Here is a 57,353-nt window from a genome sequence, read left to right on the forward strand (position 1 = left end):
GGTGCATGGCGAAGTGTTGTTCCCGAATGCAGTGAGCTGGGAAAAAGGCATGAGCCCGAAAGACTACATCGAGAAGTGTGGTGGTCTGACGCAGAAATCGGGTAACGCCAAGATTGTGGTCATTCGTCAGAACGGCGCTGCTGAGAACGCTGAGGATGTTGACACCCTTAACCCAGGCGATGAGCTGATGGTTCTGCCGAAGTACGAATCGAAGAACATCGAAGTGACGCGCGGTATTTCCACCATCCTCTACCAGCTGGCGGTGGGTGCGAAAGTGATTCTGTCGATCTAAGGAATGGAAATGAGCAAAGCAGTGATTGTGATCCCCGCCCGTTATGGCTCCTCGCGTTTGCCGGGTAAGCCGTTGCTGGATATCGTCGGCAAGCCGATGATCCAGCACGTCTATGAGCGTGCACTGCAAGTGGCGGGTGTGGCTGAAGTGTGGGTTGCCACCGATGATGAGCGAGTGATGCAGGCAGTCGCGAACTTTGGCGGTAGAGCGGTGATGACGCGTGACGATCATGAATCGGGCACTGACCGTTTGGTGGAAGTGATGCAAAAGGTTGATGCCGATATATACATTAACCTGCAAGGCGATGAGCCGATGATCCGCCCGCAGGATGTGGCACATCTGGTGCAGGGTATGCGTGATGACGCGGAACTGCCTGTGGCAACGCTTTGCCATGCTATCTCTGCCGAAGAAGCGCTGGAGGCCAGCACGGTTAAAGTGGTGGTGAATACGCGTCGTGACGCGCTTTATTTCAGCCGTTCACCGATTCCTTATCCGCGTAATGCTGATAAAGCGCGCTACCTGAAACACGTGGGGATTTATGGTTATCGCCGCGATGTTCTGCAGAATTACAGCCAGTTGCCGGAGGCGATGCCAGAGCAGGCAGAATCGCTTGAGCAGCTGCGTTTGATGAATGCAGGTATTGCGATTCGTGCTTTTGAAGTGGCCGCTACCGGACCGGGTGTAGATACGCCTGCCTGTCTGGAGAAAGTGCGCAAGCTAATGGCACAGGAGCTAGCAGAAACCGCATGATCGGTATTTTCTCTTCGGGCATCTGGCGCATTCCAAAGCTGGAAAACTTCCTGGTACAACCGAGTCAGAAGCTTTCTATGCTGCGCCCGATTCCGCAGGAGATTGATGCGATTGCCGTTTGGGGCCATCGACCAAGTGCGGCCAAACCGGTAGCGCTGGCTCAAGCTGCGGGTAAACCTGTTCTTCGCCTTGAAGATGGATTTATCCGTTCGCTGGATCTCGGTGTTAACGGCGCACCTCCGCTTTCCATCGTGATTGACGACATTGGCATTTACTACGATGCCAATCAGCCAAGTGCGCTAGAGCGTCTGATTCAGGATAAAGCCGCTAATGCCGCTTTAGCCGAGCAGGCGCGTGAGGCGATGCAAACAATCGTCACTGAAGACCTGTCGAAATACAACCAAGCGCCAGCCTTCGAAGCGGGTGAAGCATTAAATCGTGAATTGGTGCTGGTGGTCGATCAGACCTTTAACGATATGTCTGTGACTTATGGCAATGCCGGTGCCGATGATTTTGCTGCGATGTTAGCAGCCGCAATACAAGAAAATCCGCAGGCTACGATTTGGGTCAAAGTTCATCCCGACGTTTTGCAAGGAAAGAAAGCCGGCTACTACGCGGGTCTTCAATCGACGCATCGTGTCCATCTGATGGCGGATAATGTCAGCCCGCAGTCGCTGTTACGCCACGTTTCACGTGTCTATGTGATGACATCGCAATACGGATTTGAAGCGTTGCTGGCGGGTAAGCCGGTCACTTGTTTCGGTCAGCCGTGGTATGCCGGTTGGGGATTAACTGACGATCGTCATCCTCAGTCCAGCTCACTTGCTACACGTCGTGGTTCAGCATCATTAGTTGAACTGTTTGCTGCGGCTTACCTGCGTTACTGCCGTTATATCGATCCTCAGTCTGGTGCGGCATCTGACTTGTTTAGCGTGTTGCAATGGATGCAGTTACAGCGTCGGCACCAGCAACAGCGGAGCGGTCATTTATGGGCGCCAGGATTGACGCTGTGGAAATCCACCATCCTGAAACCTTTTCTGCATACCACGGCAAACAAAGTGCGTTTTTCAAGGCGTGCTTCGGCGGCAACCGCCTGTGTTGTGTGGGGCGTGAAAGGCGAACGGCGCTGGCGGGATGAAGCAAATCAACGTTTGCTGCCAGTGTGGCGTATGGAAGATGGATTCCTGCGATCTTCCGGTTTAGGTTCCGATTTGCTGCCTCCGCTTTCGCTGGTGCTGGATAAGCGCGGTATTTACTACGATGCGACGCGTCCCAGTGACCTCGAAGTGTTGCTGAATCACAGCCAACTGACATTGGCTCAGCAGCTACGTGCAGAGCAACTGCAACAACGCCTGGTTGAAAGCAAGCTGAGTAAATATAACCTGGGTGCAGACTTCAAATTACCCGCTGCGGCACAGGGCAAAAGAGTGATTTTGGTGCCAGGGCAGGTGGAGGATGACGCTTCAATCCTCACCGGTACTGTCTCTATTAATACTAATCTGGGGCTGCTGCGCACGGTGCGCGAGCGCAATCCAGATGCCTATGTGATTTATAAACCACACCCTGATGTATTGGTGGGCAATCGCAAAGGCGATATTTCTGCCGAACAAGTTCAGGCGCTGGCCGATTACCAGGCGCTAGATGCAGACATTATCCAGTGCATTCAGGTAGCCGATGAACTGCACACGCTGACTTCGCTTTCAGGTTTTGAAGCCTTACTGCACGGCAAAAAAGTATTTTGTTATGGCCTGCCTTTTTATGCGGGCTGGGGAGTGACGACCGACGAACACTGCTGTAAACGTCGAGGCCGAAACCTCTCGCTGTTAGACCTGATTTATCAGGCTTTGATTGTTTATCCAAGTTACATCCATCCCCTGCGCCTTGAACCGATAGCCGCTGAAGAAGCAGCCGAATACCTGATCCAGACACCGCGCAGGCAGATGTTTATTACAAAAAAGAAAGCGGGGCGGATTATCCGTCATTACCGCAAGTTAATGATGTTTATTAAGGTCAAGTTCGGCTGAGAACAGCCGGTTACGGACAATAATGAATAACCATGAAGGTTGAATATGCACAGTAATGCATTGACCATTTTGCTGTCTGGGAAGAAATACCTGCTGTTACAGGGACCGATGGGACCGTTCTTCAATGATGTGGCTGTTTGGCTGGAATCATTGGGGCGTGAAGCCGTGAATGTCGTATTCAACGGTGGCGATCGGTTTTACTGTCGCCAGCGTGAATATCTGACGTATCAGGAAACCCCAAAAGAGTTTCCCCGTTGGCTGCGCGACACCTATGCCAATTATGACTTCGATACCATTTTGTGTTTCGGGGATTGCCGTCCATTGCATCAGGCGGCCAGTCGCTGGGCGAAGGCGAAAGGTATCCGTTTCCTGGCATTTGAAGAAGGTTATTTGCGTCCGCACTTCATTACCGTGGAAGAGGGCGGGGTGAACGCTCATTCCTCATTGCCACGCGACCCTGAATTTTACCGTCAGTTGCCGGAAATGCCTGCCAGCCATGTCGAACATCTGAAGCCTTCTGCTGCAAAGCGCATTGGACATGCGACCTGGTATTATCTGGTGGGCTGGCGTCATCGCCATGAATTCCATAAATATCGCCATCACAAGTCATTCTCACCGTGGTATGAAGCACAGTGCTGGGTCCGCGCTTACTGGCGCAAACAGTTGTATGGCGTAATGCAACGCAAAGTGTTGCCACGTTTACAGTCTGAACTTGATCAACGCTATTACCTGGCGATCTTGCAGGTTTATAACGATAGTCAGATCCGTAATCACAGCCGCTATGAAGACGTGCGTGATTATATTAACGACGTGATGTTTTCGTTTGCGCGTAAAGCGCCAAAGGATAGCCATCTGGTTATCAAGCACCACCCTATGGACCGTGGACATCGCCTGTATGGGCCGTTGATTAAACGCTTAGGAAAAGAGTTTGGTGTGAGTGACCGTGTGATCTATGTACATGATCTCCCAATGCCAGAGTTGCTGACTCATGCCAAAGCGGTGGTCACGATTAACAGTACGGCTGGGATCTCAGCGCTGATTCACAACAAGCCTCTAAAGGTGATGGGCAATGCCCTCTACGACATCAAAGGATTGACGTATCAAGGGCATTTGCACCAGTTCTGGCAGGCTGGGTTTAAGCCGGATATGAAGCTGTTTAAGCAGTTTAGAGGGTATTTACTAGAAAAATCTCAAGTTAATGCCGTTTATTATCATAAAGGGAACGTAAAAGTTAACTCCTATATTGATTTTAGTTCTGTTGATATTAACAAAAAATTAATTACAGATGATGCATGATGTCTTTTAATTATCTTTCCCATCTGATGTTTCTCTTTACCACTTTTGCTGGGGTGCCAGCAATAATGACATTCTCCTCTGTAAAGGGTTTGTTCACAAAGGAGGATGCACCTATTACACATCCATTAGGAATTACAGAACCTTTAGATATTATTACTCTTGCAGCAACCCATATATTATTCCCGATAACTATTTCACGAGCAGGGTTCACTCTTTCATTAGTTGTTAAGTCATATATTTTGTGAACATCTGTAGATCTTATCTCTATCTCTCGGGAAAACATACAGCTTTCACCGATTGTAACATTCTCATCTCGACTGAGAATGTAAACACCTTGTGCTGTTGTATTGTTTCCAATTTTAACCGTTCTATTTGAACCAACGATAAGAATATGACCAGTTAATTTTACATTTTCGCCAACTATTAGATTATTATTATTCCCTTTAAAAACAACCTTAAGGTTATTGCAGTAAAAGTTAGAGCCGATATTAATAGTGTTTCCCGAAGAGTTTCTCCAGAAGTTGAATTGGTTTTCTCCAACTGCGTTAACTTCTTGAACCGAAATTGTGTTCTCACCCTCATTCCCGGTTATTTTAATGTTTTTCATGACGTCTCGTTAGTGATTGGTTTTTATCTCCCTGGTAATCAGAGATGTTTATTTAATCGAATCTTTTTGAAAGCTGAGAATTACAGTATTTAATGTTTTTTTCAGTCCAGTCTTCCAAGGTGTATGGAGAAACAGAAATTTTCTCTGAAGAGTCGAGATATTTTTCACGATTGAGCAAAGAGTTTTTTAAATGATTAACTAGCTGACGATTATTTTGGCCAGTTTTAACCGTAGGCCATCGCCCAAATGGGAACCATCTAGGAGTTGTCACTACTGACTTCCCACAGGCGCAAGCTTCATAGACGCTTAAAGGCACTCCAGGGCTAATTGAGGCCGTAAATAATACATCAATTCGACTATAATCATCAGGACCGGCCGATCTTTTTTCGTACACACCCAAATCTTCTATGTGTTCTAATCCTCGGCCGATCATCAAAACATCAAAGTCTAATTCTTTCTTAGTGGCTAAGACTACTTTTTTAAATGTTGATGAGCCTTTCCAACCTAATTTGTTTTCACCGCAAAAAAAACCGACAGTGGGACGTTCAGGGATTGTTTTAAAGGGTTTTATTTCAGAACGCGTACCAATCGGAACAGTAATTGAATTTCCATTGAAGCCACTGCGTTTCCATAGCCATTCCTGCATTGGATGAGTAAAGATCACACCCAATGAGGCATTAAACAAATGAATATCATGTGGTTCCATATTATGCACTTGAACAATAGTTCTGGTAATATCAGGAGATAATTTCAACTCTGAAGATCTTATACATAACCAAATATCCGCTTTTTTTAAAGGGTTAGTTGATGGTGTGCATCCATATGTAGTGAACTTCTCTTTTAGATCATTAAACAGCCAACCTTTGTTTTGGCAATAGACATTAATTAGATGCATTTTTTATCTTCATCACTTCTATTAGTTGATTGTCAATTTTTCTTGATAACATAGAAATGGATTTTTCTAGTGAATGGATATGTTCTCTTAACGACAAGAGTTCATTTGTTTTATCACTAAGGCTGTCTGTAATAGAGTTCTCATTGGTTTTCTCATTTGCGACAATAACATCACCATCCGAATTTAAAGATTTTATTTTTTTCATCTCACTGAGAAACTTCAACGCTTCTTCTGGTGAAATGTACTTTCTATAAATAGGATCGAAGTATTTTGGGTACACTATGTAAGAACCGGCAAAAAGCTCATCGATAGTTAATTTTCTTGTTCTTCTTGAATTTTCTTGTCGATCATCAGTTAGGCCCCAGCCAGAATAAAATGGGCAGCCTAGAGTGGTTACATGAATACCTCTAATTAGAGCTTCAAAGCCTGCCAGTGAGGATATGGTATAAACATGGTCAATGGTTTCCAGTGCTTGTGAAAGTGGAAAGTCATTGGTAATGATGCTGCAAATATTTTTAACATCTGATGGGTTTGATTGATATTTTCTAAACCCGCTAAGAACATCGGGATGTGGTTTGTAAAGAATTTGAGCCTCTGGATTCTCAATTCTTGCGATCATCACAATATCGTTGTTAGTATATTTAATCTTAGAACCATACTCAATCGAAGCATCATCTTCGACTTGACCAATGACGAGAATTCTTTTTCTATCTTTCACTCCATATATTTTACTAATATCAATCTTTTCAGAGTTGTTATATTTGCTTATGCCAGATTCTATTAATTCTTTTTTGAACGCTTTAGCTCTTTCAATTAGTCCATCATCAAAAATATTGTTTTGAAGGATGTTTTCAAGATCTGATTCTTCGCGAGCATTGAAGTATAAAGTTCTGGAATCAAAGTTTAATGATAGCGGTGCTGTATGAGAGGCTCCAAGTCCTAGTGAACGAATGAAACCATCTTCAATGTATGTTTTTTTAACATTTATTTTCAAGAAGTCAGGATGTACCTTCATTCCCCATATCATTATTTCAGCATTCTTAGTGTTATTTATTTTTTTTATCCAGATGTCTCGGCTTGCTTTATCTTTTAATTTGAATGGAATGAAAACAAATTTTCTATCAGGGAACCAACTTTTAAGAATTGGTCTTTTCCAGTCATTAATGTGGAAGCCATAAATAGTAATTTCGTTGTCAGAAATTATTGGGAGGGTTTCTTTTTGTTTTAAAGATTGCTTCTGACCAATTAAGATATCCAATGATTCTTCAGGAGTGATATATTTTTTGTAAATTGGATCAAAGTATTTAGGGTAAATTATATAGGCTGCCGCAAATACCTCATCAAGGGTTAGTTTCCTAACCCTTCTTTCATTGGTTTGCCTGTCATCCGTTAATCCCCATCCGGAGTAAAATGGGCAACCTAATGTTGTTACATGTATTCCACGCATCAATGCTTCAAACCCAGCCAGGGATGAGATGGTGTAAACATGGTCAACCGTCTGTAAAGCTTGATTTAAAGGAAAATCTTCCATAATAACTTGGCAGATATCCTTAACATTTTCAGGATTAGAGTTGAATTTTCTAAATCCATTTATAACATCAGGATGAGGTTTATATATAATCTGAGCTTCAGGGTTCTCAAGATGAGCAATGGTTACAATGTCATTGTTAGTATATCTTCTTAAAGAACCATATTTGATTGATGCATCATCTTCTACCTGTCCAATAATAAGGATTCTTTTTTTATTTTTAGGTCCGTAAATTTTATCAATATCTATGTTTTGAGAGTTGTTATACTTACTGATTCCAAGTTCGAGTAGTTTTTCTCTCATATTTCGAGCTCGATTGACTAATTCATCATCGAATTCATAAGTATTTAATAAATGCTCAAGATCCGAAGGTTCTTTTGAATTAAAATACAAGGTTCTTGAGTCAAAGTTGAGTGATAAAGGAGGTGTGTGTGACGCGCCTAGACCAATAGAACGGATAAAACCATCTTCAACGAAAGTTTTTTTAATATTTAACGCTGAAAATCGCTCGGGTAAATTCATTCCCCAGATTAATAGTTCTGAGTTCTTAGAGTTAGTTATTCTTTTTACCCAGCTTTCTATCTGTTGTTTTGTTTTGAGATTAAAAGGTACATATACGATTTTTTTTTCTGGAAACCAGGATTCTATAATTGGTCTTTTCCATTCATTTATGTGAAAAGCATATGTGATTTCTTCATTTTTCAAAGCATTTTTCAGTTTTTTATTTTCAATGGCATCCGCAAAAAACATAGTGGGATTTTTTAACAGCTTTCTCGCTTTTTTATACATTTTATTTACTCATGTTGGATGTTTGATTTTTTTTTTTGAGAATTTATGGAAGTTAATGGTTGGTGTTTTTAGTTATTAGATTATTAATTCCATTGTCAATGATAGGCCTCTCGACTGAAATGAATTTATTGTTGCTAACGTTATTGTTGTCAGCGTAGTCTGGGAAGAACCTGCCTAAACCATCAACTGAACTATCTCCACAATCCATATGTTCCAAATTTTTGTTTTTTCTTGATGCTAGCCAGACTCCAACTTTTTCATCTTTGAATACGTTGTTTTGTATGCGATTGAAATCTGAATGCATTTTCCTAATTTCTTGATTTCCTGAATGAATTCTTTCACTACAGTTTTTGTATAAAAATACTCCACCCAGCCCATTTCTTATGAATGTATTAAAAGCTATCGTGTTTTTCTGAGAAGAGTCGATGGCAATTGCTTCTCTCCTGGGTTTTCCATTTAAAAATCCATTTTTTGTAAAGGTGTTGTTGATTATCAGGTTTCGAATTGAGTCATGTTCAATATATATTCCGGTTGCACCAGAGCCTGAAATTAGAGAGTCTTTAACAGTTATGTTCGACGTGAAATCATCTAAGTAAATTCCATTTTTACCCGAGTTAGTTACAACTACATTTTCAATAGATATATTATGAGGTGTTCGTAAATATCTGTCAGGTTGATTAGTTTTTTTAGTGTCAGGACCAAGCCATGATACTCTTATTGCCGAATCTTGAGCTGAATCTATTTTGCAATTTTTAATCAAGATATTGCTTGTTTTCTTTCCATTGGAACTAACTGTAATACCATCTTTAAAGCCATTAGCATTTATTGTTGCTCCATTGCAATCAAGAGTAGTATCACTTTGGGTGATCAAAATGCTTGTATTGTAAGTGCATTGTCTGTTTAGCCGCACATTCCCCGATACATCTTCTTTTAGAAAACATGCTTGTTCTGCGTTTACACTACCAACACATAAAAATAATAATGCTGATAATGATTTTTTATTGAAACTCATTTTTACCTCAGCGTTGTTTTATTGAAGAGTAATCTGCGGGGCTATTGATCATTTCATCTTTAAGATAGTTATCTATAGCATCATCAATTTTATTATAATAAGTGACTTCATTTTCGCGGCCTATATAAATTGAAGCATCGCAAAATTCTTTCAATGATTTAAGACTATGAGAAACCATGATGAAATTTGATTCTAAATGACGGGATTTGAATAATTCAGAACATTTTTTTTTGAAGTTTGCGTCCCCTACTGCAGTTACCTCATCTACCAAATAATAATCAAAATTAAATGCCATGCTTAGACCAAAACCTAATCTTGATTTCATTCCAGATGAATATGTTTTAATCGGCATGTCAAAATACTTGCCAAGCTCTGCAAAATTTTCTACAAAATCTACTTTGTGCTTTAATTCATCATTTTTCGAATATAATCGTGCAACAAACTTTACGTTCTCACGCCCAGTAAGACTGCCCTGAAAACCGCCAGAAAGCCCTACAGGCCAAGATATGGATTTTTGAGTTGAAATTTTTCCCTTATCAGGAATGTCAATCCCTCCAATCATGCGTAATAACGTTGATTTTCCTGCGCCATTACGGCCTATCAATGCAATGCTTTTATCTGAAGGTATTTCAATGTTCAAGTTTTTAAATACAAAATGCCTTCCATTTGGGGTTTTATAAGATTTAGTTAAGTCTTCAATTTTTATCATGATCTCAACATCTCTTTTTCACGATTTTGATACAAAGATAAAGATAAAAATAAAGTGGCCAGCGTACATATGAACAAATATTGCAAGCTTACACCATCACTTACATATCCTGTAACTACAGCCTCTCGACTTAGTTCAACAGCATGTACTATTGGGTTCCAAAGAAAGAATGACCAGTATTCTTTAGGGATTGAGTGTAATGGAAACATTATGCATGAAATAAAATAGAGAGGTTTTAAAATGATAGGGAGGAATCGCTGAGTCTCTGGTATTGTTTTTCCTGCAACCATGAATATTATGCCTACGCTTCCAGAAAAAATTATCAAAAGTAACCATGCGAATATTAATTGAAGTAAATTTGTTACTATGACATTTTCTCCTGAGAGCGTTAGTGTAATCATGAGTAGTATATAAACAGCTGCGTATATAACTGACTCTAAAGCAACTCGTGCAATAATCGTGTCTATTGGTTTTATAGGCCGGTAATTAAATAGACCTTGGTTCGATTCTATGGCGCTAATCGAGCGTTTACTAATATTGCTAAATAGAAAATATGGTACAATCCCATTAATTAAAAATACTGGGAATGATATGTCTGGCATTGTTCGGTGCATCACATATCCAAAAATGGTTAGCAATATCAATAAATGCGCAGCCGGTTCCAGTATCGCCCAAAAATAACCCAGCCGATATTTACCAAATCGTGTTCGTATTTCACGGAGGAACAGCGCCTTTACGGCAGCTTGCTGGACTTCAAATCCACTTCTGGCCATTTATGAAACTCGTAATTTTAAGGAGGATTTTTTTTAATGCTACCGCCCTTGGCTTAACAGCAACCAATGCGCTGGGGCACTACGGATGTCATAGGGGAGAGGAGGGTGTTTCAGACGAGGGTGCTGAAAGTCTCAGCGAGTTACACGTAAGAAGCAGGTTGGTAGATCCAGCTAATACGAGAAAGAAGTGGTGCCAGTGTGTACATTCAGATGGTTTCTAATTGAAATTATTGTGGTCTGAACGAACAGCGATTCCCTGCAAGTCTGTAAGAATTTTCCCTAAATTTTCGCGACAACGTTACAGAGCATGTCCGGATATTCCTAAACGTTTTGCTCTATCAATAATCTGTTAACGATATGTAAGGGCTATTAATATGATCAGTAACAGGTTTTTTCCGTAACACCATAATAACAATGATTTTTTTAGGTCACTTACAAGACGCTTTATTGCCCACATTGTTTAAGCGAACAACTCAGTTAATTTTAGAAAGATAAAGCGTAAAAAAGCGAAACGCTTAAGCATTGAAGGAAGCTTCAGCATGGCTCGATACAAGAAGTGACCCGTGGTGAGTTGTTCGATTTATCAAACAATTTTAAGCAGGTAAGCGATCAACTCGTCCATTGCAGAACCCCAAAATCTCCGCAATAATTACGCCCAACAAATCCCTTCCTCGTCGGGCCTAACGACGCGGAGGGGATTTTTTTTATCTATACCCGTCATAATTCATGCTGCATGTGCGTTGACTGCGCTCAATCTCCCGAATCTCTTACTAAAGTAAGCTCATCGGGCTTCATGGGTTTGCCGCCTTCCTGCAACATGAATTAGTTAGGGTAAAACTTAGTGGCTTACCGACTCACGGATCTAAAGAGGACAAGTTATGTATAACACCCTGGGCAATCAGTACGATAACTCCCTGGTTTCTAACGCCTTCGGTTTCATGCGCTTTCCGGTGAATTTTCAGCCCTATGACAGCGATGCCGAGTGGGTGATCACCGGTGTACCTTTCGATGCCGCGACGTCAGGCCGTCCTGGCAGCCGCTTAGGACCGGGTGCAATCCGTCAAATCTCCACCAACCTCGCTTGGGAAGGTTGCCGCTGGCCATGGGATTTCGATCTGCGTCAGCGTCTGAACGTAGTGGATTGCGGTGATCTGGTTTACGCCTTCGGTGATTCACAGGATCTCTCGGACAAGTTGCAGGCTCATGCTGAGAAGCTGCTGGCAAACGGCAAACGTATGCTGACCTTCGGTGGCGACCACTATGTCACTCTGCCGCTGCTGCGCGCACATGCCAAACACTTTGGCAAGATGGCGCTGGTACACTTCGATGCCCACACCGATACCTACTCCAACGGCCCAACCTTTGACCACGGCACCATGTTCTTCACCGCGCCTAAAGAAGGTTTGATTGACCCTAACCACTCAGTGCAGATCGGTATCCGTACCGAGTTTGATAAGAGCCTGGGTTTTAACGTGTTGGATGCGGCACAGGTTAACGATCGCAGCGTGGATGATATCCTGGCTGAAGTGAAGCGTACCGTGGGTGACCTGCCGGTCTATCTGACCTTTGATATTGACTGCCTGGACCCAGCACATGCGCCGGGCACCGGAACGCCAGTGATTGGCGGCCTGACCAGCGACAAAGCCACTAAGCTGATTCGTGGTTTGCAGGGGATGAACATCGTCGGTATGGATCTGGTTGAAGTGGCACCAGGTTATGACCATGCCGATCTGACTTCATTGGCAGCGGCTACGATTGCGCTAGATATGCTGCACGTTCAGGCTGCAAATAAAGGTTAATCTTTAAAGAGGGCAGGGCGTGTGCCTTGCCCCTTATTAACAGAGGCATCTTAATAATCGTTATCTACATCGTTGATGGTCGAACGTAAAAAATGGCGTCCGGCACCAGCCATAATCGCGACAGCGGTAACAATCTGTATTGTCAGCATTCAACGCTCCTGGGCTCTCTGAGAGCCACGCACGCAAGGTATGTTCTTTTTCTGCCCTTTCTGACTTTGTCACACTCAATCTATGGTGTTTCACGCTACCGTCACGTTTTTGCTTTTTTGTTCCCCATGAATGTTCAATTACTTAACGTTATCGACACGCGCGGGATAGTTTTTATGACAGTCAGGTGAATTTGTGAGGTGTATCAGATTGGCGCGGTGCCAGGCTCGGGTATGCGCGAAAAAGCACATCGTTACGCGTCAAATCAGGTATTCAGGCAGGGAAGTGAATTGGGCATGTGTGGGATGCTAAAGCAGAGTGCAAAACTGATGGGGCGTTCCTTTGCCCTCGACTTCCCCGGTTCCTAATAATCATCGTTGATGTCCTGTGAGGCAGACCGTATCACCAGATACGCGCCAAGCAGCACAACGGCGATAACAATGGCGATAATGATCAGAATGGTCAGCATAGTGTGTGATGCTCCTGTGACTCTCTCTGACTGCGCCTGTAATCAAAAAGTCATTGTAGACCATGCCCACTTTCACATGGCCGGTGCGGCATTACGCGGGCCATTATCACGCTTCTCAACTCAACGTTTCGACAATCGAATGGTGACAAACTGTTATCGGCTCGGTGTAGCTATACTTTGGGGCGTAGGTCATTAATCGCTTCGTTAATCACAGTTACACAATCTTCGGAGGTCAACATGGGCTTTCTGGATGAATTAGTCGGTTCGCTGGGGAACGGCAACGGTCAGGGCAATCAGCTAGGTCAGTTACAGGCGATCTGGAACTGGGTGCAGGAGCAGGGCGGTATCGAAGTGCTGCTGCAAAAGTTTCAGCAAGGCGGGCTAGGTGAAGTGTTGGGATCCTGGATCGGCACGGGCGGTAATCAGCAAGTTGGGGGCGGTGAGATTCAGAATGCTTTTGGGCAGGATGAGCTGCAATCGCTGGCGGATAAGTTAGGCACGGATGTGAACGGTGCATCTGGCACCCTGGCGGCGCTGCTGCCACAGCTGATCGATAAGATGTCGCCACAGGGTCAGTTGGATGAACAGAGTCTGCACAACAACCAGCTGGATCTGGGTTCGATGGTGGATGATTTGTTCAAGCGATGACGGATCGGGGCGGCCAGCAAGCCGCCCCTGCAACATCCAAACCGTTATTTCGCGTCTGCCGCAATGCGATCGCGAATATGCTGCGCGCGCGCTGCCGAATCAGGGTGCGAGTCAAACATTGAACTCGTTTGGCCCTGCTGCATGTTGGCCAGTTTCTCGAAACTGGTGGCTAAGCCCAACGGATTGATGCCGCGTTTCTTCATCAGATCGTAGGAGTAGTCATCCGCTTGGGATTCCTGCGTCTGCGAGAACTGGGCATTCACCAGCTTCTCACTCAAATCACCCAGCTGTGACTGCGAAAGCTGCCCAATCACACCACCCACAGATGCCGCAGCCGTGCGCGCCGCTGTGGTGGCATACGCAACCTGCATCGCTTTGCGCGTATGGCCGAGCGCCACGTGGCCCATCTCATGGCCGAGCACACCTTCCACTTCATTGTCGGTCATCATATCCATCAAGCCGCTGTAAACACGGATGCAGCCATTCGCCATCGCCCAGGCATTCACATCCTTGGTCAGATAGACCTTGTAATTGGCCGGCACGCCGTTGATGTTATCGCCCAGCGCGGCAGCGATCTTGTTCAGGCGCTGCTGGTATTCACTGTTGGCGGGCGCAACCTGGTTGTCTTTGTCCATCTGGGCACAAGACTGATCGCTCAGTTGCTTGACCTGTGAATCATTCAACGTGTAAGCCTGATAAGCCTGCGCACCCGATTGCAGCAGCGCATTGTTATCCATTCCTTCGCAGCCGCTCAGCAGCGAAGCGATTCCCAGAGCTAAAAATGTGGCGCGGATTTTCATGTCGAAGTCCTTTGCATAACAAGGTAAAGAAAACAAACACCTGAAACATGCGCAGATGTTTAAACGCTTTGGTTATAGCTCGCATCCTGTTCGCTGGCTAGCAGACAAGCCCCGAATTGCAACCGTTTCCCCGCTATTTAGCATTCGCATACATGTACTTTTGCACTGATTTTCATGTACATTGATGTGCGACTTTTTTCACGCTTCGCCTGATAACTGATTAATTACAATACGTTAAGCGCGGCGGAGCATTAATCCGACCTGGAGTAGAAGATGCCCTCTCGTAAAGAGCTTGCCAACGCCATTCGCGCGTTAAGTATGGATGCAGTACAGAAAGCTAAATCGGGACATCCGGGTGCCCCTATGGGCATGGCCGACATCGCTGAAGTTCTGTGGCGTGATTTCCTGAACCACAATCCGACTAACCCGCTGTGGGCAGATCGTGACCGCTTCGTGCTGTCTAACGGTCATGGCTCAATGCTGATTTATAGCCTGCTGCACCTCACCGGTTATGACCTGCCGATGAGCGAGCTGCAGAACTTCCGTCAGCTGCACTCTAAAACTCCAGGCCACCCAGAATACGGCTACACTGCTGGCGTTGAAACCACCACCGGTCCACTGGGCCAGGGGATCGCTAACGCCGTGGGCTTCGCGATTGCTGAGCGTACGCTGGCGGCACAGTTCAACCGTCCTGGCCATGACATCGTTGACCACAACACCTACGTGTTCATGGGCGACGGCTGCATGATGGAAGGTATCTCACACGAAGTGTGCTCCATCGCCGGTACCCTGAAACTGGGTAAACTGGTTGCCTTCTATGATGACAACGGCATCTCTATCGACGGTCATGTTGATGGCTGGTTCACCGACGACACCGCAGCACGCTTCGAAGCTTACGGCTGGCACGTGGTGCGTGGCGTAGACGGTCACGATGCAGACGCAATCAAAAAAGCGGTTGAAGAAGCTAAAGCCGTATCTGACAAACCTTCACTGCTGATGTGCAAAACCATTATCGGTTTCGGTTCACCAAACAAAGCGGGTACGCACGATTCACACGGCGCACCGCTGGGCGACGACGAAATCGCACTGACCCGCAAACAGCTGGGCTGGAACCACGCGCCGTTTGAAATTCCTTCAGACATCTACGCGCAGTGGGATGCGAAAGAAGCCGGTCAGGCGAAAGAGTCCGCATGGGATCAGAAGTTTGCCGCTTATGCTGCAGCACACCCAGAACTGGCTGCTGAGTTCAAACGTCGCACCAACAATGAACTGCCAGCGAACTGGGAAACCGAATCGCAGAAGTTCATCGAGCAGCTGCAGGCTAACCCGGCGAAAATCGCCAGCCGTAAAGCGTCTCAGAATGCGATTGAAGCCTTCGGTAAAATCCTGCCGGAATACCTGGGCGGCTCCGCTGACCTGGCACCAAGCAACCTGACCATGTGGTCTGGTTCTAAGCCAATCAACGAGGATGCAGCGGGTAACTACATCCATTACGGCGTGCGCGAATTCGGTATGACCGCGATCGCTAACGGCCTGGCACTGCACGGTGGCTTCCTGCCGTACACCGCGACCTTCCTGATGTTTGTAGAATACGCACGTAACGCGGCGCGTATGGCTGCACTGATGAAGATTCGTCAGATCATGGTCTACACCCATGACTCCATCGGTCTGGGCGAAGATGGTCCAACGCACCAGCCGGTAGAGCAGATGGCAAGCCTGCGCGTGACGCCAAACATGAGCCTGTGGCGTCCATGTGACCAGGTTGAATCTGCTGTGGCATGGAAATACGCGATTGAGCGTGTTGACGGCCCATCAGTGCTGGTGTTCTCTCGTCAGAACCTGGCGCAGCAGGATCGTACCGCTGAGCAGCTGGCGAACGTGGCACGCGGTGGTTATGTGCTGAAAGACAGCGAAGGTACGCCAGAGCTGATCCTGATCGCCACCGGTTCAGAAGTCGAACTGGCGGTTGCCGCTTACGACAAGCTGACCAGCGAAGGCCGTAAAGTGCGCGTAGTGTCTATGCCTTCTACCGATGCCTTCGACAAGCAGGACGCGGCTTACCGTGAATCTGTACTGCCGAAAGCGGTTGCTGCACGTGTGGCTATCGAAGCGGGTATCGCAGACTACTGGTTCAAATACACCGGCCTGAACGGCGCTATCGTTGGCATGACCACCTTCGGTGAGTCTGCTCCAGCAGAGCAGCTGTTCAAAGAGTTCGGCTTCACCGTTGAGAACGTGGTGAACACCGCGAAATCTATTCTGTAATCAGCGGCCGCTATAAAGGGCGGCCCTACAGGTGATTTTCGTTAATGAAGGTGCGCATTGAGCGCACCTTTTTTTATTTTCGCTCCCGCCCTCAAACCTGAAACGGTTCAATTATTCCTTCAGTAATAATTTTTATATGCGAATTATGTGACGCAGATCCAATAATCAGCAGCGCAATTGATCGCAATCATTCCTGTTATTCCTTGCATGCTTTATTCTAGCTGAACCGTTTCAGTTGCAATTCAGTGGCATCATTTTGCAACGTTAAGCGGGCAATAATTCCCTGTACAAAACGCAGCGAAACGCTCAAGGTATTTGGCACGTTTTTTTGGGCTGTTGTTGCAGGAAGTGAGATGACCGTTCGCATAGCAATTAATGGTTTTGGCCGTATCGGACGCAATGTGTTGCGTGCGTTGTACGAAACCGGCCGCCGCGCTGAAATTACCGTGGTGGCGATCAACGAGCTGGCTGAAGCCACTGGCATGGCGCATTTGCTGAAGTATGACACCAGCCATGGCCGATTTGCCTGGGATGTGCGCCAGGAGCGCGATCAGCTTTTCGTGGGCGACGACACCATCCGCATTCTGCATCTGGCCGATATCGATGCACTGCCGTGGCAGGAACTGAATGTCGATATCGTGCTGGATTGTACTGGGGTTTACGGCAGCCGCGCCGATGGCGAAGCGCATCTGCAGGCGGGCGCGAAGAAAGTGTTGTTCTCGCATCCGGGTGGTAATGATCTGGATGCCACCGTGGTGTTCGGCGTTAACGAACAAGCTCTTAAACAAACTGACCGCATTGTCTCCAACGCATCCTGCACCACCAATTGCATTATTCCGGTGATCAAGTTGCTGGATGACGCCTTCGGCATTGAGTCAGGCACCGTGACCACGATTCATTCGGCGATGCACGACCAACAGGTGATTGACGCCTATCATAGCGATCTGCGTCGTACCCGTGCCGCCAGCCAATCGATCATTCCGGTGGATACGCGTCTTGCTGCGGGCATTACCCGTATTTTTCCGAAATTTAACGACCGCTTCGAAGCCATCGCTGTCCGTGTTCCCACGATCAACGTGACAGCCATTGATTTGAGCGTTTCAGTACGCGAAGCCGTGAAGGCTTGTGAGGTCAATGCCTTGCTGCAAAACGCGTCAGAAGGGGCGTTTCGTGGTATAGTTGACTATACGGAATTACCGTTAGTCTCAGTAGATTTCAACCATGATCCGCACAGTGCCATAGTGGACGGCACACAAACGCGGGTCAGTGGTCACCACCTGATCAAAACCTTGGTTTGGTGTGACAACGAATGGGGCTTTGCTAACCGCATGATCGACACCACGTTAGCAATGGCCGCAAGCGGTTTCAGGTAAGACGCGGACTGCGTCTGGCAAAACTTATGAGAATCAACGAGAGGGTTCACCATGTCTGTAATTAAAATGACCGATCTGGATCTTGCTGGTAAGCGTGTTCTGATCCGTGCCGATCTCAACGTGCCAGTGAAAGAAGGGAAAGTGACGTCAGATGCACGTATCCGTGCTTCTCTGCCTACCATCGAAGCGGCGTTGAAACAGGGCGCGAAAGTGATGGTTACCTCTCACCTGGGTCGCCCGACCGAAGGTGAATACAACGAAGAATTCTCCCTCCTGCCTGTTGTTAACTACCTGAAAGACAAACTGAACGGCACCACCGTTACCCTGGCGAAAGACTACCTCGACGGCGTGGAAGTTGGCGCAGGTGAGCTGGTGGTGCTGGAAAACGTTCGCTTCAACAAAGGCGAGAAGAAAGACGAAGAGACCCTGTCGAAGAAATATGCCGCACTGTGCGACGTCTTCGTGATGGATGCTTTCGGTACTGCGCACCGCGCGCAGGCTTCGACCCACGGTGTAGGCAAATTCGCACCGATCGCTTGTGCTGGCCCGCTGCTGTCTGCTGAGCTAGAAGCGTTGGGTAAAGTGATGAGCAACCCAGAGCGTCCGCTGGTCGCCGTTGTGGGTGGTTCTAAAGTCTCTACCAAATTCGACGTGCTGCAGTCTCTGGTGAAAATCGCGGATACCGTGATTGTCGGCGGCGGCATCGCTAACACCTTCGTGGCTATCGACAACAAGGTCGGTAAATCACTGTACGAGCCAGACTTCGTTGAAGCGGCTAAAAAGCTGCGTGACGAGCACGGCATCCCAGTTCCAACCGACTCTCGCGTAGGAACGGAATTCTCTGAAACTGCCCCTTCAACCGTGAAAAAGGTTTCCGAAGTGGCGGATAACGAAGAGATTATGGACTTCGGTGACGAAACCGCACAGGCAATGGCGAAACTGCTGAAAGAAGCAAAAACCATTCTGTGGAACGGTCCAGTTGGCGTATTCGAATTCCCGAACTTCCGCAAAGGCACCGAAATCGTGGCGAACGCGATTGCAGACAGCGACGCGTTCTCTGTTGCGGGCGGCGGCGATACCTTGGCAGCGATTGACCTGTTCGGTCTCGAAGACAAGATCTCCTACATCTCTACCGGCGGTGGCGCATTCCTCGAGTTCGTGGAAGGCAAAAAACTGCCAGCAGTAGCGATGCTTGAAGAGCGCGCTAAGCAGTAATTTTTGGGGGCGGCGCTTCGGCGCCGTCTGAAGGCTTGCCCATCCTGGGCAAAAAATCGACGTCCCCTCGTGGGATGAACGGTAACGAAACAGGACACAACCATGTCTAAAATTTTTGATTTCGTAAAACCCGGCGTTGTCACTGGTGATGACGTTCAGAAAGTTTTCCAAGTAGCGAAAGAAAACAAATTCGCTCTGCCTGCAGTTAACTGCGTCGGCACGGACTCCATCAACGCGGTACTGGAAGCTGCGGCAAAAGTTAAAGCGCCGGTCATCGTTCAGTTCTCCAATGGTGGTGCTGCCTTCATCGCCGGTAAAGGTTTCAAAACCGACAAGCCACAGGGCGCGGCAATCTTCGGCGCTATCGCCGGTGCGCACCATGTGCATCTGATGGCTGAACAGTACGGCGTGCCAGTGATTCTGCACACCGACCACTGTGCTAAGAAACTGCTGCCATGGATCGATGGTCTGCTGGATGCCGGTGAAGAGCACTTCAAGAAAACCGGTAAGCCACTGTTCTCTTCGCACATGATCGACCTGTCAGAAGAGTCACTGGAAGAGAACATCGAGATCTCTTCTAAATACCTGGCGCGCATGGCGAAAATCGACATGACGCTGGAAATCGAACTGGGTTGCACCGGTGGCGAAGAAGATGGCGTGGACAACAGCCATATGGACGCATCTGCGCTGTACACCCAGCCAGAAGACGTTGATTACGCGTACACTGAGCTGAGCAAAATCAGCCCACGTTTCACTATCGCGGCTTCCTTCGGTAACGTGCACGGCGTGTACAAGCCAGGCAACGTGAAACTGACCCCGACCATCCTGCGTGATTCTCAGGAATACGTCACCAAGAAACACAACCTGCCGCACAACGCGCTGGACTTCGTGTTCCACGGTGGTTCAGGTTCTTCTGCTGCAGAAATCGAAGAGTCAATTGGTTACGGCGTAATCAAGATGAACATCGATACCGATACCCAATGGGCAACCTGGGACGGCATCCTGCAGTATTACAAAAAGAACGAAGACTATCTGCAAGGCCAGTTGGGTAACCCAAATGGCGTGGATAGCCCGAACAAGAAATACTACGACCCACGCGTATGGCTGCGCTCTGCACAGGCTTCAATGGTTGTGCGTTTAGAGCAGGCTTTCAAAGAGCTTAACGCTGTCGACGTGCTGTAATTTTTCCTTACAGTACAAAAAAGGCCCGAAAGGGCCTTTTTTTATGCATTCGATTCGGCGTATACCTTGTCGGGATTCATCCTCGGCAGGGTATACGGTGACTGGCGGATAACATTTTCATTCAATGTCAGATACGATAATACCCTCGGTAACCTCTCACTTTTCGCCTGAAACCCTCTGTTTATTCTTTTACTTTCAATAAAATAACCTGTCAGCAACATGATGATGCTGAACCGTGTCGCAACTGAGTAAAAGCACGGAAATCCGCTGCCGGTAAATTACCTGACGCAGCTAACATGGAAGGAGGTCAAGGATGAGTAAGCGCATTAATATTATGGACGGTAAACTTGCTCCAGGGTTGCGCAATGGATTGATTTATACTGAAGTTCTGGGCTGGATCGACCTCGGACATGCTAGGGGTGGAGATATCACCCGGCTATTGCAAAAAATAAATGCGGGTGAATCATCTGGCGGCCCTTCTTATGACGTCACATACTCACAGTCTATGGCTGACGGTAAGACAGGTTTACGCTTGGGCAAATTCATCAAGTGGCGTATCCGTAAGGGGCGGTCATACTTCCAGAGGCAATCAATAGCTCTTGCAATGATGATGACGCTAGCAAAGCGATTTGAAGATTTTCAAAGCTCATTTCCCAATAACTTGATAACAGATAGTGGATTCAGTGGAGAGGATCTTGTGTCTGATCTGTTGGGGTTCTATCGCGTTATGGCATGTATGAATCCATTCCCATTGTTGCAACCGGTAAGCAAAGAAGAAGCCTTAAAACGCTGGGATCACTATGGTGAAATTGGTTCGTGGAAGAACCAAACTTTTAATCCTCTCTTATTTCCAGATCCAGAGCGTTTTCCCAATGCCAAACCCTATTTGGGCCATTTACCGAGCTTCATGAAGACCATCACACCTTACAGCGACTGGAAATCAGGTAATGTCGGTATCGCTACGGCTGATGGTAATTTCATGCAATTTGGCGGGAAACCTATGCTATGAGAATTCGATATAAAATAACGCTGATCGTATTAGTGCTACTGACTGCGGGGATTGTTTATGCGTGGCCATACGTTCAGATGAATTTTGCCGAAAGCGCCCGATATACTGAAAACAATCGCAGGGAATATGAATTTTATACCCCCGAACTGCTTAAAAATATGCCGCGAGTTACGGGTGATTACGAGTTCGGTTTCTCAAACGTCTCAGGCCCCGGCACTCTGGCTTACGACTTACAGTTCAAAGGCACTTCCGATGCAAATAAGATAAATTCTTACCTTAAGGAGCATGGATATAAAAAAGCAAGTACCTGCGATATTCAGGGCGACTGCTGGAAGGGGGAGGATCCGAAGGTATCCGTTTCAGTAGGTATCATTAAAGATCCGAGTACACTTATCGTATCCTTAGTCGTTGATCCAAGTTATGGGCATGAAATGCGATGAACTTTTTTTAAGCATTCGATTCAGAATAGTGAGGAAATTCAGCCCATCTTTGGCGCTTCATGCCATTTTTGTTTACCCTTGTACACGGGAGTGCCGGAGTTAATCTGGCCGTTTTTGCATTTTCCTGCGGGAAACTCAACAACAGGGCTAACAAATGGAAGACTTAAATGTCGTTGACGGCATTAACAACGCTGGCGGCTGGCTGGTACGTAATCAGGCATTGATCTTGAGCTATGCGGTGAATATCGTTGCGGCGATTATCACCATCATTATTGGTATGTTCATTGCGCGTATCATCTCCAATGCGATAAATCGCGTGCTGCAGGCGCGTCATATCGACGCTACCGTTGCAGACTTCCTCTCTGCCCTGGTGCGCTACGGCATTATCGCCTTCACCCTGATTGCCGCGCTGGGTCGTGTTGGCGTACAAACCGCCTCGGTGATCGCCGTGCTGGGTGCTGCGGGTTTGGCCGTGGGTCTGGCACTGCAAGGCTCTCTGTCCAACCTCGCGGCGGGTGTGCTGCTGGTGACCTTCCGTCCCTTCAAGACTGGCGAGTTCGTTGATCTTGGTGGCGTGATGGGGACGGTTCAGAACGTGCAGATCTTCTCTACCACCATGAAAAGTGCTGACGGCAAAATCGTGGTAGTGCCGAACGGTAAAATCATTGCGGGTAATATCGTGAACTATTCCCGTGAGCCGATTCGCCGTAATGAATTCATTATCGGTGTGGCCTACGACGCGGATGTTGATCAGGTTATCGCGCTGTTCCAGGAAGTGGTTGAAGCCGATGAGCGTGTGCTGAAAGAGATGGGCATTCAGATCGGCCTGAACGAGCTGGCTGCGTCTTCACTCAACTTTGTGGTGCGTTGCTGGAGCAAGAGCAGTGACCTGCAAAACGTCTACTGGGATCTGATGAAGAACTTCAAGCGTACGCTGGACGCGAACGGTATCGGCATCCCTTATCCGCAGATGGACGTGCATCTGCATCAGGTGAAGAACGAACAGCAGCCTGAGCGCGCTGAGTAATCAAAGAGTGGCGGTGCGCATCTGATGCGCACCCTACCAAAGATAACCACCTTATTATTTTCTCTAATACCCGATTAAATCTTTCAATTTCCACTAATATCCTCGCGTCACTATACTCCATCGCATTACCTCGTTACTCAGGACTACCATCGTGTTATCTGTTTATTTACAAGGGCTTGCTCTTGGGGCAGCACTCATTCTGCCATTGGGCCCGCAAAATGCGTTCGTGATGAACCAAGGAATTAAACGCCATTATCATTTAATGACCGCTGGGTTATGCACGCTGAGCGATATCGTGCTGATTTGCGGCGGTATTTTTGGCGGTAGTGCGCTGCTGAATCAATCCCCGATTCTGCTGATGCTGATTACCTGGGCAGGCGTGGCGTTTCTGCTGTGGTACGGCTGGGGCGCATTGCGCAGCGCATGGCAGGGCGATGTGACGTTAGCGACGGAAGCCGCGCTGAAGCAGGGTCGCTGGCGCATCGTTGCCACCATCGTAGCGGTGACCTGGCTCAATCCGCACGTCTATCTTGATACCTTTGTGGTACTGGGTAGCCTCGGCAGTCAGCTTCCTTCTACCGAAGCGCGTCAATGGTTCGCGTTGGGCACGGTGAGTGCTTCAATTATCTGGTTCTTTGGCCTGGCGCTGTTGGCGGCCTGGCTTTCACCACGCCTGCGCACCGTGCGTGCCCAGCGCATCATTAACCTGCTGGTGGGCGGCGTGATGTGGTTTATCGCCATTCAGCTGGCGCGTCAGGGCATCGCGGCGTTCTGATGCAGATGTAAGCCGTACAGTGCGGGCAGCGCGCCCGCACTGGCCAGCAGCTCTAAACGAATCTGTCGGAAACTCACCCCCTGCGGTACGGCGTGATGGCAGAGCGAGTGATGGTTATCTTCAACTTCAACCAGTAAATCGTCATCCAACCAGAGGCGATAATGTGTGGTGCAGTGTGGCGTGACCGCTTGTGCGTGGCCCATCTGCACCGTCTCCATCGCATGGTCGAAGTCATTATCAAACAGCAGCGTGATGTGGCGGGCGTGCTGCACTTCATCCCATCGCCAGATGACAGTGGGCTGCGCATCATCCGGCGCGGGAACCCAACAGTTGGTGTGCTGTTCTGGCCGCAGTTTGCCGTTAAGCAGATAGTCGCTATGCCAGAGCTTCAGCGGCGCTTCGAGTGCGAAGGCCAGCAGAATCTGATGTGGCGCGCGGCGCGGCAGCCAGAAATCAAACTCATCCACACCGTAATCGCCATCATTCACCTGGCGAGTACGTTTGGCGACGCGCGGGTTGAGGCTGTTAAACACCATCATGACCCCCGGCAAGCGCTGCTGAGTGAGGGCCACCTCAATCGCTGGATTCTCCTCAAAGGCGATAAACAGATAGCGATCGCAATCCGCCTGGTAATCGAAACTGAGGCGATAACTGTCCTGACCGTTCACTCTGACGCTCTGGCTGGCGAGCAGGCAGTCGCCGCAGGTATTGGCGGGGTTGTCGCTGGTGAGTAACGCGATCTGCAATGTCTGCGTCTGTGCAGCACGCAGTTGTACCTGAATGGCCGGCAGGCGCTCTCCTGCTTTCAGCGGCAGAAGCAGGGCGCAACGTGACTGCAAGGGCTGCCAGCCTGCATCAGCGGGCAGAGCGTGAAGCTGCAAGGTGCTACTCACCGCCACTCGCGCACCGCTGACAGGATTCAACAACAGTTGACGCGGAATGTAGGCACCCTCGCGCAGCAAGTGTTGCTGTAACTGTGTCACGCTATCTGGCTGGGCTAACTGCACGGGTGTGATCTGTTGTTGATGACAGATCGCCGCTGCGCGTCCTACCACTTCTCCCAATACGCCGCAGGTGCACATCACCCGTGCGCTACCAAAAGCAACGTGGGTTGCTGAGATCAGACGACCGGTGAGCAGCAGATTATCCAGTGACTGGCTGTACAGCGCGCGGAACGGAATGGTGTAGGTGCCTTTACTGTGAAACTGGCGGCAGCCATCGTGCTCGCTGTAAACGCCATCGGCGGGATGCAGATCGATTGACCAGCCACCGTAAGCCACCGCATCGTAATGATCTCGCTGTTCGATGATGTCCTGCTGGCAGAGCAGGGTGTCGCCAAGGAAACGACGACTTTCGCGTTTGCCGGGAATCAATCCAACCCACTCGATGGTCAGCGTGTCGGCGTCGGGAAATTCGCCGGAGTTTTTGATGTAGTCCCACACTCCCCAGACGATTTTCCACAGCTCCCACTTGATGGTTTCGCTCTCATGCACCGTATCGAGTCGTCCCCCCCATTCCAGCCACCACAGATCGCAGCCGTTGAGATCGGAGGTCAAACGTTTGTAGCGCGGAATGGCGGTGATCTCTTTAAGCGCAAAAGTGGGCGGAACAAAGCGTACTGGCTGCGAAGTGCGTTTGGTATAGAAGTAAATCGAGTGGCCGAGTTTGTGGCCAAAATGTTCACCTGGCGCCATTTTTTCGCCTAACTCCTCAACCGATTCAGCGCCTACGCGATGGGCTGCGCCAGCCAGGTAACCCAGCACGCCATCGCCGCTGGCATCAATAAACTGGCTGGCCTGAACCTGATAGCCTGTCTGGTTGATGGCGTTAAAGGCCTGCACGGCTTGTAAGCGGCGGCCATCTTTCGTGATATCACTGACCACAGTGTTGAGCAGCAGCGTGATACCGCGCTGAGCCTGCACGAGATCCAGCAGCACCATATCGAACAGCACTGGATTACCTTCTTTGTTACGCCACAGGTTCTCCTCCATGATTTCGCCCATGATGCCGCCTTCACGCGCCCAGCGATTGTTATTGCCCATGTGCGAGGTCGCACCATTGGCCCACAAACGCACTTCGCTAGAGGCATTGCCCCCTAACACCGGACGATCCTGAATCAGCACCACCTGAAGCCCATCACGTGCGGCAGCAAGCGCAGCGCACACGCCTGCTAAACCACCGCCCGCGACCACTAAATCAGCGGTAAGTTGTTGCTGTGGAAAGTGACGCGCATTTTGCGAAGAGAAGGTCTGCATCATTTGCTTCCTGTCATGCTACAGCTAAGATTGGTGTTTTGAGCGCCAAAGGGTGAACTATGTCTTCTCAACCCAATCAAAGCCTGATTGATGGGATTCGCTGCTTGCAGTATCTGGTTTCCAGCGATAAAGCCGTGGGCTGCCGTGAACTGGCGCGACAGATGGGAATGAACAGCACACGCGTTAACCGCCTGCTGATGACCATGGCGGCGATTGGCCTGACGGTTCAGGATGAGCATCGGCGCTATTTGCCCGGCCCTGGCATTCATGCGCTGGCGGCACAGGCGATTCGTGGATCGTCGTTGTTTGCTCAGGCATTGCCACAGCTGGAAGCGCATGCACCGCGCGATATCGTCGTAGCCTTGGGCGTGCTGTGGGAAGATCAGGTGATCTATATCTGGCACTCCGAGCCAGGCGAACGGACCAGCACCAGCCAGGCACTGGCGGGATTCCGCATGTTGCCTGCCTGGCAGTCGGTGATTGGCGTCTCGCTGCTGGCGGCGGAGAGTGATGAGGTACTGCGCCCGCGTTTCAATGACGAACAGTGGGCGCAAATCTCCCCGCTGTTGGCCCGTAAACGTCAGGGGAGTTACCTGATGTGGCATCGTGATGACGGTGAAGTGAGCATGGCACAACCGATCAATAACAACCGCGCGGCGCTTGCTTTCGCCAAAATCTGGCAGACAGATGAGGCGCATTTGCAGCAGCGTCTGCAACAGCTGCAAGCGCTGGCGCAGGTGTTGATCAGCGCGCGCTGACATGATCAATCTTCCCGACCACAAACAGATAGCTACAGATGCCGATAGCCGCCAGTACCGCGATAAAGCCGAGCGCGGGAGCAAAATTGCCGCCATCGATCAAGGCACCGATCGCAATCGGCACCACGATGGAGGAGAGCGCGCCAGTAAAATTGAACACGCCTCCCGCCAGGCCAATCAGATGGCGAGGTGCCAGCGCGGTGACAAACACCCAGGTAATGGTTGCCAGCCCGTTACCAAAGAAAGCCAGCGACATAAACAGGATGATGAGCGTGGAATCGTCGGTGTAGTTGGCCCCGAGAATAAACAGCGTCAAGAACAGGCCGAGGATCACCGGTAATTTACGTGCGACGCTGGCAGACACGCCGCGCCTTATCATGCGATCCGATGCAAATCCCGCCAGCAGCACCCCGCAAAACGCGGCGAAGTAGGGCACCGAGGCCACATAGCCGCTTTTGATGAAATCCATATGGCGATATTCCACCAGGTAAGTAGGAAACCAGGTGAGGAAAAACCAGAAGGTGGCGGAGATCGTGAACTGGCCGATATAAATGCCGACCAGCTTGCGGCTGCGGAACATCTGCGCCAGATCGCGCCAGCGGGTTGTGGGTTGTTGTGATGGTTGACGGCTCTCCAGCAATGCTCCGTTGCTGCGCAGGTATTTCAACTCCGCTTCTGATACGCCTTTATGTTCATGTGGCTCGCGGTACAGCAGATACCACACCAGCGCCCAAATCATGCCCGCCACGCCGGTAATAAGGAACAATCCGCGCCAGCCAAAGGCATCCTGCACGTGGAACAGCAGCGGCGTCATACAGGCGAGGCCAACGAACTGGGCGGAAGAGTAGATACCAATCGCACTGGCGCGTTCCTGCTCGGGGAACCAGCTGGAGATGACGCGATTGTTCGAGGGCATGACCGGGGCTTCAAAGGCACCGACGCCGAGCCGCAAGCCAAATAATGCGCCAAAGCTATTGGCCAGCGCATGCAGCGCGGTAATCAGTGACCAGGCGAACAGCCCTACGCCATACACCAGGCGTGCGCCGAGGCGGTCAATCAAAAAGCCGCCGGGAATCTGAAGTGCCGCGTAGATCCAGCCAAATGCGGAGAAGATCAACCCCATCTCCATTGGCGTGAAGCGCAGTTCGCCGGCCATTTGCGTGGCGGCCACCGACAGATTCGTGCGATCCATATAGTTGATGATGATGTTGATAAACACCAATCCGAGCATTAAGAATCGCGTGCGTCCGGCACGCACACCGGTCACCGCTTGGCTAAGTGGCTGTTCTGTCATGATACAACTCTCCCAGAGGCTAGAATTGTTTCTTTAATAGAAACACTGATGCGTTCATTCAGCGAATCTGTAAGCATAGTTTTGCGATCGCGGATACGTTAAAACAGTACCGGATCCGAACTTTCTTGTGATTTCAAACTCAGACCATCACGCATAGTAATGTGTTTTAGGTTTAGCCATAGTGGCGACCTGCAAATTGAACCTTCAAGGAGGACTTTCGTGAAACTGAAAGCACTGGCGCTAGCCGCCGTAATGAGCACCGGCACTCTGTCGGGTATGGTACACGCGGGTGAAGTCCCGAATGGCCCACATGTGGTGACCTCAGGACAGGCAAGTGTTGATGCCCGTCCCGATCTCGCGACGCTCTCTATCGTGGTGAATGTTTCGTCGAAAGACGCGGCAGAAGCAAAAAAACAAGCTGACGATCGCGTGGCGCAATATTTCGATTTCCTGCAAAAAAATGGTATCGAGAAGAAAGATATTGATGCGGCAAACCTGAGCACGCAGCCGGAATATGACTACACCAAAGAAGGCAAATCTGTGCTGAAGGGGTATCGTGCGGTGCGTCAGGTACAGGTTACCCTGCGTCAGTTGGACAAACTCAACGAGCTGCTGGATGGCGCATTGAAGTCCGGTCTGAATGAGATCCGTTCAGTGGAATTGGGCGTGGCGAATGCAGAGGCTTATAAAGATCAGGCGCGTAAAGCGGCGATTGCCAATGCAACCCAGCAGGCCAATGCCTTGGCCGAAGGCTTTAACGCCAAGTTAGGCTCTGTTTACAGCATCCGTTATCACGTTGCCAACTACCAGCCGATGCCAATGGCGCGCATGTACAAAGCGGCTGCCGCACCAGCGGATACCACCGCGCAGCAGACTTACGAGCAGCAGAGCATTCACTTCGACGATCAGGTGGATGTGGTGTTCGATATCAAGCCGAATACCGCGCAGTAATGCCTGAAGTGGAAATACGCAGGCGATAAAATACCAAGTCGCCATTCGTGGCGACCTGGTTTACACCGCTTATGTTGGAGCAGGCCTGCTCTTTGAAGCCTTGAACGGATTTAAATTTTATTAAACTTAAGATATTTTTTCTGAGCTTTAATGAGTTGAGAACTGAACGACAACATAATCAGGTGTTGAAGACGAATATAGCGAAACGACTTCGTTTGACCTTTCTTTGTGCCAGCACTCCGCGGAGGTATCACATGCTGCCTGCGGCTCATATCCAGAGGATTTAAGATAAGTTTTAACTTCATCAGTTTCGGTGGTTCCTTCAAAACGAATACCATAAAGAGCATTTCGTGAATCATGATTGCTCATGTATTGAAAAGTGAAACTTGGTGAAATGCGTGGCATCTTTTTCAATAATTCTGGTGTGTAGTACTCATACTCTCTTGTATCGCTTTGGCTGTAATAGGCGCTACTGGCCAATTCCATTTTTAGATAGGGCCAAGCCACAGTGGCGGAGATCAGTACTATTGCCACGATGATTAAAACAACAGGCTTCATTTTCACAACCCCATCCTTCCATTTTTGGAACCCAAGACAACAAAGGTTTTATCCCGCTGCGGGAGAATAACGTTGCCAGACAGAAAATCATTGTACGGGATAATACTTAACATGAAGGGGGGAAGAATGCCTGCTCGCGGACGAGCATTAGGAAATTTTTCTGGATCGGGAAAGAGCAGGGGTTTGAAGTCTCTGACTTTGAATGAGCCAATTTTCCCGTAGTAGTCCCAACGTTTCAACGCTTCTTCTTTTTGAAATATACCCCAACGTTACATGGAGCAATACAAGTTAAATCTTGGTTTTGGGGCCTGTGACTAATATTCCGCTGAGGATTCACCGATGCTCTAATTTCAGCAAGTGGAGCAATCGTGATTGATCAGGTTGGAGGCAGGGAAATCGATTTATTGAATTAAGGAAATACGTAATGGGAATTGAGAACAAGGCAATTAGGGTAACGCTCTAAGTGCAGGGCATAGTGAGTCTCCTCAACTATGCCATCTATAACGATTACCAACGCGCCTGATTTATATCTTGGGGCGACCAGGTTTACGCGGTCATATCATCCTGACGCAACACGCGGTGACCATGCGCAATCAACGCATCTGTCACGCTACGCATTAAGCGGCTCTCTGGCGCGAATCGGTGCCAGTACAGCATGCGGCGCTGATACAAGCCCGGCGTCAGATCAACAATCTCACCTTGCGCCAGCTCGCGCTCAATCTGCAGGTGCGGGATCATACAGCACACCGAACCCTGACGTGCCAGCTGCACGAAGGCTTCCGACGAGTTCACGATGTGGCATGGCACGCTGCCTGGTGACAGGTCAAAGTTCTGCTGTAAAAACGCCTGATGCATATCATCAAGATGGTCAAACGCTACCGCCGGGGCTTTTAACAGCGCGGAACGCGTCACGCCGTTCGGGAAGTAACGTGCGGCAAACTCGGGTGAAGCACAGAACAGGTAATCCAGCGCGCCTAACTGATCGACCAGGCAGCTGGGTAGCGGCTGAGGCTGGATACTCACCGCACCTACCACTTCACCACGGCGCAGTCTTTCTTGCGTACGGGTTTCATCTTCTACTTGCAGGTTCAGACGCACCGGCGAATCGGCCAACACATCCTTCAGCGCGGGCAGTAACCAGGTTGCCAGACTGTCGGCGTTGACCGCCAGCGACAGCAACAGTGGTGTGCCGCCGCTGTTGTCATCGCCCAGCCACTCCTCTTCCAGCAGCTCAACCTGATGCAACAGCGCCAGCAGTTTTTGTCCTTGCTCTGTCGGACGCGGCGGCACTGTGCGCACCAGCAGCGGCTGACCAAATAGATTTTCCAGCTGTTTAATGCGCTGTGACACCGCAGACTGTGTGATACAGAGTTTTTGGGCTGCGCGTTCAAAGCCGCGCTCACGAATCACAGCATCCAGCGCCTGAAGCGTTCGATAATCCGGGCGTTTCATTGTTGTTCTCTCTCGTTCAGGATGGAAACTACTATGCCACAAAACGGTAATGGTGTGCTGCGCTGGTTTTTTGCGGGCTGGATTCCAAAGGATTAAATCGTTGCTTCAACAGCCGCGCAATTTTACGACGCCTTGTTTTATACTACGCGCACTTCGATGTCGCACAGGTTTTAAACATATCATGACCCAGGATGAACTGAAAAAAGCAGTAGGTTGGGCAGCGTTGCAGTACGTTGAGCCAGGCACGATTGTCGGCGTTGGCACCGGTTCTACTGCTGCGCATTTTATTGATGCGCTTGGCACCATGAAGGATCAAATTGAAGGCGCGGTTTCCAGCTCTGTCGCCTCCACAGAAAAGCTGAAAGCCTTGGGCATTCACGTCTTTGATCTCAACGAGGTCGATGAGTTGTCGGTTTATGTCGATGGCGCGGATGAAATCAATCCACATATGCAGATGATCAAGGGCGGCGGTGCAGCACTGACGCGTGAAAAGATTGTCGCTGCGGTGGCAAAGAAATTCGTCTGTATCGTTGATGCCTCAAAAGAGGTCGATGTACTGGGCAATTTCCCGTTGCCGGTTGAGGTGATCCCGATGGCGCGTTCATTTGTGGCGCGTGAATTGGTTAAGCTGGGCGGCTTGCCAGAATATCGTCAGAACGTGCTGACGGATAACGGCAACATTATTCTCGACGTGCATAATCTGCGAATTCTTGATCCGATCGCGCTGGAAAAAACCATCAATGCGCTGCCGGGCGTGGTGACCGTGGGTCTGTTTGCCGCGCGCGGAGCCGACGTAGCACTGATTGGCACCGCTGATGGCGTGAAAACCATCACAAATTGATCTATCCGGCGCGATGTCTGCGCCGGTTATTTCCATCTGCAAAACATCTTTTCTCGCCAGGGTGAAATTTGGTGACTTATGTCACAAAAGATTCATCAAGCGCGGGTTCGTACTTCGCTGCACACGCATGTCACGATTTTGTACGGCATTGTGCTGCCTACGCGTGGGCGCATGCTGGCAGGTAGGCAATCGTTTGTATTGCCGCGCACGAAATTTTTGATATTTTGGCAGAAGGCTAGCTTATGGTAGTCCTCATTGAATTCAGAATAGGGTCGGGAAATGGCAAAGGTATCACTGGAAAAAGACAAGATTAAGTTCCTGCTGGTGGAAGGCGTTCACCAGAGTGCACTGGATAATCTGCGTGCTGCGGGTTACACCAACATCGAATTCCATAAAGGGGCACTGGATGCGGAGTCGCTGAAGTCCTCCATCCGCGATGCGCACTTCATTGGTATCCGTTCCCGTACCCAACTGACCGAAGAGATTTTTGCGGCAGCTGAAAAGCTGGTGGCTGTGGGTTGCTTCTGTATCGGCACCAATCAGGTTGACTTGGCCGCAGCGGCTAAACGCGGCGTGCCAGTGTTTAACGCGCCATTCTCCAACACTCGTTCAGTCGCTGAGCTGGTGATTGGTGAAATGCTGCTGATGCTGCGTGGCATTCCTGAAGCTAACGCCAAAGCGCACCGCGGTATCTGGAATAAACTGGCTACGGGTTCCTATGAAGCGCGTGGCAAGAAACTGGGTATTATTGGTTACGGTCATATTGGGATGCAGTTGGGTGTGCTGGCGGAAAGCCTGGGCATGCATGTGTTCTTCTACGATATCGAAACCAAATTACCCTTGGGCAACGCGACCCAAGTGCGCCATCTGTCTGACTTGCTGAACATGAGCGATGTGGTCAGCCTGCATGTGCCAGAAAACCACACGACACAGAACATGATCGGTGCTGAAGAGCTGGCGCTGATGAAGCCAGGTGCATTGCTGATCAACGCTGCGCGCGGGACCGTGATTGATATCCCAGCACTGTGCAATGCGCTGGCAAACAAACATCTGGCAGGCGCGGCTATTGACGTGTTCCCAGTGGAACCTGCAACCAACAGCGACCCGTTCAATTCACCGCTGTGTGAGTTCGACAACGTGATCCTGACGCCACACATTGGTGGTTCGACTCAGGAAGCGCAGGAGAACATCGGTACTGAAGTGGCAGGCAAGTTAGCGAAATACTCTGACAACGGTTCTACGCTGTCTGCAGTTAACTTCCCTGAGGTTTCCCTGCCGATGCATGCCGCCAGCGCCAGCCGCTTGCTGCACATCCATGAAAACCGCCCTGGCGTGCTGACTGCTATCAACCAGATCTTTGCTGAGCAGGGCATCAACATTGCTGCCCAGTATCTGCAAACCTCTCCGCTGATGGGTTATGTGGTTATTGATATTGATGCAGAAGAAGATGTCGCGGAAAAAGCGCTGCAGCTGATGAAAGCAATTCCGGGCACCATTCGCGCCCGTCTGCTGTACTGATATCAATCTGGTAGCGCACCTTGGTGCGCTGCTGGTGCTCAAAACAAACGTAGCGACGTGATTTATTGCGCAGGCTTGAAGCTCTGAGTTTGCTGCAAGATGCGCAATGAATGCATTGCGCCGCTACGCATTATCTCTCTGGAATACATTGCGCTGCTACGTATTCCCCACTGCCATGAATTGCGCTGCTACGTATTATCCCATTGCCACAATTTTGACGGCGTCAGAATAGCCGGCAAAGGCACATCCCATGCTGCCACCGGCAGTGACGCCACGCGCTGGCAATCATGTGCAATCCCCATCGGTAAAAAGCCGTGCTGCTGCCAGTTTTGTAGTGTGCGATCGTAAAACCCGCCTCCCATACCCAATCGCTGTCCTTGATGGTCAAACGCCACTAACGGCACAAGCATGACATCTAACTGGTCAAGTGTTGCCAGCTGCGTGATATCTAACGGCGGCTCAGGGATGCGCAGTTTATTTGGGCTGAGCGGCGTCTCGGGGGTATAGCGAATAAATAACAGGTTGCCAGGCGCAAAGGGGTGTAACACCGGCAGGTAAACCTGTTTCTTCTGCTGCCACAGTTTGGCAATCAGCGGGCGCGTATTGATTTCGCCATCAACCGATAAAAACAGCGCAACGCGATGTGCATTGGCCAAGGGAGCAAAGTTAATGGCGTGTTCGGCCAGCAGGTCGGCAGCTTGTTCCTGTTGCTCAGGCGTGAGATGTCGCCGCAGATGGCGTACATGCTGACGGATGTCTTGACGATCGAGAAGGGAAGGTTCTGACATGATATCCCCGGTTTAGTCGGCTGTTTCAGCCACTATATGATAACCGGGGGATAATGCTAAGAAGAGATCTCCGAGATGCCGCCGCAGGCTGTAACCCTTGAACCCTTGGTTCAAGGTGAACATGCCGTCGCAACCATCAGGCTTCTCGGACGGGCCGAGCTTGCTCACAGGTTGCGGAGCGTCACATTCTGTTGGTATGAAATATCGGCTCAGGGGACTGGCCCGCTTGCAAACATCTCAGAGAAAATTGACTTCACCGTCACTCTAGCACGAGTACCATGAAGTGTTATTCGAATTTAGGGCCCTGGCGATCAGTTATGCGACCTTGCTCAACTAATGCTTGTTCAATGGTCTGTTGCAGCATGCGGATACGTTGTTCCATGTTTGCTGCATAATCGCGCGTTTTGCCTTTTTCCTGTGCCAACTCGTGGCAGATGTTTAAGGCGGCGATGAACACCAGTTGCTCTGTATTGGTGACTCTAGTGCGAACTTTTAAATCTTGCAACCGTTGATTGAGATCCTCTGCAGCCAGATTCAGCGCATCTTGCTGTTCAGGCGGACAATTTACTCTCAATGAACGACCAAAAATTTGAATATCTACCGGTTGTGCAGACATGCCACCATCCTGACTGATTACTCTGTTCGCATCTCCCTTACCTGTCAATGGGTTGGGAGGTGCGCAACTATATAGAGCCGCGATATAAGTTACAACCCCTTTTCTGGAAACCTTGAGGCACCTGGTGGTAGCATAACACGAACTTATTCTGCCAACGACGACCAAAGCTTATGTCTTTACAGAACGAAACGCCTACTTACAACGCACTTGCCTCAGCGCTCTCACAGCAGGGCGTAGGCATGACACCTGCTGAGATGCACGGACTGCTGAGCGGCATTCTGTGTGGCGGCAATCAGGATACCAGTTGGAAAACGCTGGTTCATGACCTCACCAACGAAGGCATGGCGTTTTCACAAAGCCTGTCACAGCCGTTGCAAGCACTGCACGACAGCCTGACCAGCACGCTGGAAGAGGAAGGTTTCCTGTTTCAATTGATGCTGCCAGAAGAAGACGACATCACCGTCTTTGATCGTGCAGATGCACTGGCGGGTTGGGTTAATCACTTCTTGCTTGGTCTGGGTGTGACGCAGCCGAAGCTGGATAAAGTGACCGGCGAAACCGGCGAAGCGATTGACGATCTGCGTACCATCGCGCAACTCGGTTATGACGAGGACGAAGATCAGGAAGAACTGGAGCAGTCGCTGGAAGAGGTGATCGAATACGTGCGTGTTGCGGCTTTGCTGTGTCACGACACCTTCACTCGACAGCACACGCCAACCGCACCAGAAGTGAAAAAGCCTACGTTACACTAAGTGTGTCATTGCGGGCGCGGGTGCCCGTTTCAACAGGGAGTGCAAACATGATTACACTGGAAACTTTCCAGCAACGTCGTCAGGCGCTGATTGCCCGTATGGCACCTGGCAGCGCCGCTTTGATTTTCGCAGCACCTGAAGTGACGCGCAGCAACGATACCGAATACAACTTCCGCCAAAACAGTGATTTCTGGTACTTCACCGGATTCAATGAGCCGCAAGCGTTGTTGGTGTTGATCAAAAGCGATGACAAGCATAACCACAGCGTGCTGTTTAATCGTGTACGCGATCTGACAGCCGAAATCTGGTTTGGTCGTCGTCTCGGACAAGATGCCGCACCGGCGAAGCTGGGGGTCGATCGCGCTTTGCCTTGGGACGATATCGGTGATCAACTGCATCAGCTGCTTAACGGCTTGGATGTGGTGTATCACGCCCAAGGTGAATATGCGGAGGCCGATAGCCTGGTCTTTAGCGCACTGGAAAAACTGCGCCGTGGATTCCGTCAAAACCTGAGCGCGCCAGCAACGGTCACCGACTGGCGACCGTGGGTACACGATATGCGCCTGTTTAAAAGCGAAGCGGAGATTGAAATCCTGCGCCGCGCGGGTCAAATCAGTGCGCTGGCGCACACCCGCGCGATGCAAAGCTGTCGTCCGGGAATGTTCGAGTATCAACTGGAAGGCGAAATTCATCATGAATTCAATCGCCGCGGTGCGCGTTTCCCCTCTTACAACACCATTGTGGGATCGGGTGAAAACGGCTGCATTCTGCATTACACCGAAAACGAAAGTGAAATGCGCGATGGCGATTTGGTGCTGATTGACGCGGGCTGTGAGTTCCACGGATATGCAGGGGACATCACCCGCACCTTCCCCGTAAATGGTAAGTTCACTCAGCCACAGCGCGAGATTTACGACATCGTGCTGGCCTCGCTGTACAAAGCGCTGTCGATGTTCCGTCCAGGCATCAGCATCCACGACGTCAATGATGAAGTGGTGCACATCATGATCACCGGCCTGGTTGATCTCGGTATCCTCGAAGGCAATATCGACACGCTGTTCGAACAGCAGGCGCACCGTCCATTCTTCATGCATGGTTTGAGCCATTGGCTGGGGCTGGATGTGCATGACGTCGGCCACTACGGCACACCAAGCCGCGACCGCATTCTCGAACCTGGCATGGTGCTGACCATTGAACCGGGCCTGTACATTGCGCCGGATGCCAAAGTCTCACCGCAGTATCGCGGCATCGGCATTCGCATTGAAGATGACATTGTGATCACCGCTGATGGCAATGAGAACCTGACCGACAGCGTAGTGAAAGATGCCGATGCCATTGAAGCATTGATGGCGGCGGCGCGCCACGCATGAGCATTTTGATTGCAGGCGGGGGTATGACCGGCGCCACGCTGGCATTGGCCATCTCGCATCTGACGCGCGGCCAATTACCCGTCACCCTGATTGAACGCAGCCTGCCAGACAGTCGTGCGCATCCAGGGTTTGATGGACGCGCCATCGCGCTAGCGGCAGGTACCTGCCAGCAGTTGGCCGATATTGACCTGTGGCGATCGCTGGCCGATTGCGCGACACCCATCACGGACATCCACGTTTCTGATCGCGGTCACACGGGTTTTGTGCAGTTGCAGGCGGATGATTATCAGCTTCCGGCGCTGGGCCACGTCGTTGAACTGTTCGATGTGGGGCAGCGTCTGTTCCAGCGCCTGAAAAGTGCGCCGGGTGTGACGGTGCGTTGCCCTGATTACGTCACGGCGGTGGAGCGCAGCGCTGAATCTGTGCAGGTTACGCTCAACAGTGGCGAACAACTTGAAGGTGCATTGTTGGTGGCAGCGGATGGTTCGCGCTCCCCGTTAGCGGCATCCTGCGGGATGACCTGGCAACGTGACGATTATCAGCAGCTCGCGGTTATCGCCAATGTCACCACGCAACTGCCGCATCAGGGCCGCGCCTACGAGCGCTTTACCGAGCACGGCCCGCTGGCGCTGCTCCCGATGTCAGATAATCGTATGTCCTTAGTGTGGTGCCATCCCATTGAGGCAGAAGCGACGTTAAAACAGTGGGATGACGCCACCTTCCTGCACCAGCTACAGCAGGCATTTGGCTGGCGCCTGGGGCGTTTTACCCACACAGGTCAACGCGAAATTTATCCCCTGGCGCTGCAGCAAGCAGAACGTCAGGTGGCACATCGCTTGGCGCTGGTGGGGAATGCGGCACAGACGCTGCATCCGATTGCTGGCCAGGGCTTCAACCTCGGGCTGCGGGATGTGATGTCGCTGGCAGAAACGCTGGCAGGTGCCTATCGGCAACAACAAGATGTGGGCAGTTATGCCGTGTTGCATCACTTTGCTGCACGTCGCCAACCGGATCGCACCGCGACGATTGGCGTGACCGATGGATTAGTACGGCTGTTTGCCAACCGTTATGCGCCTTTAGTGGCGGGAAGAAATCTTGGGCTGGTGGCAATGGACCATCTGCCATGGCTGCGAAGCCCACTTGCCGCGCGTACGCTCGGCTGGGTCAAGCGTTAAGCATGAATTAAGGGGCAGCAATGCAAACTTTTGATGTGGCCATCGCCGGTGGTGGCATGGTAGGTCTGGCCGTCGCCTGCGGATTGCAGGGCAGCGGCTTGCGCGTTGCCGTGTTGGAAAAAGCACCTGAGCCACAATTTGATCCCGCGAGTGCAGCGTCGATTCGCGTCTCGGCGATTAACGCTGCCAGCGAACGCCTGCTGCAAAAATTAGATGTCTGGTCTGGCATCCTCGCATTGCGCGCCAGTGCTTATCACGGCATGGAAGTGTGGGATCAAGACAGCTTTGGCTCGATCAGTTTTGATGATGAGCAGCAGGGGCTGTCACATCTCGGCCATATCATTGAAAATGAGGTGATTCACAGTGCATTGTGGCAGCGTGCCAGTCAGTGCAGCGATATCACCCTATTTGCCCCGGCGCAGTTACAGCAGGTGGCATTTGGCGACAATGAGGCGTTTATCACGCTGCAAGACGGCAGCATGATGAGTGCGCGTCTGCTGGTTGCGGCTGATGGTGCTAATTCCTGGTTGCGTGATAAAGCGGATATTCCCATTACCTTCTGGGATTACGATCACCACGCGCTGGTGGCCAATATCCGTACCGACATGCCGCACGATGCTATTGCTCGTCAGGTGTTCCATGGCGACGGCATTCTGGCGTTTTTACCCATGCAGGACCCGCATCTGTGCTCCATTGTCTGGTCACTGTCACCCCAGGAAGCTGCGCGTGTGCAATCGATGCCGGAAGCGCTGTTTAACCAGCAGCTCTCGGTGGCGTTTGATATGCGCTTGGGCTTGTGTCATGTCGAAAGCGAGCGCAAGACCTTTCCACTGATGGCGCGTTATGCACGTAATTTCGCTGCACACCGTCTGGCGCTGGTGGGCGATGCTGCACATACCATCCACCCGCTGGCGGGGCAGGGTGTGAACCTTGGTTTTATGGATGCAGCAGAACTGATTGGTGAAATCCGTCGTTTACATCAGGACGGCAAGGATATTGGACAGCATCTCTATTTGCGTCGCTATGAGCGCAGCCGTAAGCACAGTGCGGCGATGATGCTGGCAGGAATGCAGGGTTTCCGCGAGCTTTTTGCTGGGACGCACCCAGCGAAAAAACTCTTGCGTGACGTGGGACTGAAGCTGGCTGACACCTTGCCGGGCGTCAAACCAATGATGCTCAAGCAGGCGATGGGGCTGAATGATATGCCCAGTTGGATTCGCTAACCCTCCTCTTACGGCGCCTGATTGGCGCCGTTTTTCTTTCTTCTCCTGACGTTCATCTAGCGATTGCACTACCTTGGTGCGACCCTGCACCCAAAATGCGCCTCGTTTGATTTATTCTAATTTTACCCGTCAATTCGCATTACTTTAAGTAATGCCTATCTTGTCTGTTTGCCGAGCCATTTTCCCATGATGAGGCGCTGGTTCCATTATTTGGCTGCGTTAATGCATGGTTAATGTATTTTGTGCGTGGTTAATCACAAAAATGCAGTGAATTGTGCTGGGTGATATTCGATGGCTGCGGGAATGATGGTACTGTTTCGCCCTCGTTTTCCTTATGGTTAATCGCCGCATTCGGTGGTAACTTCAGCACAAAGAGAACGTTTGCGTCAGCCGAAAAGGCGGCGCAGGCGCGTCACACTCACTTGTTTTCACAGGATGGTTATGACTCAGCAAACGCCTCTATTCGAACAGCATCAGGCATGCGGCGCTCGCATGGTGGACTTCCATGGCTGGATGATGCCACTGCATTACGGCTCGCAAATGGATGAGCACCACGCAGTGCGTAACGATGCCGGTATGTTTGATGTTTCACACATGACCATCGTCGATTTACGCGGTGCCCGTACCCGCGAATTCCTGCGCCATCTGCTGGCAAATGATGTTGCTAAGCTGACCCAACCCGGCAAAGCCCTCTACACCGGCATGCTGAATGCCTCCGCTGGCGTCATTGATGATTTGATTGTTTACTTTATGAGCGAAGACTTTTTCCGCTTAGTGGTGAATTCCGCGACGCGTGAAAATGATTTAGCCTGGATTAAACAGCATGCGCAGCCATTTGGTGTCGAACTCACTGAACGTGACGATTTAGCGCTGATCGCGGTGCAAGGCCCTCATGCACAGCAAAAAGCACAAACGCTTTTCACTGCGGCACAACGCGAAGCCGTTGCGGGTATGAAACCTTTCTTTGGCGTACAGGCTGAAAATCTGTTTATCGCCACGACGGGCTATACCGGCGAAGCGGGTTATGAAATCGCGATGCCCAACAGTGAAGCGGCTGATTTCTGGCAAAAACTGCTGGCTGCTGGAGTGAAACCGGCGGGTTTGGGCGCACGCGATACGCTGCGTCTTGAAGCAGGCATGAATCTGTATGGTCAGGAGATGGACGAAGGCGTTTCACCGCTGGCGGCCAATATGGGATGGACCATCAGCTGGGAACCTTCCGATCGCGATTTCATCGGCCGCGATGCGTTAGAAGCGCAACGTGCCAAAGGCACAGAAAAGCTGGTGGGTTTGATCATGACCGAAAAAGGGGTGCTGCGTAACGGCTTGCCGGTGCGTTTCACTGACGAACAAGGTCAGCTACAGCAGGGTATTATTACCAGTGGGTCTTTCTCCCCGACGCTGGGTTGCAGCATCGCGTTGGCACGTGTGCCAGCGGGCATTGGTGAGCAAGCGATTGTAGAGATCCGCAATCGTGAAATGCCGGTGAAAGTCACTAAACCGATTTTTGTTCGCGCCGGTAAGCCGGTCGCTCAGTAATTTTTTCAGGAGAAATGGCGATGAGCAATGTGCCTAATGAATTGAAATACCGCGATAGCCACGAATGGGTTCGTAAAGAAGCCGACGGCACCTTTACCGTGGGGATCACCGAACACGCTCAGGAACTGCTGGGCGATATGGTGTTTGTTGACCTGCCAGAAGTCGGTGCGGTTGTTTCAGCCGGTGATGACTGTGCGGTTGCGGAATCCGTCAAAGCGGCTTCTGATATCTATGCGCCACTGAGTGGTGAAATCGTCGCGGTGAATGATGAGTTAGACGGTTCACCGGAGCTGGTTAACAGCGCACCTTACGCTGACGGCTGGCTTTTCCGTATCAAAGCCAGCGATGAGTCAGAGCTTGATGAAATGCTGGATGCCGCTGCGTATAAAGCTTCTATCGATGAGTAACCGGTAGTGACAGGAGGTGCTGATAATCGGCACCTTCTTTTTTATCTGCCTGATTTTATGCCGTTTTTGTAACCCAGCCCGATTCAGGATTTACTGCAAATGACCCAGACTCTCAGCCAGCTTGAACACAACGGTGCTTTCATTGAGCGCCACATCGGTCCAACCCCCGAGCAGCAAGCCACGATGTTGGAAGCGATTGGAGCCAGCTCGCTGGCATCGTTGATTAGCGCCATCGTCCCTGCCGACATCCAACTGCCAGGCCCACCGGCAGTTGGCGATGCCGCGACCGAACAACAAGCGCTGGCAGAGCTGAAAGCCATTGCCAGTCAGAACCTGCGTTATAAATCCTGGATCGGCATGGGCTACAGTGCGGTGATCACCCCGCCAGTCATTTTGCGCAACATGCTGGAAAATCCGGGTTGGTACACCGCTTACACCCCTTATCAGCCTGAAGTCTCACAAGGGCGACTTGAGGCACTGCTGAATTTCCAGACGCTGACACTCGATTTAACCGGTTTGGATATTGCTTCTGCATCATTGCTGGACGAAGCCACAGCCGCTGCCGAAGCGATGGCGATGGCAAAGCGCGTTAGCAAGCTAAAGAACGCTGGCAAATTCTTTATTGCTGATGATATCCATCCTCAAACGCTGGACGTCGTGCGTACCCGTGCTGAAACCTTCGGTTTTGAACTGATCATCGATCGTGCTGATAAGGCGCTGGATCACGACGATCTGTTCGGTGTGCTGCTGCAGCAGGTCGGGACCAGCGGGGAAGTTCACGACTACCGTTCACTGATCACCGAACTGAAAAGCCGCAAAGTCGTGGTCAGTGTGGCTGCTGATTTTATGGCGCTGGTGCAGTTAGAAGCGCCGGGCAAGCAGGGCGCGGATATCGTCTTCGGTTCTGCCCAACGCTTCGGTGTGCCAATGGGCTACGGTGGTCCACACGCGGCCTTCTTTGCCAGCCGTGATGAGCACAAACGCTCGATGCCGGGCCGTATTATTGGTGTTTCACGTGATGCCGCGGGCAATACAGCACTGCGTATGGCGATGCAAACTCGCGAGCAGCACATTCGCCGTGAGAAGGCGAACTCCAACATCTGTACTTCACAGGTGCTGCTGGCGAATATCGCCGGTTTATATGCGGTCTATCATGGTCCAAAAGGCTTAACCCGCATTGCCTCACGCATCCATCGCTTGACCAGCATTCTGGCTGCTGGCCTGCAAAATGGTGGCTTGAAACTGCGTCATAACAGCTGGTTCGATACCTTGACGGTGGAAGTCGCTGATAAAGCCGAGATCCTTAATCGTGCGCTGAGTTTTGGCGTTAACCTGCGTAGCGACGTGCTCAATGGCGTAGGCATCACGTTGGATGAAACCACCACGCGTGAAGATGTGCAGGCCCTGTTTGCCATTCTTTTGGGTGATGCTCATGGCCTAGACATTGATGCACTGGATGCCAGCGTGGCCGCTGAGAACAGTGCGATTCCTGCTGGCATGCAGCGTGTCAGTGAATTCCTGACGCATCCGGTATTCAATCGCCACCACAGCGAAACCGAGATGATGCGTTATATGCACAGCCTTGAGAAAAAGGATCTGGCGCTGAACCAGGCGATGATCCCGTTAGGCTCTTGCACCATGAAACTCAACGCCGCTGCGGAGATGATCCCTATCACCTGGCCGGAATTTGCTGAGCTGCACCCATTCTGCCCGGCAGAACAGGCTTCTGGCTATCTGCAGATGATCGGTCAGCTTTCGCAATGGCTGGTACAGCTCACCGGTTACGATGCACTTTGCATGCAGCCAAACTCCGGTGCGCAAGGTGAATATGCCGGTCTGCTGGCGATTCGTCGCTATCATGAAAGCCGTAACGAAGGTGGACGTAATGTTTGCCTGATCCCAAGCTCTGCACACGGTACTAACCCTGCCTCTGCACAGATGGCGGGCATGGCAGTGGTGGTGGTGGCCTGTGACAAACAAGGCAACATCGACTTGGGCGATCTGCGCGAAAAAGCCGCTCAGGTCGGTGATGAACTTTCTTGCATCATGGTGACCTATCCTTCGACGCATGGCGTCTACGAAGAAACCATTCGTGAAGTGTGTCAGATCGTGCATCAGTATGGCGGCCAGGTTTACCTGGATGGAGCCAACATGAATGCTCAGGTGGGGATTACCACGCCGGGTTACATTGGCGCTGATGTGTCGCACCTCAACCTGCATAAAACTTTCTGTATCCCACACGGCGGTGGCGGTCCGGGCATGGGCCCAATCGGTGTGAAAGCGCATCTGGCTCCATTTGTACCGGGTCACAGCGTAGTGCAGATTGATGGCGTGCTGACTCAACAGGGTGCGGTATCAGCGGCACCGTTTGGCAGTGCTTCTATCCTGCCAATCAGCTGGATGTATATCCGTATGATGGGCGCGGAAGGCCTGAAGCAAGCAAGTTCAGTGGCGATTCTGAATGCCAATTATATTGCCAGCCGTCTGCAATCTGCCTATCCGATTCTGTATGCAGGGCGTGATGGTCGTGTGGCGCATGAATGTATTCTCGACATTCGTCCGCTGAAAGAGCAAACCGGTATCAGTGAGTTGGATATTGCCAAGCGTCTGATCGATTACGGCTTCCATGCACCCACCATGTCATTCCCGGTTGCAGGCACGCTGATGGTTGAGCCAACAGAATCAGAAAGCAAAATCGAGCTGGATCGCTTTATCGATGCAATGCTCTCAATCCGTATGGAAATTGACCGCGTGGCTGATGGCGAATGGCCAGCTGAAGACAACCCGCTGGTGAATGCGCCACATACGCAGATGGAAATTGTCGGTGACTGGGCACATCCCTACACTCGCGAACTGGCGGTGTTCCCGGCTGGCAGCGCCAACAAATATTGGCCAACGGTGAAGCGTCTGGATGATGTCTTCGGTGACCGTAACGTGTTCTGCTCCTGTGTTCCAATGAGCGAATATCAATAATTTAGCCGCCATAAATGAGTTCGCAGCGGCGTTGGCTACAATCGTTCACCACGGTCACTGACTGATGTCGGCCAGCGTGGATCAACGAGCTTACTGCCTGGCTGCAACGCAAATTCTGTAGGCTAAACAGTTTCAGTCGACTTATCCTGAGGGCCGAGAAATCGGCCCTTTTTATTTTGGAGGCAACATGGATCTGGCTTTAGTGACTGGCGGCAGCCGTGGCATTGGACGGGCGACCGCTCTGCTGCTGGCACAAGCGGGCTATCGTGTCGCGATAAACTATCGTAAACGCGCGACGGAAGCCCAGCAGGTGGTTACTGAAATTGAAGCACAGGGCGGCAGTGCATTTGCCGTGCAGGCAGATATTGCGGATGAAGTTCAGGTGGTGCGCATGTTCCAACAGCTGGATGAACAGGATGGCGCGTTGCGAGTGTTGGTGAATAATGCCGGGATTTTGTTCACTCAGTGCCGTGTTGAAGATCTCGACGCTGAGCGTATACAGCGCGTGTTTGCCACGAATGTTCTCGGCACGTTTATTTGCTGTCGTGAAGCAGTAAAGCGTATGAGCACAGCGCATGGCGGACAGGGCGGAGCTATCGTCAATGTTTCCTCGGCGGCCTCACGTCTTGGTGCACCGAATGAATATGTTGATTATGCAGCTTCAAAAGGCGCGATGGATACCTTGACCAAAGGCCTGTCACTTGAGGTGGCAACCGAGGGGATTCGCGTCAACAGTGTGCGACCCGGTTTGATCTACACTGAAATGCATGCCGATGGCGGCGAGCCGGGAAGGGTTGATCGCGTGGCAAGTTCGCTGCCAATGGGGCGTGGTGGTCAGGCAAATGAAGTTGCCGAGGCTATTCTCTGGCTGGCAAGTGATGCCGCCTCTTACGTTACTGGCACCTTTATTGATGCGGCTGGCGGGCGTTAAAACCCGGTCGGCATGGCTGCCGACCTGACAATGCTAGTTAATCTCGTCGGGTCGGCATGGCTGCCAACTCGACAACGTTTGTTAATCTCGTAGGGGCAGCATTTATGCTGACCTGGCCAAAGATATCGCTGTGAATTACAACTCCGCGCCATTACTCGCAATCACCTGCTGATACCAGGCAAAGCTCTTCTTCTTCGAACGGGCAAAGTTGCCACTGCCGTCATCGTTTTTATCGACGTGAATAAAGCCATAGCGTTTATTGTATTGGCCGGTTGTAAACGACACGCAGTCGATGCAACCCCAAGGGGTATAACCCAGCAAATCCACGCCATCCAGCGTTACGGCTTTCTTCATCTCTTCAATATGCGATCGCAGATAATCAATGCGGTAGTCATCCTCAATGAATCCCTCTGCATTCGGCTTATCGATTGCACCGAAGCCATTTTCAACAATAAACAGTGGCTTCTGATACCGCTCATATAGCGAGTTCAACACATAGCGCAGGCCAACAGGGTCGATTTGCCAACCCCAGTCAGAGGCTTTCACATGGGGATTCGGCACCACGCCTTCAAAGCCGGTGATAGGATCATCCACGCCGCTGGCTTGGGTATTCACCGCGTTGCTCATGTAATAGCTAAAGCCAACGTAGTCACAGCAGCCCTGACGCAGCGTTTCCGCATCTTCTGGCTGCATCTCAATTTGATAGCCTTTGCGCGCCCACTCTTTGATCGTGTAAGCCGGATAGGCACCCCGCATCTGGACATCACTGAAGACATAGCGTTGATGCATCGATTCCTGTGCCAGCATCACATCGTCGGGATGGCAAGAGAACGGATAGACCGGCACCATGGCAATCATGCAACCAATCTGGAAATCAGGATTGATTTCGTGACCGCGCTTCACCACCTTGGCACTAGCCACAAACTGATGGTGCATGACCTGATACATCATCTGTTCTGGTTTCTCGTGCTCGGTAAATACCACGCCCGAGCAGCAGTAGCCAAACAGTGGATATTGCCAGTTACGCTGGTTATTGATTTCGTTGAAGGTCATCCAATATTTCACTTTGTGCTGGTAGCGCGTCATGACGACCTCGCTGAACCGCACAAAGAAATCGACTACTTTACGATTGGCCCAGCCGCCGTATTCTTTCACCAGGTGATAAGGCATTTCAAAGTGGGAGAGGGTGATCACCGGCTCAATGCCGTGTTTTAGCAGTTCATCAAACAGGTCATCATAAAACTGTAAGCCGGCTTCGTTGGGGTGCTGATCATCGCCATTAGGGAAGATGCGCGTCCAGGCAATTGAGGTGCGGAAACACTTGAAGCCCATCTCGGCAAACAACGCCACGTCTTGCTTGTAGTGCGAGTAGAACTCAACAGCCTGATGGTTAGGATAATATTTATCGGCCTCAACGTGTGAAGTGATCACACGATCCACGCCGTGAGCACCCCCTGTCAGTACATCGGCAATGCTGACGCCTTTACCACCTTGGTCCCAGCCGCCCTCAACCTGATGTGCGGCAACGGCACCGCCCCAAAGAAACCCTGTTGGTAATTGCAATCCTTCATTCATCGGCGCACCTCATGACACTGTTTGCGGAATGGTAAACTGCCCGCAGTGTAACAACTCACTTATTAAAGTCACGATATAACACCGGGTGAAATAGGTGACTTGTTACAGTGAAAAAACAGGGTGTTTTACAGTGCAGTTGCGCGGGAAATATAGCGACCAAGCGTTTCCAGAATATATAAAACGGGCACCTGGGTGGTGATATCCAGGCGATCACCGAGCTTTAGTTGTGGCATGTGATAAGAGAGATTGAAGTCTGCCATTTTCGCCAAAGAGCAGCCTTCATGGTTGGTGATGGAGATGATTTTACAGTGATTCAGGCTAAACTGGCTGGCGAAACGCAGTATCTCTTCGGTTTCACCGGACACCGATAAAATAATCGCCAGCGCATTTTCATAGGCGCTTTTACTGACGGGATAATAAGGGTCGTCAATATGATGGCTAAATTTACCGATATTGGAAAAATAACGCGCGCCATATTTCCCAAGGCTGCCTGAAGTACCGGCACCAATAAAGAAAATATGTTCAGCTTGCATTATCATCTGGGCAGCCTGAGCAATTTGCTGCTCAAATTCATCATTATGGATGCTTTTAAAGAAGCTCAGCATTTCACCGACCCCTGACGGCATCAGTACCGGCGCCGCTTGTTCTTGCGCCAGACGGAAGCGGATGCGGAATTCCGACCAGCCTTCACAGTGCATTTTGCGACAAAAGCGCAGCACGGTCGTGGTGGAAACGCACGCCTGTGCCGCCAGCTCGCGAATCGTCATATAACTGACACTTTCCCGATGTTTGATGATGAAGTGATACACCTGCATCTCAAGGTCATTCAGGTTGGACAAATCGCGGTGTGAAAACATGCGTGCGGCACTCATCGACAAAATGAGTCGCCAGTGTAACAGATTGAGCCGTTAGCGGGTTGTCACACCCCTACACAGAATTTTTTAGCGTACAGGTGTACTCTGAAATTTTTTCTGGTTACTCTGGTGCACAGAAAAAGCTCAGCTCTTACGACGTTTTTCAGGAATTAAGCGCATGGCACAGAATCGACTTATTGCTCAGGGCTATTCGTTAGCCGAAGAGATCGCCAACAGCATTAGCCACGGGATTGGCTGCATTTTCGGGATTGTAGGACTGGTATTGTTGCTTACGCAAGCCGTCGAAATGCGTGCCGATATCACAGCTATCACCAGTTACAGCCTGTATGGCGGCAGCATGATCTTGCTGTTTCTGGCCTCGACGCTCTATCACGCCATTCCACATCAGAAAGCGAAGCACTGGCTGAAGAAATTTGACCACTGCGCCATCTATCTGTTGATTGCCGGGACCTATACGCCGTTCTTGCTGGTTGGATTGAAATCACCACTGGCGCAAGGGCTGATGGTGGTGATTTGGAGCCTGGCACTGGCGGGCATTATCTTTAAGCTCACCATTGCGCACCGCTTCAAAGTGCTGTCATTAGTCACCTACCTCAGCATGGGATGGTTATCGCTGGTGGTCATTTACCAGTTAGCGATCAAGCTCTCTGCGGGCGGCGTCTGGCTGCTGGCGGCGGGCGGAATCGTTTATTCGTTAGGGGTGATTTTTTACGTGTCGCGGCGCATTCCCTACAATCACGCTATCTGGCACGGCTTCGTGTTGGGCGGCAGCATATTGCACTTCTGCGCGATCTATTTTTATGTAGCCTGAGTTTGCTGCAAAGTCGCCATTAATGGCGACCCTACATTGTTCTGTGCAGTTTTCGTAGGGTGCGCATGGATGCGCACCTGAAATGCCAATCACTCAACCAATGAATACGGTAATGGCTGAATCGTGAGCTTACCGCCTTCGTCGCCTTCCACGCGTAGCACGCTATCTGGCTCCAAATCGTTATTCATGACGACCTGGACCCAAACACTCCCATCATCCAACTGGACGCCGCTTAAGACCGTGCCGGTGCGACGCCATTTATCACCCATCTGCAGCTCCATTGAACCGTCTGCCTGCGGGACTTTGCTGGCACTACCGGCTAACCAGTAAAGCGCGCGCTTGTTGGCCCCGCGGAATTTCGCTCGTGCAACCATCTCCTGGCCGGTGTAACAGCCTTTTTTAAAGCTGATGGCGTCAAGTGCCTGCAGGTTGGTGGCCTGAGGAATCAGCTGCGCACTGGTGGCGGTTTCGATCACGGGAATACCCGCCTCGATATCCAGCGCCAGCCACTGCGTACTGTCATTGAACTGCGCCGTGCCGGCTAACTTCTCTTTTATCGCTTCAGCCTGCGCCAGTGTCGTGACCAGCAGAAAACGTTCTGCGGGGTGTTCAAACCACAACAGCGTACTGTCATCCTGCTGTACCACCGGCGTTTCCGCATCGGGCAGGGTCGGGAACAGGTCGGTGAGCGCCGCGCGGGCCTGGAAACCTGCGACACCTAACAGCACGGCATCGTTGTCGGCTGCAATGGTCACTTTGGCGAACACCGCATATTTCTTCAGCTCAGTGAGTTGTTGCTCATGCAGGTTGCGGCGCACGATATAAGCGTAACCTTCGCCACGATGGAACAGACGCAGGTTGCTCCACATTTTGCCTTTGGCATCGCAGTGCGCTGCGGGGCGATGTTGGGTGGCACCCAAAGCCGCGACATCCAGCGTCAACTGCCCTTGCAGATAAGAGGTACTGTCTTTGCCCTGCACGGAAACCAGCGCCCACTCATCAAGCGACATCAGGGTTAAAGGCAGGCGTGACGCCGCAGCAGGCTGGCGTGGCGGAAGGGTGAAAATCGGCATGTGTTCATCCTGATTAATATCAATATTGCTTCCAATGTTAAAAGAGCAGTGCCGCTTTGCAACCTGTTTACCTAATCTGGCGCACAAATCGCGTGATAACCCTGCAATACGTGAACCTGCTCTGTGTCACATTGCGCAGGGTTAAGCACAGTCTCTGCAGCGTTTGAAAAAAGCAGGTACACTGAGCGCCACTGTTTTCAGCCATGGAAAAAAGACACATGGATATTCATGATAAAGCTCGTGTTCAGTGGGCGTGCCGTCGCGGCATGCTGGAGCTGGATGTCTCCATCATGCCGTTCTTTAAGTACGAGTATGATTCGCTCAGCGACACCGATAAGCAGGTGTTTATTGCCCTGCTGAAGAGTGACGATCCCGACTTGTTTAACTGGTTGATGAACCATGGCGAACCGGCCAATCCTGAGTTCAAACGCATGGTGCAACTGATCCAACAGCGCAACCGTGAACGCGGTCCCGTTCCAATGTGATTTACAGCCGTCACGCAGCGCGCGAGTGCTCAACGTGACGCTGTTATTGTTGGTGGCTGGATTGTTGCTTAGCCTCAGTTGGCCCGTTGAGTGGCGATGGGGTAAAGCACCGCTGTTGATTCTACTGCTGCTGGAGTGCTGGCGTCATGAACGTCGGCTGATGCAACGCTGTGGCCGCCTGATGCTGGATGAGCAGGGAAATTGGGTGTGGGGTGGCGCGCCGTGGCGCTTGGCGCGCAAGCCTGACTGGCTACCTTACGGTGTGTTACTGGATCTGCGAAATCCGCAGGGCAAACGCTGGCGGCTGTGGTTAATGTACGACAACCTGCCGCCTTATGAATGGCGTACATTGCGCGCCTGCTGTTTTCTGCAAGAAGGCGCTAAGCCACATTAGAGCAGTGCAGCGGTTTCAGTCAGTATCTGCTCGCACCACTGTTCGACACGTTCTTCGCTCAGTTCAAACTGGTTCACATCGTCGAGTGCCAGACCCACAAACTGCGTGCCTTCTGCCGTGAGCGGTTTCTTGCTGGTGAATTCGTAGCCTTCCAGCGGCCAGTAACCGACAAATTGCACGCCCATTGGCTGGAGCAACTCATGCAGCATGCCGAGCGCGTCCAGGAACCATTCGGCGTACTCCATTTGGTCGCCCATGCCGTACAGCGCGACGATTTTGCCCTGAAGGTTAATCGTCGGCAGCTGTTGCCACACCGCTTCCCAGTCCTCTTGCAACTCGCCAAAATCCCAGGTGGGGATACCGAGAATCAGCAAATCGTACTGCTCCATCAAAGACGGATCATCATCTTTAAGATTGTGCAGTGTGACTAACTCTTCACCGATAAAATCGCGAATCTTCTCCGCCGTCATCTCGGTGTAACAAGTACTTGAACCGTAAAAAAGACCGATATTCATGCAATTAGTGCTCTGACTGAAACTCACTTTGGCGCAATTGTACCAGAAGCGGGTGACTTTCAGGCATAATGAGCACGATTTCACACGTGTTGGGGGGAACCGTGCAGGACAGCGATCTGATAGAACAATTTCTGGATGCGCTCTGGATCGAGCGTAACCTGGCGCAAAATACGCTTGCGTCCTATCGCCAGGATCTTCACACGCTCACCGGCTGGTTACACCACCATGAACGCACCCTGTTGACGCTTGAAGCCCTCGATCTACAGCAATTTCTCGCCGAACGTGTCGAAGGCGGTTATAAGGCCACCAGCTCAGCACGCACGCTCAGTGCGATGCGCCGTCTGTTCCAATATCTCTATCGTGAAAAGCTGCGCAGTGATGATCCCAGCGCGCTGCTTTCCGCTCCGAAACTGCCGCAGCGTTTGCCAAAAGATCTCAGTGAAAACCAAGTGGAACGCCTGTTACAGGCGCCGAGCATTGAGGTTCCGTTGGAGCTGCGTGACAAAGCGATGCTGGAGCTGCTGTACGCCACCGGCTTGCGTGTGTCGGAACTGGTCGGATTAACCATCAGCGACATCAGTTTGCGTCAAGGCGTGGTGCGCGTGATTGGTAAAGGCAATAAAGAGCGTCTTGTGCCGTTAGGTGAAGAAGCGATTTACTGGTTAGAGCACTATATGGAGCATGGTCGGCCATGGTTATTGAATGGGCAAACGCTGGATGTGATGTTCCCCAGTAACCGCGCGCAACAAATGACACGTCAGACTTTCTGGCATCGCATTAAGCACTATGCGACCCTTGCCGGTATTGATAGCGAAAAACTGTCGCCGCACGTGTTGCGTCACGCATTTGCCACACATTTACTGAACCACGGCGCAGATTTACGCGTCGTACAAATGTTGCTGGGCCATAGTGACCTCTCAACCACCCAAATTTATACGCACGTTGCCACTGAGCGCCTGCGTCAGTTACATCAACAGCATCATCCGCGCGCCTGAGATGCGGCAACAAGGATTTGAGATGAAAAAACAGTTAACGATGCTGGCATTGTTGGTCAGTGCCTTTTCCGGTCTGGCACATGCCGATGACAGCGCCATTCAGCAAGCACTGAAAAAGCTCGGTTTGCAGCAGACCGAAATTCAGCCTTCACCGCTGCCGGGCATGAAAACCGTGTTGACCGAAAGCGGCGTGCTTTACGTCTCGGAAGATGGCAAACACATGATTCAAGGCCCGCTGTACGATGTCAGCGGTGCTCAGCCGGTCAACGTCACCAACCAGCTGCTGGACAAAAAAATCACCGCCCTGGCGCCAGAAATGATCGTCTATAAAGCGCCGAAAGAGCAGCATGTGATTACCGTGTTTACCGATATCACCTGCGGCTACTGCCGTAAGCTGCACGAGCAAATGGCTGACTACAACGCGCTAGGCATCACCGTGCGTTACCTCGCCTTCCCACGTGAGGGTCTGCATGGTCAGGTGGAAAAAGCAATGCGTGCCATCTGGTGCAGCGCCGATCGCAACAAAGCGTTCGATGCGGCGATGAAAGGTGATGCGCCGCAGATGGATGCGCCAGAAACCTGCAAAATCAACCTGGATAAGCATTACCAGCTCGGCATTCTGTACGGCATTCAGGGCACCCCCGCCATCCTGACCGATACCGGCGTGATGATCCCTGGCTATCAGGGGCCGCAAGAGCTGAAGCAGGTGCTTGACGGTCAGAAGCGGGGCGGTTAATCCACAGTGATGCATTCTGTCGAACTGCGTCGGCGAGAAACTCAGGCCGACGCCAGCTTACCTGATACCTTACCGCCGCTACTGCGCCGCCTTTACCTGCAACGCGGTGTCAAAGATGCCGCTGAACTGGAACGCGGTGCGAAACATCTGCTGCCGTGGCAGACCTTGGGTGGCATAGCAGAAGCGGTCACCTTGCTACATCAGATGCTGGAAGCGGGCCGCCGCATTGTGGTGGTGGGCGATTTTGATGCCGATGGCGCCACAAGCACCGCCTTAACCGTGCTGGCGTTACGCAGCATGGGCGGCAACATTGATTATCTGGTGCCCAACCGTTTCGAAGATGGCTACGGCCTCAGCCCTGAAGTGGTGGAGCAAGCACGTGCACGCGGTGCGGAGATGATTCTCACCGTGGACAACGGTATCTCTTCCCACGCCGGTGTGGACACGGCGCATCAGCACGGTATTCCGGTGCTGGTCACCGATCATCACCTGCCCGGCGAAACGTTGCCAGCAGCGGAAGCGATCGTTAACCCTAATCTCAATGACAGCGCATTCCCTTCACGTTCGTTAGCAGGTGTGGGCGTGGCGTTTTACTTGATGCTGGCGCTGCGTGCGCATTTGCGTCAGCACAACTGGTTTAGCGGTGGTCGAACCGAACCCAATCTGGCGGAGTGGCTCGACTTAGTCGCGTTGGGGACGGTGGCCGATGTGGTCCCGCTGGATGCCAATAACCGCATTCTGGTGTGGCAGGGCTTAAGTCGCATTCGCGCCGGGAAATGTCGAGCGGGGATTCGCGCGCTGCTGGAAATCGCCAACCGCGATGCGCGCCAACTGGCGGCCAGCGACCTCGGTTTTGCTGTCGGGCCACGTCTCAATGCTGCTGGCCGTCTTGATGATATGTCAGTGGGCGTGGCGCTCCTGCTCACCGAAGATATCGCGCAGGCACGCATGCTGGCCAATGAGCTTGATGCACTGAATCAGACGCGCAAAGAGATTGAGCAGGGCATGAAAAGCGAGGCGTTGGCGCTGTGCGATGAGCTTGAGCGCCAGCACACCGATTTGCCGCTTGGCCTGGCGTTCTACCATCCCGAGTGGCATCAGGGCGTGGTCGGCATTCTGGCTTCACGTCTGAAAGAGCGTTTTCATCGTCCGGTCATCGCCTTCGCGCCAGCGGGCGACGGCACGCTAAAAGGCTCAGGCCGCTCAATTGCGGGGTTGCACTTACGCGATGCACTGGAACGTCTCGACACGCTCTATCCAGGCTTGATGATCAAGTTTGGTGGGCATGCCATGGCGGCGGGCCTGTCGCTGGAAACCGAGAAGTATGATCTGTTCCGCGAGCGTTTCGCTGCGCTGATCGATGAGTGGCTGGATGGCGAGGCGTTGCAGGGCGTGATTTGGTCCGATGGCGAACTGCATGCGCAGGAGTTCTCGCTGCACACCGCCGAAATGCTGCGTGAAGCCGGTCCCTGGGGCCAGGCATTCCCGGAACCGGTGTTTGACGGTCATTTCAAACTGCTGCAACAGAAGCTGGTGGGAGAACGTCATCTGAAGGTGATGATTGAGCCACTGGGCGGCGGCCCGCTGCTGGATGGCATCGCCTTTAACGTGGATACCACCCTGTGGCCTGACACCAGCGTGCGTCAGGTGAAGCTGGCCTATAAGCTGGATATCAACGAGTATCGCGGTAACCGCTCAGTCCAACTGATCATCGACCATATCTGGCCGGTATAACTGCGCAATCTGTTGCGCTATCTCGCATACCTGCAATGCTACAAAGTACGCGCAGTTTCGGGTAAACTAGCGCGTTACTTTTTATCCCCTTTCACCGAATCGTCAAAAAAGACTGAAAAGCCATGTTTGAAATTAATCCGGTCAAAAATCGTATTCAAGACCTCACTGAACGCAGCGACGTTCTTAGGGGGTATCTTTGACTACGATGCCAAGAAAGAACGCCTCGAAGAAGTAAACGCCGAGCTGGAACAACCTGACGTCTGGAACGAACCAGAACGTGCTCAGGCGCTGGGCAAAGAACGTGCTTCACTGGAAGCCGTGGTGGAAACCTTAGACCACATGCGTCAAGGCCTGGAAGATGTTCAGGGCTTGCTGGATCTGGCCGTTGAAGCCGACGACGAAGAGACGTTTAACGAAGCGGTCGCTGAACTTGATGCACTCGAAGTCAAGCTGGGCGAACTCGAATTCCGTCGTATGTTCTCCGGCGAATATGACAGCGCCGACTGCTACATGGATATCCAGGCCGGTTCTGGCGGCACCGAAGCGCAAGACTGGGCCAGCATGCTGCTGCGTATGTATCTGCGCTGGGCAGAAGCGAAAGGTTATAAAACCGAAATCATCGAAGAGTCAGACGGTGAAGTGGCTGGGACTAAATCCGCCACCATTAAAATCATCGGTGACTACGCATTTGGCTGGCTGCGCACTGAAACCGGCGTCCATCGCCTGGTGCGTAAGAGTCCATTTGACTCCGGCGGCCGTCGCCATACCTCATTCAGTTCGGTGTTTATCTACCCGGAAGTGGATGACAACATCGACATCGACATCAATCCAGCCGATCTGCGTATCGACGTTTACCGTGCCTCTGGCGCGGGCGGCCAGCACGTTAACAAAACCGAGTCTGCGGTGCGTATTACCCACTTGCCGACCAACATTGTGGTGCAGTGCCAGAACGACCGTTCACAGCACAAGAACAAAGATCAGGCTTTCAAGCAGTTGCGTGCGAAGCTGTACGAATATGAGATGCAGAAGAAAAACGCTGACAAGCAGGCCGCGGAAGACAACAAATCCGATATCGGCTGGGGCAGTCAGATTCGCTCATACGTACTCGACGATTCACGTATCAAAGACCTGCGCACTGGCGTAGAGACGCGCAACACGCAAGCGGTGCTGGATGGCGACATCGACCGTTTCATTGAAGCAAGTTTAAAAGCAGGGTTATAAGGAACCGACATGTCTGAACAACAACCGCAGAGCGCTGATGCCGCCCTTGAGTTAAACAACGAACTGAAAGCGCGTCGCGAAAAACTCAGCGCGCTGCGTGAAAAGGGCATCGCGTTTCCTAACGATTTCCGTCGCGATACTACCTCCGATCTGCTGCACGCCAGCTATGACGCGAAAGAGAACGAAGAGCTGGAAGCGCTCGGCGTTGAAGTGAGCGTGGCCGGTCGTATGATGACCCGTCGCATCATGGGTAAAGCCTCTTTTGCCACCCTGCAGGATGTTGGCGGCCAGATTCAGATCTACGTCTCACGTGACGATCTGCCAGAGGGCGTCTACAACGAGCAGTTCAAAAAATGGGATCTGGGCGATATCCTTGGCGCACGTGGTAAGTTGTTCAAGACTAAAACCGGTGAGCTGTCGATCCACATCACTGAACTGCGTCTGCTGACCAAAGCGCTGCGTCCACTGCCGGATAAATTCCACGGCCTGGCCGATCAGGAAACCCGTTACCGTCAGCGTTATCTCGATCTGATCTCTAACGACGAATCACGCAACACTTTCAAAGTGCGTTCTAAAATCATGGCCGGCATCCGTCAGTTCATGGTTAACCGTGACTTTATGGAAGTGGAAACCCCAATGATGCAGGTGATCCCAGGCGGCGCGTCAGCCCGTCCGTTCATCACCCATCACAATGCGCTCGACATCGACATGTACCTGCGTATTGCACCAGAGCTTTACCTGAAGCGTCTGGTGGTAGGCGGCTTCGATCGCGTATTTGAGATCAACCGTAACTTCCGTAACGAAGGTATTTCGCCACGTCATAACCCAGAGTTCACCATGATGGAACTCTATATGGCGTATGCGGATTACAAAGACCTGATCGAACTGACCGAAAGCCTGTTCCGCACCCTGGCGCAGGACGTGTTGGGCACCACCGAAGTGCCTTACGGTGACCACAGCTTCGACTTCGGCAAGCCGTTTGAGAAGCTCACCATGCGTGAAGCGATCAAGAAATACCGTCCGGAAACCGACCTGAACGATCTGGAAGACTTTGATAAAGCCGTCGCGATTGCCAAATCGCTGCACATCAAAGTGGAAAAGAGCTGGGGTCTGGGCCGCGTGGTAACGGAGATCTTTGAAGAAACCGCAGAAGCACATCTGATTCAGCCAACTTTCATCACTGAATACCCGGCTGAAGTGTCACCGCTGGCACGTCGTAACGACGAGAACCCGGAAATCACTGACCGCTTTGAGTTCTTCATCGGCGGCCGTGAAATCGGTAACGGCTTCTCCGAGCTGAACGATGCAGAAGATCAGGCTGAGCGTTTCCTGCAGCAGGTGAATGCCAAAGATGCGGGTGATGATGAAGCGATGTTCTATGACGAAGACTACGTCACTGCACTGGAGCACGGCCTGCCGCCAACGGCGGGTCTGGGCATCGGTATCGACCGTATGGTGATGCTGTTCACCAACAGCCACACCATCCGTGATGTGATCCTGTTCCCGGCACTGCGTCCAACCAGCAAGTAAGGCAAATCGGTGCGCATAAATCCGCGCACTTTGCCGTAAGCCTTAGAGGTCGCTATTATGGCGGCCTTAATGAGATGGTCACCTCCACCCTGTCGGGCGCTATGCTGACAGGGTGTTTTTCTTTCTGAAGGGGATCATCATGCAAAACGTATCGCTCATTGGTATCGATCTCGGCAAGCACTCA

51 protein-coding genes, 1 other RNA gene and 2 pseudogenes (1 of these 54 only partly in view) are annotated in these 57,353 nt (G+C 51.0%); 34 read left to right on the forward strand and 20 right to left on the reverse strand.

Annotated features, from left to right (window positions below; translation table 11 throughout):
- The 4 genes in view from F3J38_RS23800 to F3J38_RS23815 are tightly spaced (at most 45 nt apart) and all read left to right on the forward strand, a layout consistent with a single transcriptional unit that may run on beyond the window.
- Window positions 1-292: the end of a polysaccharide biosynthesis/export family protein gene (locus tag F3J38_RS23800; RefSeq protein WP_167142901.1), read on the forward strand. The gene continues 1,385 nt to the left of window position 1, outside the view; the window shows 292 of its 1,677 coding nt (coding positions 1,386-1,677); the start codon falls outside the window, past its left edge; it ends in the stop codon at window positions 290-292.
- Between the two features lie 9 nt (window positions 293-301).
- The gene (gene kdsB, locus F3J38_RS23805; RefSeq protein WP_167142904.1) at window positions 302-1,042 is read left to right on the forward strand and encodes a 3-deoxy-manno-octulosonate cytidylyltransferase; all 741 of its coding nucleotides are present in this window, start codon (window positions 302-304) and stop codon (window positions 1,040-1,042) included.
- Window positions 1,039-3,066, forward strand: coding sequence for a capsule polysaccharide biogenesis protein (locus F3J38_RS23810; RefSeq protein WP_167142907.1), 2,028 nt, complete (start codon window positions 1,039-1,041; stop codon window positions 3,064-3,066). Before kdsB ends, F3J38_RS23810 begins: the two co-directional genes overlap by 4 nt.
- Before the next feature lie 45 nt (window positions 3,067-3,111).
- Window positions 3,112-4,362: a capsule polysaccharide biogenesis protein gene (locus F3J38_RS23815; RefSeq protein WP_167142910.1), complete on the forward strand. Its 1,251-nt coding sequence runs from the start codon at window positions 3,112-3,114 to the stop codon at window positions 4,360-4,362.
- Between the two features lie 10 nt (window positions 4,363-4,372).
- Here the strand turns inward: F3J38_RS23815 and F3J38_RS23820 are convergent, their stop codons facing one another.
- The 6 genes from F3J38_RS23820 to F3J38_RS23850 are packed head-to-tail and all read right to left on the reverse strand — an operon-like array spanning window position 4,373 to window position 10,675.
- The gene (locus tag F3J38_RS23820; protein WP_167142912.1) at window positions 4,373-4,969 is read right to left on the reverse strand and encodes an acyltransferase; all 597 of its coding nucleotides are present in this window, start codon (window positions 4,967-4,969) and stop codon (window positions 4,373-4,375) included.
- A 52-nt stretch (window positions 4,970-5,021) separates the two neighbouring features.
- Window positions 5,022-5,864 (reverse strand): glycosyltransferase family protein, encoded by an 843-nt coding sequence (locus F3J38_RS23825; protein WP_167142915.1) that lies wholly within the window; start codon window positions 5,862-5,864, stop codon window positions 5,022-5,024.
- On the reverse strand, window positions 5,851-8,181 hold the full coding sequence (locus tag F3J38_RS28005; protein WP_205298388.1) for a capsule polysaccharide biogenesis protein: 2,331 nt from the start codon (window positions 8,179-8,181) through the stop codon (window positions 5,851-5,853). Before F3J38_RS28005 ends, F3J38_RS23825 begins: the two co-directional genes overlap by 14 nt.
- Window positions 8,182-8,233: 52 nt before the next feature.
- Window positions 8,234-9,193 (reverse strand): right-handed parallel beta-helix repeat-containing protein, encoded by a 960-nt coding sequence (locus tag F3J38_RS23840; RefSeq protein WP_167142917.1) that lies wholly within the window; start codon window positions 9,191-9,193, stop codon window positions 8,234-8,236.
- Window positions 9,194-9,200: 7 nt separating this feature from the next.
- Complete coding sequence (locus F3J38_RS23845; RefSeq protein ID WP_167142920.1) at window positions 9,201-9,902, reverse strand: ABC transporter ATP-binding protein; 702 nt, start codon at window positions 9,900-9,902, stop codon at window positions 9,201-9,203.
- The gene (locus F3J38_RS23850) at window positions 9,899-10,675 is read right to left on the reverse strand and encodes an ABC transporter permease (RefSeq protein ID WP_167142923.1); all 777 of its coding nucleotides are present in this window, start codon (window positions 10,673-10,675) and stop codon (window positions 9,899-9,901) included. The genes F3J38_RS23845 and F3J38_RS23850 overlap by 4 nt, the downstream gene beginning before the upstream one ends.
- An 878-nt stretch (window positions 10,676-11,553) precedes the next feature.
- On the opposite strand from F3J38_RS23850, the gene speB reads away from it, so the two are divergent.
- Window positions 11,554-12,474 (forward strand): agmatinase, encoded by a 921-nt coding sequence (gene speB, locus F3J38_RS23855; RefSeq protein ID WP_084936591.1) that lies wholly within the window; start codon window positions 11,554-11,556, stop codon window positions 12,472-12,474.
- Window positions 12,475-13,327: 853 nt separating this feature from the next.
- Complete coding sequence (locus F3J38_RS23860; protein WP_167142926.1) at window positions 13,328-13,738, forward strand: YidB family protein; 411 nt, start codon at window positions 13,328-13,330, stop codon at window positions 13,736-13,738.
- Between the two features lie 44 nt (window positions 13,739-13,782).
- Here the strand turns inward: F3J38_RS23860 and loiP are convergent, their stop codons facing one another.
- Window positions 13,783-14,538 carry a metalloprotease LoiP gene (loiP, locus tag F3J38_RS23865; protein ID WP_167142929.1) on the reverse strand — a complete coding sequence of 252 codons (756 nt, stop codon included), beginning with the start codon at window positions 14,536-14,538 and terminating at the stop codon, window positions 13,783-13,785.
- A 273-nt stretch (window positions 14,539-14,811) separates the two neighbouring features.
- Here loiP and tkt point away from each other — a divergent pair, with 273 nt between their 5' ends.
- The 4 genes from tkt to fbaA all read left to right on the forward strand — a co-directional run bounded on the left by tkt (window position 14,812) and on the right by fbaA (window position 20,573).
- Complete coding sequence (gene tkt / locus F3J38_RS23870) at window positions 14,812-16,803, forward strand: transketolase (protein ID WP_167142932.1); 1,992 nt, start codon at window positions 14,812-14,814, stop codon at window positions 16,801-16,803.
- A gap of 353 nt (window positions 16,804-17,156) precedes the next feature.
- Window positions 17,157-18,176 carry an erythrose-4-phosphate dehydrogenase gene (epd, locus tag F3J38_RS23875; protein WP_034823224.1) on the forward strand — a complete coding sequence of 340 codons (1,020 nt, stop codon included), beginning with the start codon at window positions 17,157-17,159 and terminating at the stop codon, window positions 18,174-18,176.
- A gap of 51 nt (window positions 18,177-18,227) precedes the next feature.
- A complete protein-coding gene (gene pgk / locus F3J38_RS23880; protein ID WP_038644972.1) occupies window positions 18,228-19,391 on the forward strand; it encodes a phosphoglycerate kinase in 1,164 nt (387 codons plus the stop codon).
- Between the two features lie 102 nt (window positions 19,392-19,493).
- Window positions 19,494-20,573: a class II fructose-bisphosphate aldolase gene (gene fbaA, locus F3J38_RS23885; protein WP_034823221.1), complete on the forward strand. Its 1,080-nt coding sequence runs from the start codon at window positions 19,494-19,496 to the stop codon at window positions 20,571-20,573.
- A 41-nt stretch (window positions 20,574-20,614) separates the two neighbouring features.
- Here the strand turns inward: fbaA and F3J38_RS28200 are convergent.
- A pseudogene (locus F3J38_RS28200) lies at window positions 20,615-20,843 on the reverse strand (IS4 family transposase); the annotation flags it as partial.
- Between the two features lie 43 nt (window positions 20,844-20,886).
- Between F3J38_RS28200 and F3J38_RS23890 the strand changes: the two are divergent.
- The 4 genes from F3J38_RS23890 to argO all read left to right on the forward strand — a co-directional run bounded on the left by F3J38_RS23890 (window position 20,887) and on the right by argO (window position 23,824).
- Window positions 20,887-21,582, forward strand: a complete 696-nt coding sequence (locus F3J38_RS23890) for a hypothetical protein (RefSeq protein WP_167142935.1) — start codon at window positions 20,887-20,889, stop codon at window positions 21,580-21,582.
- On the forward strand, window positions 21,579-22,022 hold the full coding sequence (locus F3J38_RS23895; protein WP_167142938.1) for a hypothetical protein: 444 nt from the start codon (window positions 21,579-21,581) through the stop codon (window positions 22,020-22,022). The genes F3J38_RS23890 and F3J38_RS23895 overlap by 4 nt, the downstream gene beginning before the upstream one ends.
- A 154-nt stretch (window positions 22,023-22,176) precedes the next feature.
- On the forward strand, window positions 22,177-23,049 hold the full coding sequence (gene mscS / locus F3J38_RS23900) for a small-conductance mechanosensitive channel MscS (protein WP_167142941.1): 873 nt from the start codon (window positions 22,177-22,179) through the stop codon (window positions 23,047-23,049).
- Between the two features lie 151 nt (window positions 23,050-23,200).
- On the forward strand, window positions 23,201-23,824 hold the full coding sequence (gene argO / locus F3J38_RS23905; RefSeq protein WP_045814675.1) for an arginine exporter ArgO: 624 nt from the start codon (window positions 23,201-23,203) through the stop codon (window positions 23,822-23,824).
- Here the strand turns inward: argO and F3J38_RS23910 are convergent.
- Entirely contained in the window at window positions 23,803-26,079 is a 2,277-nt protein-coding gene (locus tag F3J38_RS23910; RefSeq protein WP_370661740.1) for an FAD-dependent oxidoreductase, read from the reverse strand. The two genes, argO and F3J38_RS23910, sit on opposite strands and share 22 nt — an antisense overlap.
- Window positions 26,080-26,138: 59 nt before the next feature.
- Here F3J38_RS23910 and F3J38_RS23915 point away from each other — a divergent pair, with 59 nt between their 5' ends.
- Window positions 26,139-26,837 carry an IclR family transcriptional regulator gene (locus F3J38_RS23915; RefSeq protein WP_167142947.1) on the forward strand — a complete coding sequence of 233 codons (699 nt, stop codon included), beginning with the start codon at window positions 26,139-26,141 and terminating at the stop codon, window positions 26,835-26,837.
- Here the strand turns inward: F3J38_RS23915 and F3J38_RS23920 are convergent.
- Window positions 26,824-28,131, reverse strand: a complete 1,308-nt coding sequence (locus tag F3J38_RS23920) for an MFS transporter (protein WP_167142950.1) — start codon at window positions 28,129-28,131, stop codon at window positions 26,824-26,826. The genes F3J38_RS23915 and F3J38_RS23920 overlap by 14 nt on opposite strands.
- Window positions 28,132-28,350: 219 nt before the next feature.
- On the opposite strand from F3J38_RS23920, the gene F3J38_RS23925 reads away from it, so the two are divergent.
- Window positions 28,351-29,082 (forward strand): oxidative stress defense protein, encoded by a 732-nt coding sequence (locus F3J38_RS23925; RefSeq protein WP_167142953.1) that lies wholly within the window; start codon window positions 28,351-28,353, stop codon window positions 29,080-29,082.
- Between the two features lie 147 nt (window positions 29,083-29,229).
- On the opposite strand, the gene F3J38_RS23930 is transcribed toward F3J38_RS23925, so the two are convergent.
- From F3J38_RS23930 to F3J38_RS23940, 3 genes and pseudogenes are all read right to left on the reverse strand, one after another.
- Window positions 29,230-29,646, reverse strand: coding sequence for a hypothetical protein (locus F3J38_RS23930; RefSeq protein ID WP_370661738.1), 417 nt, complete (start codon window positions 29,644-29,646; stop codon window positions 29,230-29,232).
- Window positions 29,643-29,891: pseudogene (locus F3J38_RS23935) on the reverse strand (hypothetical protein); the annotation flags it as partial. The gene F3J38_RS23930 and the pseudogene F3J38_RS23935, both read right to left, overlap by 4 nt.
- A 295-nt stretch (window positions 29,892-30,186) precedes the next feature.
- Window positions 30,187-31,092: a LysR family transcriptional regulator ArgP gene (locus tag F3J38_RS23940; RefSeq protein ID WP_167142956.1), complete on the reverse strand. Its 906-nt coding sequence runs from the start codon at window positions 31,090-31,092 to the stop codon at window positions 30,187-30,189.
- 181 nt (window positions 31,093-31,273) lie between these two features.
- Here F3J38_RS23940 and rpiA point away from each other — a divergent pair, with 181 nt between their 5' ends.
- Together rpiA and serA are read left to right on the forward strand one after the other, a co-directional pair.
- The gene (rpiA, locus tag F3J38_RS23945) at window positions 31,274-31,933 is read left to right on the forward strand and encodes a ribose-5-phosphate isomerase RpiA (RefSeq protein ID WP_167142959.1); all 660 of its coding nucleotides are present in this window, start codon (window positions 31,274-31,276) and stop codon (window positions 31,931-31,933) included.
- 279 nt (window positions 31,934-32,212) lie between these two features.
- Window positions 32,213-33,451: a phosphoglycerate dehydrogenase gene (serA, locus tag F3J38_RS23950; protein WP_167142962.1), complete on the forward strand. Its 1,239-nt coding sequence runs from the start codon at window positions 32,213-32,215 to the stop codon at window positions 33,449-33,451.
- 188 nt (window positions 33,452-33,639) lie between these two features.
- On the opposite strand, the gene F3J38_RS23955 is transcribed toward serA, so the two are convergent.
- The 3 genes from F3J38_RS23955 to zapA all read right to left on the reverse strand — a co-directional run bounded on the left by F3J38_RS23955 (window position 33,640) and on the right by zapA (window position 34,855).
- Complete coding sequence (locus tag F3J38_RS23955; protein WP_167142964.1) at window positions 33,640-34,239, reverse strand: 5-formyltetrahydrofolate cyclo-ligase; 600 nt, start codon at window positions 34,237-34,239, stop codon at window positions 33,640-33,642.
- Between the two features lie 63 nt (window positions 34,240-34,302).
- Window positions 34,303-34,486: non-coding RNA, 6S RNA (gene ssrS / locus F3J38_RS23960), on the reverse strand.
- Between the two features lie 39 nt (window positions 34,487-34,525).
- The gene (gene zapA, locus F3J38_RS23965) at window positions 34,526-34,855 is read right to left on the reverse strand and encodes a cell division protein ZapA (protein WP_034823204.1); all 330 of its coding nucleotides are present in this window, start codon (window positions 34,853-34,855) and stop codon (window positions 34,526-34,528) included.
- A 170-nt stretch (window positions 34,856-35,025) separates the two neighbouring features.
- Here zapA and F3J38_RS23970 point away from each other — a divergent pair, with 170 nt between their 5' ends.
- From F3J38_RS23970 to F3J38_RS24005, 8 genes are all read left to right on the forward strand, one after another.
- Window positions 35,026-35,607, forward strand: a complete 582-nt coding sequence (locus F3J38_RS23970; RefSeq protein ID WP_167142967.1) for a YecA/YgfB family protein — start codon at window positions 35,026-35,028, stop codon at window positions 35,605-35,607.
- Window positions 35,608-35,654: 47 nt separating this feature from the next.
- Window positions 35,655-36,977, forward strand: a complete 1,323-nt coding sequence (gene pepP, locus F3J38_RS23975) for a Xaa-Pro aminopeptidase (RefSeq protein ID WP_205298390.1) — start codon at window positions 35,655-35,657, stop codon at window positions 36,975-36,977.
- Window positions 36,974-38,152: a 2-octaprenyl-6-methoxyphenyl hydroxylase gene (gene ubiH, locus F3J38_RS23980; RefSeq protein ID WP_167142970.1), complete on the forward strand. Its 1,179-nt coding sequence runs from the start codon at window positions 36,974-36,976 to the stop codon at window positions 38,150-38,152. Before pepP ends, ubiH begins: the two co-directional genes overlap by 4 nt.
- A gap of 20 nt (window positions 38,153-38,172) precedes the next feature.
- The gene (gene ubiI / locus F3J38_RS23985; RefSeq protein WP_167142972.1) at window positions 38,173-39,375 is read left to right on the forward strand and encodes an FAD-dependent 2-octaprenylphenol hydroxylase; all 1,203 of its coding nucleotides are present in this window, start codon (window positions 38,173-38,175) and stop codon (window positions 39,373-39,375) included.
- 441 nt (window positions 39,376-39,816) lie between these two features.
- Entirely contained in the window at window positions 39,817-40,914 is a 1,098-nt protein-coding gene (gene gcvT / locus F3J38_RS23990; protein ID WP_167142975.1) for a glycine cleavage system aminomethyltransferase GcvT, read from the forward strand.
- A gap of 20 nt (window positions 40,915-40,934) precedes the next feature.
- Window positions 40,935-41,321: a glycine cleavage system protein GcvH gene (gcvH, locus tag F3J38_RS23995; RefSeq protein WP_167142978.1), complete on the forward strand. Its 387-nt coding sequence runs from the start codon at window positions 40,935-40,937 to the stop codon at window positions 41,319-41,321.
- A gap of 99 nt (window positions 41,322-41,420) precedes the next feature.
- Window positions 41,421-44,294, forward strand: a complete 2,874-nt coding sequence (gcvP, locus tag F3J38_RS24000) for an aminomethyl-transferring glycine dehydrogenase (protein WP_167142981.1) — start codon at window positions 41,421-41,423, stop codon at window positions 44,292-44,294.
- A gap of 187 nt (window positions 44,295-44,481) precedes the next feature.
- Complete coding sequence (locus tag F3J38_RS24005; RefSeq protein WP_167142984.1) at window positions 44,482-45,225, forward strand: SDR family oxidoreductase; 744 nt, start codon at window positions 44,482-44,484, stop codon at window positions 45,223-45,225.
- 135 nt (window positions 45,226-45,360) lie between these two features.
- Here F3J38_RS24005 and F3J38_RS24010 read toward each other — a convergent pair whose 3' ends face one another.
- Together F3J38_RS24010 and F3J38_RS24015 are read right to left on the reverse strand one after the other, a co-directional pair.
- Complete coding sequence (locus tag F3J38_RS24010; RefSeq protein WP_167142986.1) at window positions 45,361-46,800, reverse strand: 6-phospho-beta-glucosidase; 1,440 nt, start codon at window positions 46,798-46,800, stop codon at window positions 45,361-45,363.
- Between the two features lie 125 nt (window positions 46,801-46,925).
- On the reverse strand, window positions 46,926-47,657 hold the full coding sequence (locus tag F3J38_RS24015; protein ID WP_167142989.1) for a MurR/RpiR family transcriptional regulator: 732 nt from the start codon (window positions 47,655-47,657) through the stop codon (window positions 46,926-46,928).
- Window positions 47,658-47,832: 175 nt separating this feature from the next.
- Between F3J38_RS24015 and trhA the strand changes: the two genes are divergently transcribed.
- Window positions 47,833-48,486, forward strand: coding sequence for a PAQR family membrane homeostasis protein TrhA (trhA, locus tag F3J38_RS24020; RefSeq protein WP_167142992.1), 654 nt, complete (start codon window positions 47,833-47,835; stop codon window positions 48,484-48,486).
- Between the two features lie 89 nt (window positions 48,487-48,575).
- On the opposite strand, the gene ygfZ is transcribed toward trhA, so the two are convergent.
- Window positions 48,576-49,559, reverse strand: coding sequence for a tRNA-modifying protein YgfZ (gene ygfZ, locus F3J38_RS24025; protein WP_167142995.1), 984 nt, complete (start codon window positions 49,557-49,559; stop codon window positions 48,576-48,578).
- Window positions 49,560-49,777: 218 nt separating this feature from the next.
- On the opposite strand from ygfZ, the gene sdhE reads away from it, so the two are divergent.
- Both sdhE and F3J38_RS24035 read left to right on the forward strand, forming a co-directional pair.
- Window positions 49,778-50,044: an FAD assembly factor SdhE gene (gene sdhE / locus F3J38_RS24030; protein WP_084936621.1), complete on the forward strand. Its 267-nt coding sequence runs from the start codon at window positions 49,778-49,780 to the stop codon at window positions 50,042-50,044.
- Between the two features lie 34 nt (window positions 50,045-50,078).
- A complete protein-coding gene (locus F3J38_RS24035; protein ID WP_369411039.1) occupies window positions 50,079-50,438 on the forward strand; it encodes a protein YgfX in 360 nt (119 codons plus the stop codon).
- Here the strand turns inward: F3J38_RS24035 and fldB are convergent.
- A complete protein-coding gene (fldB, locus tag F3J38_RS24040; protein ID WP_167143000.1) occupies window positions 50,435-50,953 on the reverse strand; it encodes a flavodoxin FldB in 519 nt (172 codons plus the stop codon). The genes F3J38_RS24035 and fldB overlap by 4 nt on opposite strands.
- A gap of 68 nt (window positions 50,954-51,021) precedes the next feature.
- Here fldB and xerD point away from each other — a divergent pair, with 68 nt between their 5' ends.
- The 5 genes from xerD (at window position 51,022) to lysS (ending at window position 57,169) form a co-directional block, all read left to right on the forward strand.
- Window positions 51,022-51,948 (forward strand): site-specific tyrosine recombinase XerD, encoded by a 927-nt coding sequence (gene xerD / locus F3J38_RS24045; protein WP_205298391.1) that lies wholly within the window; start codon window positions 51,022-51,024, stop codon window positions 51,946-51,948.
- Between the two features lie 22 nt (window positions 51,949-51,970).
- Entirely contained in the window at window positions 51,971-52,684 is a 714-nt protein-coding gene (dsbC, locus tag F3J38_RS24050) for a bifunctional protein-disulfide isomerase/oxidoreductase DsbC (protein WP_167143001.1), read from the forward strand.
- 9 nt (window positions 52,685-52,693) lie between these two features.
- Window positions 52,694-54,418, forward strand: a complete 1,725-nt coding sequence (gene recJ / locus F3J38_RS24055; RefSeq protein WP_167143005.1) for a single-stranded-DNA-specific exonuclease RecJ — start codon at window positions 52,694-52,696, stop codon at window positions 54,416-54,418.
- A gap of 122 nt (window positions 54,419-54,540) precedes the next feature.
- Window positions 54,541-55,639 (forward strand): peptide chain release factor 2 gene (gene prfB / locus F3J38_RS24060; protein WP_167143008.1). Its coding sequence is split into 2 segments (ribosomal slippage): window positions 54,541-54,615 and window positions 54,617-55,639, totalling 1,098 coding nucleotides; the frame shifts between segments, so codons are not numbered across the junction.
- Window positions 55,640-55,648: 9 nt separating this feature from the next.
- A complete protein-coding gene (gene lysS / locus F3J38_RS24065) occupies window positions 55,649-57,169 on the forward strand; it encodes a lysine--tRNA ligase (RefSeq protein ID WP_167143011.1) in 1,521 nt (506 codons plus the stop codon).
- Window positions 57,170-57,353: the final 184 nt, after the last annotated feature.

Source organism: Candidatus Pantoea formicae (assembly GCF_011752625.1).
GTDB classification, from domain to species: Bacteria; Pseudomonadota; Gammaproteobacteria; order Enterobacterales; family Enterobacteriaceae; genus Pantoea; species Pantoea formicae.

What these genes read in the sequence shown, in the direction of transcription:
- kdsB (WP_167142904.1), top strand. Translation starts at nt 302, where the DNA reads ATGAGCAAAGCAGTGATTGTGATCCCCGCCCGTTATGGCTCCTCGCGT.
- F3J38_RS23810 (WP_167142907.1), top strand. Translation starts at nt 1,039, where the DNA reads ATGATCGGTATTTTCTCTTCGGGCATCTGGCGCATTCCAAAGCTGGAA.
- F3J38_RS23815 (WP_167142910.1), top strand. Translation starts at nt 3,112, where the DNA reads ATGCACAGTAATGCATTGACCATTTTGCTGTCTGGGAAGAAATACCTG.
- F3J38_RS23820 (WP_167142912.1), bottom strand. Translation starts at nt 4,969, where the DNA reads ATGAAAAACATTAAAATAACCGGGAATGAGGGTGAGAACACAATTTCG.
- F3J38_RS23825 (WP_167142915.1), bottom strand. Translation starts at nt 5,864, where the DNA reads ATGCATCTAATTAATGTCTATTGCCAAAACAAAGGTTGGCTGTTTAAT.
- F3J38_RS28005 (WP_205298388.1), bottom strand. Translation starts at nt 8,181, where the DNA reads ATGTATAAAAAAGCGAGAAAGCTGTTAAAAAATCCCACTATGTTTTTT.
- F3J38_RS23840 (WP_167142917.1), bottom strand. Translation starts at nt 9,193, where the DNA reads ATGAGTTTCAATAAAAAATCATTATCAGCATTATTATTTTTATGTGTT.
- F3J38_RS23845 (WP_167142920.1), bottom strand. Translation starts at nt 9,902, where the DNA reads ATGATAAAAATTGAAGACTTAACTAAATCTTATAAAACCCCAAATGGA.
- F3J38_RS23850 (WP_167142923.1), bottom strand. Translation starts at nt 10,675, where the DNA reads ATGGCCAGAAGTGGATTTGAAGTCCAGCAAGCTGCCGTAAAGGCGCTG.
- speB (WP_084936591.1), top strand. Translation starts at nt 11,554, where the DNA reads ATGTATAACACCCTGGGCAATCAGTACGATAACTCCCTGGTTTCTAAC.
- F3J38_RS23860 (WP_167142926.1), top strand. Translation starts at nt 13,328, where the DNA reads ATGGGCTTTCTGGATGAATTAGTCGGTTCGCTGGGGAACGGCAACGGT.
- loiP (WP_167142929.1), bottom strand. Translation starts at nt 14,538, where the DNA reads ATGAAAATCCGCGCCACATTTTTAGCTCTGGGAATCGCTTCGCTGCTG.
- tkt (WP_167142932.1), top strand. Translation starts at nt 14,812, where the DNA reads ATGCCCTCTCGTAAAGAGCTTGCCAACGCCATTCGCGCGTTAAGTATG.
- epd (WP_034823224.1), top strand. Translation starts at nt 17,157, where the DNA reads ATGACCGTTCGCATAGCAATTAATGGTTTTGGCCGTATCGGACGCAAT.
- pgk (WP_038644972.1), top strand. Translation starts at nt 18,228, where the DNA reads ATGTCTGTAATTAAAATGACCGATCTGGATCTTGCTGGTAAGCGTGTT.
- fbaA (WP_034823221.1), top strand. Translation starts at nt 19,494, where the DNA reads ATGTCTAAAATTTTTGATTTCGTAAAACCCGGCGTTGTCACTGGTGAT.
- F3J38_RS23890 (WP_167142935.1), top strand. Translation starts at nt 20,887, where the DNA reads ATGAGTAAGCGCATTAATATTATGGACGGTAAACTTGCTCCAGGGTTG.
- F3J38_RS23895 (WP_167142938.1), top strand. Translation starts at nt 21,579, where the DNA reads ATGAGAATTCGATATAAAATAACGCTGATCGTATTAGTGCTACTGACT.
- mscS (WP_167142941.1), top strand. Translation starts at nt 22,177, where the DNA reads ATGGAAGACTTAAATGTCGTTGACGGCATTAACAACGCTGGCGGCTGG.
- F3J38_RS23910 (WP_370661740.1), bottom strand. Translation starts at nt 26,079, where the DNA reads ATGCAGACCTTCTCTTCGCAAAATGCGCGTCACTTTCCACAGCAACAA.
- F3J38_RS23915 (WP_167142947.1), top strand. Translation starts at nt 26,139, where the DNA reads ATGTCTTCTCAACCCAATCAAAGCCTGATTGATGGGATTCGCTGCTTG.
- F3J38_RS23920 (WP_167142950.1), bottom strand. Translation starts at nt 28,131, where the DNA reads ATGACAGAACAGCCACTTAGCCAAGCGGTGACCGGTGTGCGTGCCGGA.
- F3J38_RS23940 (WP_167142956.1), bottom strand. Translation starts at nt 31,092, where the DNA reads ATGAAACGCCCGGATTATCGAACGCTTCAGGCGCTGGATGCTGTGATT.
- rpiA (WP_167142959.1), top strand. Translation starts at nt 31,274, where the DNA reads ATGACCCAGGATGAACTGAAAAAAGCAGTAGGTTGGGCAGCGTTGCAG.
- serA (WP_167142962.1), top strand. Translation starts at nt 32,213, where the DNA reads ATGGCAAAGGTATCACTGGAAAAAGACAAGATTAAGTTCCTGCTGGTG.
- F3J38_RS23955 (WP_167142964.1), bottom strand. Translation starts at nt 34,239, where the DNA reads ATGTCAGAACCTTCCCTTCTCGATCGTCAAGACATCCGTCAGCATGTA.
- zapA (WP_034823204.1), bottom strand. Translation starts at nt 34,855, where the DNA reads ATGTCTGCACAACCGGTAGATATTCAAATTTTTGGTCGTTCATTGAGA.
- F3J38_RS23970 (WP_167142967.1), top strand. Translation starts at nt 35,026, where the DNA reads ATGTCTTTACAGAACGAAACGCCTACTTACAACGCACTTGCCTCAGCG.
- pepP (WP_205298390.1), top strand. Translation starts at nt 35,655, where the DNA reads ATGATTACACTGGAAACTTTCCAGCAACGTCGTCAGGCGCTGATTGCC.
- ubiH (WP_167142970.1), top strand. Translation starts at nt 36,974, where the DNA reads ATGAGCATTTTGATTGCAGGCGGGGGTATGACCGGCGCCACGCTGGCA.
- ubiI (WP_167142972.1), top strand. Translation starts at nt 38,173, where the DNA reads ATGCAAACTTTTGATGTGGCCATCGCCGGTGGTGGCATGGTAGGTCTG.
- gcvT (WP_167142975.1), top strand. Translation starts at nt 39,817, where the DNA reads ATGACTCAGCAAACGCCTCTATTCGAACAGCATCAGGCATGCGGCGCT.
- gcvH (WP_167142978.1), top strand. Translation starts at nt 40,935, where the DNA reads ATGAGCAATGTGCCTAATGAATTGAAATACCGCGATAGCCACGAATGG.
- gcvP (WP_167142981.1), top strand. Translation starts at nt 41,421, where the DNA reads ATGACCCAGACTCTCAGCCAGCTTGAACACAACGGTGCTTTCATTGAG.
- F3J38_RS24005 (WP_167142984.1), top strand. Translation starts at nt 44,482, where the DNA reads ATGGATCTGGCTTTAGTGACTGGCGGCAGCCGTGGCATTGGACGGGCG.
- F3J38_RS24010 (WP_167142986.1), bottom strand. Translation starts at nt 46,800, where the DNA reads ATGAATGAAGGATTGCAATTACCAACAGGGTTTCTTTGGGGCGGTGCC.
- F3J38_RS24015 (WP_167142989.1), bottom strand. Translation starts at nt 47,657, where the DNA reads ATGTTTTCACACCGCGATTTGTCCAACCTGAATGACCTTGAGATGCAG.
- trhA (WP_167142992.1), top strand. Translation starts at nt 47,833, where the DNA reads ATGGCACAGAATCGACTTATTGCTCAGGGCTATTCGTTAGCCGAAGAG.
- ygfZ (WP_167142995.1), bottom strand. Translation starts at nt 49,559, where the DNA reads ATGCCGATTTTCACCCTTCCGCCACGCCAGCCTGCTGCGGCGTCACGC.
- sdhE (WP_084936621.1), top strand. Translation starts at nt 49,778, where the DNA reads ATGGATATTCATGATAAAGCTCGTGTTCAGTGGGCGTGCCGTCGCGGC.
- fldB (WP_167143000.1), bottom strand. Translation starts at nt 50,953, where the DNA reads ATGAATATCGGTCTTTTTTACGGTTCAAGTACTTGTTACACCGAGATG.
- xerD (WP_205298391.1), top strand. Translation starts at nt 51,022, where the DNA reads ATGAGCACGATTTCACACGTGTTGGGGGGAACCGTGCAGGACAGCGAT.
- dsbC (WP_167143001.1), top strand. Translation starts at nt 51,971, where the DNA reads ATGAAAAAACAGTTAACGATGCTGGCATTGTTGGTCAGTGCCTTTTCC.
- recJ (WP_167143005.1), top strand. Translation starts at nt 52,694, where the DNA reads ATGCATTCTGTCGAACTGCGTCGGCGAGAAACTCAGGCCGACGCCAGC.
- lysS (WP_167143011.1), top strand. Translation starts at nt 55,649, where the DNA reads ATGTCTGAACAACAACCGCAGAGCGCTGATGCCGCCCTTGAGTTAAAC.